General features: G+C 72.9%; 48 protein-coding genes and 3 pseudogenes (1 of these 51 only partly in view). 34 read left to right on the top strand and 17 right to left on the bottom strand.

Translation table 11 applies throughout. From position 1 onward, the window contains the following. Positions 1-35: 35 nt before the first annotated feature. Positions 36-1,166 carry a citrate synthase 2 gene (locus LWC33_RS17900; protein ID WP_233305539.1) on the bottom strand — a complete coding sequence of 377 codons (1,131 nt, stop codon included), beginning with the start codon at positions 1,164-1,166 and terminating at the stop codon, positions 36-38. 228 nt (positions 1,167-1,394) lie between these two features. Here LWC33_RS17900 and pdxH point away from each other — a divergent pair, with 228 nt between their 5' ends. The 5 genes from pdxH (at position 1,395) to LWC33_RS17875 (ending at position 7,512) form a co-directional block, all read left to right on the top strand. Further along, positions 1,395-2,048 (top strand): pyridoxamine 5'-phosphate oxidase, encoded by a 654-nt coding sequence (gene pdxH / locus LWC33_RS17895; RefSeq protein WP_233305538.1) that lies wholly within the window; start codon positions 1,395-1,397, stop codon positions 2,046-2,048. Between the two features lie 340 nt (positions 2,049-2,388). Beyond that, positions 2,389-3,678 carry an MFS transporter gene (locus tag LWC33_RS17890; RefSeq protein ID WP_255692170.1) on the top strand — a complete coding sequence of 430 codons (1,290 nt, stop codon included), beginning with the start codon at positions 2,389-2,391 and terminating at the stop codon, positions 3,676-3,678. A 194-nt stretch (positions 3,679-3,872) separates the two neighbouring features. Continuing rightward, complete coding sequence (locus LWC33_RS17885) at positions 3,873-5,180, top strand: citrate synthase (protein WP_233305537.1); 1,308 nt, start codon at positions 3,873-3,875, stop codon at positions 5,178-5,180. Positions 5,181-5,286: 106 nt separating this feature from the next. Continuing rightward, complete coding sequence (locus LWC33_RS17880; RefSeq protein WP_233305536.1) at positions 5,287-6,675, top strand: cryptochrome/photolyase family protein; 1,389 nt, start codon at positions 5,287-5,289, stop codon at positions 6,673-6,675. A 108-nt stretch (positions 6,676-6,783) separates the two neighbouring features. Next, positions 6,784-7,512 (top strand): sunset domain-containing protein, encoded by a 729-nt coding sequence (locus tag LWC33_RS17875; protein WP_233305535.1) that lies wholly within the window; start codon positions 6,784-6,786, stop codon positions 7,510-7,512. 84 nt (positions 7,513-7,596) lie between these two features. On the opposite strand, the gene LWC33_RS36105 is transcribed toward LWC33_RS17875, so the two are convergent. Together LWC33_RS36105 and LWC33_RS36585 are read right to left on the bottom strand one after the other, a co-directional pair. Further along, entirely contained in the window at positions 7,597-8,229 is a 633-nt protein-coding gene (locus LWC33_RS36105) for an MFS transporter (RefSeq protein ID WP_233305534.1), read from the bottom strand. 5 nt (positions 8,230-8,234) lie between these two features. After that, positions 8,235-8,561, bottom strand: a pseudogene (locus LWC33_RS36585) (MFS transporter); the annotation flags it as partial. Between the two features lie 181 nt (positions 8,562-8,742). Between LWC33_RS36585 and LWC33_RS17865 the strand changes: the two are divergent. Together LWC33_RS17865 and LWC33_RS17860 are read left to right on the top strand one after the other, a co-directional pair. Beyond that, entirely contained in the window at positions 8,743-10,518 is a 1,776-nt protein-coding gene (locus LWC33_RS17865; RefSeq protein ID WP_233305533.1) for a potassium channel family protein, read from the top strand. A gap of 67 nt (positions 10,519-10,585) precedes the next feature. Beyond that, complete coding sequence (locus LWC33_RS17860; RefSeq protein ID WP_233305532.1) at positions 10,586-11,464, top strand: SCO6745 family protein; 879 nt, start codon at positions 10,586-10,588, stop codon at positions 11,462-11,464. A gap of 21 nt (positions 11,465-11,485) precedes the next feature. Here LWC33_RS17860 and LWC33_RS17855 read toward each other — a convergent pair whose 3' ends face one another. Beyond that, on the bottom strand, positions 11,486-13,372 hold the full coding sequence (locus LWC33_RS17855) for a sigma-54-dependent Fis family transcriptional regulator (protein ID WP_233305531.1): 1,887 nt from the start codon (positions 13,370-13,372) through the stop codon (positions 11,486-11,488). 339 nt (positions 13,373-13,711) lie between these two features. Between LWC33_RS17855 and LWC33_RS17850 the strand changes: the two genes are divergently transcribed. The 6 genes from LWC33_RS17850 (at position 13,712) to LWC33_RS17825 (ending at position 21,226) form a co-directional block, all read left to right on the top strand. Next, positions 13,712-15,349 carry a ferritin family protein gene (locus tag LWC33_RS17850; protein ID WP_233305543.1) on the top strand — a complete coding sequence of 546 codons (1,638 nt, stop codon included), beginning with the start codon at positions 13,712-13,714 and terminating at the stop codon, positions 15,347-15,349. Between the two features lie 202 nt (positions 15,350-15,551). Then, complete coding sequence (locus LWC33_RS17845; RefSeq protein WP_233305530.1) at positions 15,552-16,607, top strand: FAD-binding oxidoreductase; 1,056 nt, start codon at positions 15,552-15,554, stop codon at positions 16,605-16,607. Further along, entirely contained in the window at positions 16,604-17,806 is a 1,203-nt protein-coding gene (locus tag LWC33_RS17840) for a ferritin family protein (protein WP_233305529.1), read from the top strand. Before LWC33_RS17845 ends, LWC33_RS17840 begins: the two co-directional genes overlap by 4 nt. Beyond that, positions 17,803-18,174, top strand: coding sequence for a propane 2-monooxygenase effector subunit MimD (mimD, locus tag LWC33_RS17835; RefSeq protein ID WP_233305528.1), 372 nt, complete (start codon positions 17,803-17,805; stop codon positions 18,172-18,174). Before LWC33_RS17840 ends, mimD begins: the two co-directional genes overlap by 4 nt. A gap of 126 nt (positions 18,175-18,300) precedes the next feature. Beyond that, the gene (gene groL / locus LWC33_RS17830; protein ID WP_233305527.1) at positions 18,301-19,986 is read left to right on the top strand and encodes a chaperonin GroEL; all 1,686 of its coding nucleotides are present in this window, start codon (positions 18,301-18,303) and stop codon (positions 19,984-19,986) included. Between the two features lie 127 nt (positions 19,987-20,113). Beyond that, the gene (locus LWC33_RS17825) at positions 20,114-21,226 is read left to right on the top strand and encodes an amidohydrolase family protein (RefSeq protein WP_233305526.1); all 1,113 of its coding nucleotides are present in this window, start codon (positions 20,114-20,116) and stop codon (positions 21,224-21,226) included. Between the two features lie 80 nt (positions 21,227-21,306). Here the strand turns inward: LWC33_RS17825 and LWC33_RS17820 are convergent, their stop codons facing one another. Continuing rightward, positions 21,307-22,713 (bottom strand): MFS transporter, encoded by a 1,407-nt coding sequence (locus LWC33_RS17820; protein WP_233305525.1) that lies wholly within the window; start codon positions 22,711-22,713, stop codon positions 21,307-21,309. 157 nt (positions 22,714-22,870) lie between these two features. After that, complete coding sequence (locus LWC33_RS17815) at positions 22,871-23,926, bottom strand: gamma-glutamylcyclotransferase family protein (RefSeq protein ID WP_233305524.1); 1,056 nt, start codon at positions 23,924-23,926, stop codon at positions 22,871-22,873. Between the two features lie 92 nt (positions 23,927-24,018). Between LWC33_RS17815 and mtnA the strand changes: the two genes are divergently transcribed. Then, entirely contained in the window at positions 24,019-24,963 is a 945-nt protein-coding gene (gene mtnA / locus LWC33_RS17810) for an S-methyl-5-thioribose-1-phosphate isomerase (protein ID WP_233305523.1), read from the top strand. Further along, positions 24,960-26,102 (top strand): MFS transporter, encoded by a 1,143-nt coding sequence (locus LWC33_RS17805; protein ID WP_233305522.1) that lies wholly within the window; start codon positions 24,960-24,962, stop codon positions 26,100-26,102. Before mtnA ends, LWC33_RS17805 begins: the two co-directional genes overlap by 4 nt. A gap of 111 nt (positions 26,103-26,213) precedes the next feature. On the opposite strand, the gene LWC33_RS17800 is transcribed toward LWC33_RS17805, so the two are convergent. The 5 genes and pseudogenes from LWC33_RS17800 to LWC33_RS36580 form a co-directional block, all read right to left on the bottom strand. Further along, positions 26,214-26,873, bottom strand: a complete 660-nt coding sequence (locus tag LWC33_RS17800) for an MBL fold metallo-hydrolase (protein WP_233305521.1) — start codon at positions 26,871-26,873, stop codon at positions 26,214-26,216. Next, entirely contained in the window at positions 26,873-27,961 is a 1,089-nt protein-coding gene (locus LWC33_RS17795; RefSeq protein ID WP_233305520.1) for an S-(hydroxymethyl)mycothiol dehydrogenase, read from the bottom strand. The genes LWC33_RS17800 and LWC33_RS17795 overlap by 1 nt, the downstream gene beginning before the upstream one ends. A gap of 121 nt (positions 27,962-28,082) precedes the next feature. Continuing rightward, entirely contained in the window at positions 28,083-28,307 is a 225-nt protein-coding gene (locus LWC33_RS17790) for an FDXHR family putative zinc-binding protein (RefSeq protein WP_232873270.1), read from the bottom strand. Positions 28,308-28,352: 45 nt separating this feature from the next. Continuing rightward, complete coding sequence (locus LWC33_RS17785) at positions 28,353-28,646, bottom strand: hypothetical protein (protein ID WP_233305519.1); 294 nt, start codon at positions 28,644-28,646, stop codon at positions 28,353-28,355. A gap of 142 nt (positions 28,647-28,788) precedes the next feature. Beyond that, positions 28,789-28,989 (bottom strand): annotated as a pseudogene (locus LWC33_RS36580) (helix-turn-helix domain-containing protein); the annotation flags it as partial. On the opposite strand from LWC33_RS36580, the pseudogene LWC33_RS36575 reads away from it, so the two are divergent. From LWC33_RS36575 to LWC33_RS17770, 4 genes and pseudogenes are all read left to right on the top strand, one after another. After that, positions 28,979-29,326 (top strand): annotated as a pseudogene (locus tag LWC33_RS36575) (DUF2867 domain-containing protein); the annotation flags it as partial. The pseudogenes LWC33_RS36580 and LWC33_RS36575 sit on opposite strands and share 11 nt — an antisense overlap. A 148-nt stretch (positions 29,327-29,474) precedes the next feature. After that, a complete protein-coding gene (locus tag LWC33_RS17780) occupies positions 29,475-30,653 on the top strand; it encodes a fumarylacetoacetate hydrolase family protein (protein WP_233305518.1) in 1,179 nt (392 codons plus the stop codon). A 120-nt stretch (positions 30,654-30,773) separates the two neighbouring features. Further along, positions 30,774-31,049 (top strand): hypothetical protein, encoded by a 276-nt coding sequence (locus LWC33_RS17775; protein ID WP_233305517.1) that lies wholly within the window; start codon positions 30,774-30,776, stop codon positions 31,047-31,049. Positions 31,050-31,068: 19 nt separating this feature from the next. After that, positions 31,069-32,226: a coiled-coil domain-containing protein gene (locus tag LWC33_RS17770; RefSeq protein ID WP_233305516.1), complete on the top strand. Its 1,158-nt coding sequence runs from the start codon at positions 31,069-31,071 to the stop codon at positions 32,224-32,226. On the opposite strand, the gene LWC33_RS36100 is transcribed toward LWC33_RS17770, so the two are convergent. Further along, a complete protein-coding gene (locus LWC33_RS36100) occupies positions 32,204-32,800 on the bottom strand; it encodes a TetR/AcrR family transcriptional regulator (protein WP_233305515.1) in 597 nt (198 codons plus the stop codon). The genes LWC33_RS17770 and LWC33_RS36100 overlap by 23 nt on opposite strands. Positions 32,801-32,863: 63 nt before the next feature. Here LWC33_RS36100 and LWC33_RS17760 point away from each other — a divergent pair, with 63 nt between their 5' ends. Genes LWC33_RS17760 through LWC33_RS17740 form a run of 5 tightly spaced genes read left to right on the top strand, consistent with a single transcriptional unit; the run spans position 32,864 to position 37,728 of the window. Continuing rightward, positions 32,864-33,655: an enoyl-CoA hydratase-related protein gene (locus tag LWC33_RS17760; protein ID WP_233305514.1), complete on the top strand. Its 792-nt coding sequence runs from the start codon at positions 32,864-32,866 to the stop codon at positions 33,653-33,655. Between the two features lie 2 nt (positions 33,656-33,657). Then, positions 33,658-34,794 (top strand): acyl-CoA dehydrogenase family protein, encoded by a 1,137-nt coding sequence (locus LWC33_RS17755; RefSeq protein WP_233305513.1) that lies wholly within the window; start codon positions 33,658-33,660, stop codon positions 34,792-34,794. 10 nt (positions 34,795-34,804) lie between these two features. Continuing rightward, entirely contained in the window at positions 34,805-35,533 is a 729-nt protein-coding gene (locus LWC33_RS17750) for an SDR family NAD(P)-dependent oxidoreductase (RefSeq protein ID WP_233305512.1), read from the top strand. Positions 35,534-35,577: 44 nt separating this feature from the next. After that, complete coding sequence (locus LWC33_RS17745; protein WP_233305511.1) at positions 35,578-37,167, top strand: AMP-binding protein; 1,590 nt, start codon at positions 35,578-35,580, stop codon at positions 37,165-37,167. 30 nt (positions 37,168-37,197) lie between these two features. Then, positions 37,198-37,728 (top strand): pyridoxamine 5'-phosphate oxidase family protein, encoded by a 531-nt coding sequence (locus LWC33_RS17740; protein ID WP_233305510.1) that lies wholly within the window; start codon positions 37,198-37,200, stop codon positions 37,726-37,728. Here LWC33_RS17740 and LWC33_RS17735 read toward each other — a convergent pair. The 3 genes from LWC33_RS17735 to LWC33_RS17725 all read right to left on the bottom strand — a co-directional run bounded on the left by LWC33_RS17735 (position 37,700) and on the right by LWC33_RS17725 (position 40,340). Next, a complete protein-coding gene (locus LWC33_RS17735) occupies positions 37,700-38,236 on the bottom strand; it encodes a class I SAM-dependent methyltransferase (protein ID WP_233305509.1) in 537 nt (178 codons plus the stop codon). The genes LWC33_RS17740 and LWC33_RS17735 overlap by 29 nt on opposite strands. A 381-nt stretch (positions 38,237-38,617) precedes the next feature. Beyond that, positions 38,618-39,193, bottom strand: a complete 576-nt coding sequence (locus LWC33_RS17730; protein ID WP_233305542.1) for a ClpP family protease — start codon at positions 39,191-39,193, stop codon at positions 38,618-38,620. A gap of 514 nt (positions 39,194-39,707) precedes the next feature. Continuing rightward, positions 39,708-40,340 carry a MerR family transcriptional regulator gene (locus LWC33_RS17725; protein WP_255692128.1) on the bottom strand — a complete coding sequence of 211 codons (633 nt, stop codon included), beginning with the start codon at positions 40,338-40,340 and terminating at the stop codon, positions 39,708-39,710. 144 nt (positions 40,341-40,484) lie between these two features. Here LWC33_RS17725 and LWC33_RS17720 point away from each other — a divergent pair, with 144 nt between their 5' ends. From LWC33_RS17720 to LWC33_RS17710, 3 genes are all read left to right on the top strand, one after another. Then, the gene (locus tag LWC33_RS17720) at positions 40,485-42,305 is read left to right on the top strand and encodes a glycoside hydrolase family 15 protein (protein WP_233305507.1); all 1,821 of its coding nucleotides are present in this window, start codon (positions 40,485-40,487) and stop codon (positions 42,303-42,305) included. 15 nt (positions 42,306-42,320) lie between these two features. Next, positions 42,321-42,599, top strand: coding sequence for a hypothetical protein (locus LWC33_RS17715; RefSeq protein WP_233305506.1), 279 nt, complete (start codon positions 42,321-42,323; stop codon positions 42,597-42,599). Positions 42,600-42,719: 120 nt separating this feature from the next. Next, positions 42,720-42,980: a hypothetical protein gene (locus tag LWC33_RS17710; RefSeq protein ID WP_233305505.1), complete on the top strand. Its 261-nt coding sequence runs from the start codon at positions 42,720-42,722 to the stop codon at positions 42,978-42,980. 21 nt (positions 42,981-43,001) lie between these two features. Here the strand turns inward: LWC33_RS17710 and LWC33_RS17705 are convergent, their stop codons facing one another. Next, positions 43,002-43,529: a potassium channel family protein gene (locus tag LWC33_RS17705; RefSeq protein WP_233305504.1), complete on the bottom strand. Its 528-nt coding sequence runs from the start codon at positions 43,527-43,529 to the stop codon at positions 43,002-43,004. A 91-nt stretch (positions 43,530-43,620) separates the two neighbouring features. Then, positions 43,621-44,412, bottom strand: a complete 792-nt coding sequence (locus tag LWC33_RS17700; RefSeq protein WP_233305503.1) for a MerR family transcriptional regulator — start codon at positions 44,410-44,412, stop codon at positions 43,621-43,623. A gap of 127 nt (positions 44,413-44,539) precedes the next feature. On the opposite strand from LWC33_RS17700, the gene LWC33_RS17695 reads away from it, so the two are divergent. From LWC33_RS17695 to LWC33_RS17665, 7 genes are all read left to right on the top strand, one after another. Beyond that, a complete protein-coding gene (locus LWC33_RS17695) occupies positions 44,540-45,772 on the top strand; it encodes an acetyl-CoA C-acetyltransferase (RefSeq protein ID WP_233305502.1) in 1,233 nt (410 codons plus the stop codon). Positions 45,773-45,786: 14 nt separating this feature from the next. Continuing rightward, complete coding sequence (locus LWC33_RS17690) at positions 45,787-47,958, top strand: 3-hydroxyacyl-CoA dehydrogenase NAD-binding domain-containing protein (RefSeq protein ID WP_233305501.1); 2,172 nt, start codon at positions 45,787-45,789, stop codon at positions 47,956-47,958. Positions 47,959-48,061: 103 nt separating this feature from the next. Further along, positions 48,062-48,688 carry a DedA family protein gene (locus LWC33_RS17685; protein ID WP_233305500.1) on the top strand — a complete coding sequence of 209 codons (627 nt, stop codon included), beginning with the start codon at positions 48,062-48,064 and terminating at the stop codon, positions 48,686-48,688. A gap of 75 nt (positions 48,689-48,763) precedes the next feature. Beyond that, entirely contained in the window at positions 48,764-49,534 is a 771-nt protein-coding gene (locus LWC33_RS17680; RefSeq protein WP_233305499.1) for an ANTAR domain-containing protein, read from the top strand. A 248-nt stretch (positions 49,535-49,782) separates the two neighbouring features. Continuing rightward, positions 49,783-50,142, top strand: coding sequence for a GntR family transcriptional regulator (locus LWC33_RS17675; RefSeq protein WP_233305541.1), 360 nt, complete (start codon positions 49,783-49,785; stop codon positions 50,140-50,142). Continuing rightward, entirely contained in the window at positions 50,139-51,044 is a 906-nt protein-coding gene (locus tag LWC33_RS17670; RefSeq protein WP_233305498.1) for an ABC transporter ATP-binding protein, read from the top strand. Before LWC33_RS17675 ends, LWC33_RS17670 begins: the two co-directional genes overlap by 4 nt. Then, positions 51,041-51,707 carry the 5' portion of a hypothetical protein gene (locus LWC33_RS17665; protein ID WP_233305497.1) on the top strand. Its footprint extends 83 nt past the window's final position, so the window shows 667 of its 750 coding nt (coding positions 1-667); its start codon is at positions 51,041-51,043; the stop codon falls past the right edge of the window. The genes LWC33_RS17670 and LWC33_RS17665 overlap by 4 nt, the downstream gene beginning before the upstream one ends.

Here is a 51,707-nt window from a genome sequence, read left to right as displayed (position 1 = left end):
CCCCCGGCGCCCCCCGCCGCTCCCGGGGGCTCGGCTCAGTGGACCAGCAGGTCGAAGCCCTCGACGTCCTGCGGCTTGCGCGGGCCCGGGCCGATGTACTGGGCCGACGGGCGGACCAGCTTGTTCTCCCGCTTCTGCTCCAGGATGTGCGCCGACCAGCCCGCGGTCCGGGCGCTGGTGAACATTGCCGGCATCATGTGCGGCGGGACCTGGGCGAAGTCCAGGACGACCGCGGCCCAGAACTCGACGTTCGTCTCGATCGGGTGGTCGGGACGACGCTCGCGCAGGATCCGGAGCGCGGCCTGCTCCAGCGCGGCGGCCACCTCGTAGCGGGGCGCGTTCAGCTCCTGGCAGGTCCGGCGCAGCACGCGGGCCCGCGGGTCCTCGGCCCGGTAGACCCGGTGCCCGAAGCCCATGAGCTTCTCCTTGCGGTCGAGAATCCCCTTGACCAGCGCCTCGGGGTCCCCGGTCCGCTCGACCTCGGCGATCATCGGCAGCACGCGCGCCGGGGCGCCGCCGTGCAGCGGGCCGGACATGGCGCCGATCGCGCCGGACAGCGAGGCCGCGACGTCGGCGCCGGTGGACGCAATGACGCGCGCGGTGAAGGTGGAGGCGTTCATGCCGTGCTCGGCGGCGGAGACCCAGTAGGCGTCGATCGCCTTGACGTGGGCGGGGTCCGGGTCGCCCTTCCAGCGGACCATGAACCGCTCGGTGATCGTCTTCGCCTGGTCGACGCGGGACTGCGGCACGGCCGGGATGCCGATGCCGCGCGCGGACTGGGCGACGTAGGACAGCGCCATCACCGATGCCCGGGCGAGCTGCTCGCGGGCCTCCTCGACCGGGGTGTCGAGCAGCGGCTGGTAGCCCCAGTGCGGGGCGAGCATGGCCAGCGCGGCCTGCACGTCGACGCGGACGTCGCCGGTGTGGACCGGGATCGGGAAGGGCTCGGCGGGCGGCAGGCCCGGCCCGAACCGGCCGTCGACCAGCAGCGCCCAGACGTTGCCGAAGGTGACCTGGCCGACCAGGTCCTCGATGTCGACGCCCCGGTACCGCAGCGCGCCGCCGTCCTTGTCGGGCTCGGCGATCTCGGTCCGGAAGGCGACGTGCCCTTCGAGACCGGACTTGAAGCCGGGCGGGGGCGGGGGAACAGGGTGGTCCTCGGACACCGGGGTTCTCCTCACGTGTCGGTGCACACCGGCAGCCGTCGCCGGGTGGCGCCGTCGGCCGGTGTCCCTGCTGCGCGCGGGTCCGCGCGCGTGGTCGCTGTCACCCTGCCTCTCACCAGCGCAGGAGCACAACGGACTGCTCAGGTGTGATCGGTCACCGGACCCGAACGGAGGGTGTCGGGCGGCGGGGGCGCCCACCTACCGTCGGGGGTCCACGAGGAGGTGCGCATGACCGAACTGACGCTCGCCACCATGCGGGTCGACTACGACGCCGGAGGTTTCGACGTCGACCAGCTCGCCCCGACCTGGCACGAGCAGCTGGCGCGCTGGCTGGCCGAGGCCGGCGAGGCCGGTGTCCCCGAGCCCAACGCGATGGTGCTGGCCACGGCGGACCCGGACGGCCGCCCGTCGTCGCGCACCGTGCTGTGCAAGGGGCTCGACGAGCGCGGCGTGGTCTTCTACACCAACTTCACCTCCGCCAAGAGCCGCGATCTGCGCCAGTCGCACGAGGCGTCGGCGACCTTCCCCTGGTACGCGTTGCAGCGTCAGGTGCACGTCCGCGGTCTGGTCCAGCAGACCAGCTACGCCGAGGCCGACGCCTACTGGGCGACCAGGCCCCGTGGCTCGCAGCTCGGCGCGTGGGCGTCGGCCCAGTCCGTCGTGGTCAGCGACCGGGGCGTGCTCGACGACGCCCTGACCTCCGCCGAACGCCGGTTCGCCGACACCGAGGCGATCCCGCGGCCACCGCACTGGGGCGGCTGGCGGATCGTGCCGGACGAGGTCGAGTTCTGGCAGGGCCGTACCAACCGGATGCACGACCGGCTCCGGTTCGTGGGCGACCGCGACTCGCGGACGTGGAAGGTCGTGCGGCTGGCGCCGTAGCCGCCCGGTTCACGCCCGAGTGTCCGGTTCGGCGCGCCCCGGGCCGTCTGCGCCGCCGGGCGGGCGTGGTACCTGTGGAAACGTGAGTCGTCCCCGTCCGGGATCGGGCCCGGACCAGCCCACGGATCCGCTGCCCGCCGAGCCCCCGCGGTCGGCGCCGGAGCCGCCCACCCGTCCGGCCCACGATCCCCGGGCGGACCCGCTCACCGTGCCGGCGCCCGGCCCCGCCGACGCGAGCACCGAGCGCCTGACCACGGGCCCGGACGCACTCACCCGGCAGGTCCGGGCCGGGGGCGACACCCGCCGGGTCCCCGTGGACCCCGATGCGACCACGGCCCGGCTGCCGGAGGGGCGCACCCTGCGCACCCGGCTGGCCGGCGTGGCGCGGAACACCTTCGCCGACACCACACCTCTGCAGACACCGTCCTACCGGCGGTTGTGGATGGCCGGGGTCGTCACCACGATCGGCGCGCAGATGTCGGTCGTCGCCGTGCCGACCCAGATCTACGCGCTCACGGACTCGTCGGCCTACGTCGGCCTGACGGGTGCGTTCGGCCTGGTCCCGCTGGTGATCTTCGGGCTGTGGGGCGGCGCGATCGCCGACGCCGTCGACCGTCGCCGGATGCTGCTGCTGACCGGCACCGGCATCGCGATCACCTCGCTCGCGCTGTGGGTGGTCGCGGCGAGCGGGGTCGGCAACGTCTGGGTCGTGCTGGTGCTGTTCGCGCTGCAGTCGTCGATGCTCGCGATGAACCAACCGGCACGGGCCGCCGTGATCCCGCGCCTGATTCCCGCGGCCCAGCTCCCCGCGGCGAACGCGCTGAACATGACCGTCGTGCAGCTCGGCGCGATCGTCGGGCCGCTGCTGGCGGGCGTGCTGATCCCGGTCGTCGGGCTGGGCACGCTCTACCTGCTCGACGCGATCTTCCTGCTGGCCACGCTCTGGGCCACGTTCCGGCTGCCCGCGGTGCCCCCGCAGGCGACCGGGGATCGCGCGAAGGCGGGCCTGCGGCAGATCGTCGACGGCTTCCGCTACGCCGCCCTGCACAAGATCCTGCTCGTCTCGTTCCTGGTCGACATCATCGCGATGGGCTTCGGCATGCCGCGCGTGGTGTTCCCCGAGATCAGCCAGACCGTGTTCGGCGACCCGCCGGGCGGCGGCTTCGCGCTGGGCGTCCTGTTCGCGGCGATCCCGATCGGGATGGTCGTGGGCGGGGTGTTCTCCGGCTGGCTGCAGCGGGTGTCCCGGCAGGGCGTCGCGGTCACCGTGGCGATCTGCGTCTGGGGCGTCGGCGTCGCCTTCTTCGGGCTCACCTCCTCGCTGTGGGTCGCGGTGATCGCGCTGGCGGTCGCCGGGGCGGGCGACCTGGTGAGCTCGGTGTACCGGAACTCGATCCTGCAGTCCGTGGCCACGGACGAGATGCGCGGACGGATGCAGGGAGTGTTCGCGGTGGTCGTGGCCGGTGGGCCCCGGCTGGCCGACATCTGGCACGGTGCGGCGGCCGCGGCCGTCGGGCCCGGGACGGCCGCGTGGATCGGCGGGGTCGCCGTCGTGGTCGTGACCGTCGCGGTGGTGTTCCGGTTCCGCGAGTTCTGGGACTATCGCGTGCCGCTCGACACCCGCCGGTGACGTCGGGTGAGGGCCAGGGGATGCCGTCCTGCCCTCGGGGGACCACCATGGACCCCGCACCGTAAGAACCGTCCTGCGGAGTGATCCTTACCGCCTCGGGACGTGACGCGGATCCGTCGAACGGTACGGATGCGCCGTGGCGCACTAGCGTGGCGTCCAACGCAGAAGAAACGAGTGTGAGAGGGAACCTCCACATGGCTGACGAGTCCGCCGGAACAGACGCCGCTGTCCTCACGTACCCGGGCGGCGAGCACGAGATGCCGATCAAGGCGCCGACGGAGGGTGCTTCGGCAGTCGACGTCAGCAAGCTCCTCGCGAAGACCGGGATGACGACCTTCGACCCCGGCTTCACCAGCACGGCCGCCTGCGCCTCCGCGATCACCTACATCGACGGCGACGCCGGCATCCTCCGGTACCGCGGGTACCCGATCGACCAGCTCGCCGAGCGGTCGACCTTCCTCGAGGTCAGCTACCTGCTGATCTACGGCGAGCTGCCCACCCAGGCGCAGCTCGACAGGTTCACCACCGACATCAGCCGGCACACCCTGCTGCACGAGGACCTCAAGGGGTTCTTCGACGGCTTCCCGCGTGACGCGCACCCGATGCCGGTCCTGTCGTCGGCGGTCTCGGCGCTGTCGACCTTCTACCAGGACGCGCTGGACCCGTTCGACGACGCGGCCGTCGAGCTGTCCACGGTCCGCCTGATGGCGAAGGTCTTCACCATCGCGGCCTACGCCTACAAGAAGTCCGTCGGCCAGCCGTTCCTCTACCCGGACAACTCCATGGGCCTCGTCGAGAACTTCCTGCGCATGACGTTCGGGTTCCCGGCCGAGCCGTACGAGGTCGACCCGGTGATGGCCAAGGCCGTCGACACGCTGCTGATCCTGCACGCCGACCACGAGCAGAACTGTTCGACGTCGACGGTCCGGCTCGTCGGCTCGTCGCAGGCCAACCTGTTCGCGTCGATCTCCGCCGGCGTGAACGCCCTGTTCGGCCCGCTGCACGGCGGGGCGAACCAGGCGGTCCTCGAGATGCTCACCCGCATCCAGGAGGTCGAGGACGGCAACGTCGACGCCTTCGTCGAGCGCGTCAAGAACAAGGAGAAGGGCGCGAAGCTGATGGGCTTCGGGCACCGGGTCTACAAGAACTACGACCCGCGCGCGAAGATCGTCAAGCAGAACGCCGACGAGGTGCTCAAGGCCCTCGGCGTGACCGACCCGCTGCTCGACATCGCGATGAGGCTCGAGGAGAAGGCCCTCGCCGACGACTACTTCGTCGAGCGCAAGCTGTACCCGAACGTCGACTTCTACACCGGCGTGATCTACCGGGCCATGGGCTTCCCGACCAAGATGTTCACGGTCCTCTTCGCGCTCGGCCGGCTTCCCGGCTGGATCGCGCACTGGCGGGAGATGATGGCCGACCCGCAGAACAAGATCGGTCGTCCGCGCCAGCTCTACATCGGCGCCCCCGAGCGGGACTACACGGAGATGTCCTCCCGCTGACCCTTTCCGGCGCGCGAACGGCCCTGTCGTCCGGCAGGGTCGTTCGTGCATCCGGAGGCCGTGCGTTCGGCGCGCGGGTTCCCCGGGCCGCCGCTAGCGTCGGCGCATGCCCGAGCGCTCCGTCGTCTGGTTCCGGCGTGACCTGCGCGTCGGGGACCAGCCCACCTTCCTCGCCGCGGCCGGCTCCTCGGACGAGGCGCTCGCGCTCTTCGTGCTCGATCCCGCCCTGGTCCGGCCGAGCGGCGGGGCGCGGCTGAACTTCCTCCACGGCTGCCTTCGCGAGCTCGACGCCGCCCTCGGCGGGAGGCTGCTCGTGGTCGAGGGCGACCCGGCCGACGTCGTGCCGCGCATCGCCGAGGCCGTCGGTGCCGGCGCGGTCCACGTCGCGGCGGACTTCGGGCCGTACGGGCACCGGCGCGACGAGGCCGTCGAGAAGGCCCTGGCCGAGGCCGGCCGCGAGCTCGTGCGCACCGGCTCGCCCTACGCCGTCGCGCCCGGACGGGTCCGCAAGGCCGACGGCGAGTCCTTCCGCGTGTTCACCCCCTTCCGCCGCGCGTGGACCGACCACGGCTGGCGCGCCCCCGCCGACACCTCCGCCGCGACCGTGTCCTGGACGGACCCCGCGGACGACAAGGGCGGGCCGTGGGCGGTGCGGATCCCCGACGACGTCCCGGTCGAGGCCGAGCTCCCCGAGCCCGGCGAGCAGGCGGCCCTGCGGACCTGGGCGGACTTCCTCGACGACGGCGTGGACCACTACGGCGACGACCGCAACCGCCCGGACAGGCCCGGCACCTCGCGGATGTCGGTGTACCTGAAGTACGGCTGCGTCCACCCGCGCACGCTGCTCGCCGACCTCGCCCGCAGGCGGTCCGCGAGCGCCGACACCTACCGCACCGAGATCGCCTGGCGGGAGTTCTACGCGGACGTCCTGTTCCGGCGGCCCGACTCCGCGCGGAAGAACTACGACCGCGCCTTCGACGCCCTCCCGCTCGCCTCGGGCCGAACGGCGCAGGAGGCCTTCGAGGCCTGGAAGGCGGGCCGCACCGGCTTCCCGATCGTCGACGCCGGGATGCGCCAGCTGCGCGCCGAGGCGTGGATGCACAACCGGCTGCGGATGGTGGTGGCGTCGTTCCTGGTGAAGGACCTGCACCTGCCGTGGTGGTGGGGCGCGCGGCACTTCATGCAGCTGCTGGTCGACGGCGACCTGGCCTCCAACCAGCACGGCTGGCAGTGGACTGCCGGCAGCGGGACGGACGCATCGCCGTACTTCCGGGTGTTCAACCCGGTCACGCAGGGGGAGAAGTTCGACCCGAACGGTGACTACGTGCGCAGGTACGTGCCCGAGCTGCGCGGGATCGAGGGCAAGGCCGTGCATCAACCGTGGGCGCTGGCCGACGGCGTCCCGGCGGGGTATCCGGAGCCGATCGTCGACCACAAGGCCGAGCGCCAGGAGGCGCTCGCCCGCTACGAGCGGGTCAAGCAGGCGCGTACCTGAGGCCGCGTACCCCAGGCACGGCACGATCGGGCGGCGGGCCCCGGGGCCGTCCGCGTGGCGGGAGGGTGAACTCTAGGGTGTGGCCAGCACCGAAGAGGGGAGCCCGGAATGGCCGACCGACGGAACCGCACGCGACGCGGGATCCTGCTGCTCGGGGTGGCGGGGGCGGCCGGAGCGGGCGCGTGGGTGTTCTGGCGGCGCTCCGGCGCGGGCCGTCCGGTGCGTGACCAGTGGGCCCGGGCCGTCTCGACCCCGTCGGCGGCGGAGGTCGGGCGGGAATCCGTGGCGGTCGGCGCCCGCGGCGGCAGCGTCACGGTGAACGGGGCCACGGTGAACGGGCCCACGGCGAACGGGGCCACGGTGAACGGGTCGGACGCGGACGGGGCGGTCCACAACGGCCGCACCCCGCAGGGCCTGATCCCCAGGGCCGAGCCCCCGGCCGCCGGGCGACCGACCCCGGAGCCCCCGGCGGCCGAGCGGCCGACCCCGGAGCCGCCGGCCGAGAAGCCCGGGCCGTCCGAAAAGCTGCTCGCGCCGGAGCCCTCCCCGGCCGAGAAATCCGCCTCCGAGGAGGAGACCGGCGCCGAGGAGCCGCCGGCCGCCGCGGCGGAGCCCGTCCCCGACGGCCCCTACGGCCCCGGCTCCGCGGCCCCGCTCCCCGACGGCTCCGCCCCGAGCCCGGAGTTCACGATCAAGGGCAACGCGTCGTCGATGCTGTTCCACCCGCCGTCGAGCCCGTACTTCCGCCGGACCAAGCCCGCGGCCTGGTTCCGCACCGCCGAGGACGCCCGGCGGGCCGGCTTCACCGAGTGGAAGCCGAAGCCCCGCGGGGGCTGAGCCCCAGCCCGCCCGCCACCACCGCCGCGAGCACCGCGAGCGCCGCCGCGCCCAGTCCCGCGGCGAGCGCGGACCCGGTCGCCGTCAGCAGCGTCGCGAGCCCGACCGCTCCGCCGACGTACTGCGCCGTGGACACCAGCGCCCCGCCACACCCTGCCGCGACTCGGGAACCGCGGCGGCGGCCGTCCGGAACACCGCGGGGAAGGCGATGCCGGCGAAGAGGGCCCAGGCGAACCCGGGCAGCATCGTCACGTAGCTGCCGAACCCGAGGGCCAGCACCGCCAGCGTCACCCCGAGCCCCGCCATCCCGACCACGAGCGTGCGACCCGCCCCGATCCGCGCCGCCAGCCGCGGGAACACCCAGCCCGCCCCGACCATGCTCAGCGCGCCGAGCGGCAGGAACGCGGCCCCGGCCTGCAGCACCGTGAAGCCGAGGACGTCCTGCGGCTGCGTGGTGATGAGGAAGTACGCCGTCCCGACCGCCCCCATGAAGAGCAGCACGGCGAGGGTGGGCGCCAGCAGCGCCCGCGACACCCGGGGCAGCAGGGGTTCCGGGGCACGGCGCTCGACCAGCGGGAACGCTCCCAGCAGCACGATCCCGGCGACCGCCCCGACCGACCGGTCGACGATGCCGAGGACCAGCAGCGTCGATCCGGCCGTGGCAGCCCACCGCCGGCCGCGCCGAGGGCCGCCCCGGTGCTCCCGGCCACGCCCCACACCGCGAACGCCCGGTTGGGCTCCGGCCCCTCGGCGAACCCGGCCGCGAGAAGCTGCAGCGTGGCCGGGGTGAGCAGGGCGGCGCCGGCTCCCTGCACCGCCCGCGCCGCGACGAGCGAGCCCGGGGTCGTCGCCAGCCCGCCCGCCAGCGAGGCGAGCCCGAACAGCACGAGCCCGGCGACGAACACCCGCCGCGCCCCGAGCCGGTCGGTGGCCCGGCCGCCGAGCAGCAGCTGGCCGCCCAGCGCGACGGTGTAGGCGGAGACGACCCACTGCAGCCGGTCGGCGGCGAACCCCAGGTCGCGGCCGATGCTCGGCAGCGCGACGAACACGATGTCGAGGTCGGTGGCGACGAGGAACCGGGTCACGACCAGCAGCGCCGGGCGACCGCGAGCTCACGGACACGTTGTCCCTGCTCACCGACCGGGCCAAGCGCCACCGGGCCTACGTCCGCACCGCCCGCGCGGAGTACGACGCCGCGCACGTGCGACACGGACCGGCGACACTCCCGCCATGGCCGAGCGATCGGGACACGTCGTCGTCTGCGGGATCGGAGCCGTGGGGTTCCGGACCGTCGAGCAGCTGCACGCCGCCGGGATCGACGTCGTGGTCGTCGACGGCGGCGACGAACCGGAGCCGGTCACCGAGCACCTCCTCGGGCTCTGGGAGGTCCCGCGGGTGGCCGGGCGCCCGCGCGACGCCCTGGTCGAGGCCGGGGTGGCGCGGGCCGCGGCCGTCGTCGTGGTCCCCGACGACGACCTGGTCGCCACCGAGACCGCCCTGCTCGCCCGCCGGCTCGCCCCCGGGGCGCGGCTGGTCGTGCGGGTGGCGAACCGGGCCGTCGGACGAGCGCTGGCCGACGTGACCGGTGGGGAGAGCGTGCTCGACGTGGCGGCGCTGTCCGCCCCGTCCGTCGTGGAGGCGTGTCTCGGGCAGCGTCCCCACCCGGTCGAGATGGGCGGCCGGGTGTTCGTGGTCGCGACCCTGGAGGCGTCGCGGGCCGGCACCCTGCGCGCCCTGTTCGCCGACCTCGCCCCGCTCTCGGTGGCCGGCGCCGGGGAGGAGCAGGTGATCTGCCCGGGACGCGACCACCACGTGCCCCCGGGCGCGCGCGTCACGCTGGTCGGCACCACGGAGCAGTTCGCGGCGGCGGGGACGCCGGTCGAACCGGTCCCGGCCCGGACCGGGGCGCGGTCGCCCGGGGCGGCGGGGGCCGTGCGCCGGGGCGCGGAAGGCGGCCGGGCGACGGTGCTGACGGTCCTGCGCACCCTGCTCGCCGAGGCCGAGCGCCCGCTGAAGGTCACCGCGGGCGTGCTGCTCCTGCTGTTCGCCGCCTCGGTGTTCGTGCTGCGCTCGGGGTACGTCAAGCCGGACGGCTCGCACATGACCTGGGTCGACGCCGTGTACTTCTGCGTGGAGACCATCGGCACCGTCGGCTACGGCGACTTCTCGTTCGCCGAGCAGGCGACCTGGCTGCGCGTCTACGCGATCGGGATGATGGTCCTCGGCGTGGTGCTCGCCGCGGTGCTGTTCGCCCTGCTCACCCAGCTGCTGGTGAGCAGCAGGATCGAGCGGTCCGTCGGGCGGCGGCGGATCGGCGCGATGCGCGGGCACGTGATCGTCGTCGGGCTCGGGGCGGTGGGGATCGGGGTCCTGGAGGGCCTGCTGGCGGCGGGCGCCCGGCCCCTCGTCCTGGAGCGCGACCCGGCGAACCGGCACCTCGCCCGCGCCCGCGAGCTCGGCGTCCCGGTGGTCACCGGCGACGCGACGGACGCGGCGGTCCTGAACGTGGTCAACCTGCGGGAGGCCATGGCCGTCGCCGTGCTGACCAGCGACGACCTCGTGAACGTCGAGGCGGGCCTCGCCGTCCGGGGCCAGCTTCGCGACCGCTGGCCCGCCGTCCCGGTGGTGCTGCGGGTGTTCGACGAGGACCTGTCCGAGGCGGTCGAGGAGGGCTTCGCCTTCCGGTACGTCCGCTCGACGGCGGCGCTGGCCGCCCCGTGGTTCGTCGGCGCCGCCCTCGGGCTCGACGTGCTGGGCACGTTCTACGTCGACCGCACGCCGTTCATGGTCGGCCGGCTGCGGGTCGGTGCCGCGCTCGACGGCGTTGCGATGCGTGAGCTGTCCGCCCGCACCCGGGTCGTCGCCCTGCACCGCGCCGACGTCGGCACCCTGGAGCACCCGCCCCGCCGGGACACCCGCTTCGCCGCCGGCGACGAGGCGTACGTCGTCGGGCCGTACTCCGAGCTGCTCGCCCTGCTGCGCCCGGCGGGCCAGGCGGCACCGTAGCCACAACTGGCCGAACGTCCGTTAAGCTGACGGCCGGTCGACTCCTGGAGGCGCAGTGGCAGGCAGCGTGACGGTCCCTCCCGCCCGGCGGCTGGCGGGGGCCCTCGAACCCGTCGTCGGCCAGGTGTACTTCGCACCGGAGGCCCACGAGGCCTACGAGAAGCTCGGGTTCGCGGGCAGTCCGCGCTCGCTCCGCGGCGTCGCGGCGCCCGACGGCCCGGCCTACTTCTGCAGCCGTGGCTCGGTGCTCGGCCAGGTGCCGGGCGAGGTCGTGGCGGCGGCGTTCGGCGTGTTCAACCCCGAGGCCGTCGTGCCGGCGGTGACCTACGGCTGGACGCTCACCGACGCCCCCACGATCTGCGCCGCCCGCACCGACGCCGCCCGGGCGCAGCTCGTCCGGGTCCTCGGCGAGCGGCCGAAGGGGCTCGACCGCGCCCGTGACCTGCTGGAACGGGCCGTCGCACCGCTGCGTCCGGAGGGCCGGACGCTGTTCGCGGGGCTGCTGTCGCTCGGCCTGCCCGGCGACCCGGTGGCCGACGCCTGGCGGCTCGGCGACCTGCTGCGCGAGTACCGCGGCGACGTGCACATCGCGGCGTGGACCACGGCCGGCTTCGACGCGACCGAGATCGGGTTGCTCACCGAGCCGTACTGGGGCGTGCCGTTGCGCAGCTACGTCCGCTCCCGGGCGTGGACCACCGCGCAGCTCGACGCCGCCGAGGAGCGGCTGGTGGCCCGCGGGCTGCTCGCCGACGGGGCGCTGACCGACCGGGGCCGCAGCGAGCGCGAGGCGGTCGAGGTCGCGACGGACCGGATGTGCGAGCCGATCGTGCGGGCGCTCGGCGAGGACCTCGACACCCTCGTCGACCTGCTGCGGCGGTGGGGCCGGGCCGTCCGCGAGGCGCACGGCTACCCCGCCTCCGGCCCGCACGACCTCGCCGGGTCCTGACCCGTCCGGGAGCCCCCGAGCTCAGACCTCCGAGCCGTCCGGCATGGAGATGCCGTAGCCGCGGATCTTGCGGTAGATCGTGGCCCGCGACATCCCCAGGCGCCGGGCGGCCTCGGCCTTGTTGCCGTCCGTGTCGAGCAGGGCGTCGACGATGGCGTCGCACTCGATCGCCTCGAGCGGCGTGAGCACCCGGCGGGTGATCGCCCGCGTCTCCGGCGGGAGGTCCTCGGGCCGGACGGTGCCGGTGCGCCGGCGCGCGACGACCTTGCGCAGCACCTGGTAGAGCTGGTCGACGTTGCCCGGCCAGCGGTTGCGCATCAGCACCCGCATGGCCTCGGGCGAACAGTGCAGGTCCGCGCCGCGGGTGAGCCGCGCGAGCAGGTACGGCACCAGCTCGGCGACGTCCTCGATGTGGTGGCGCAGCGGCGGCACCTCGATGCTGCGCGGGAAGCACCCCAGCAGCTCGGTGAGCTCGGGCGAGTCCGGCTCCGACGTCCGCGAGCGGGTGGCGACGACCCACTGCCGCTCCGGGTCGGTCGACTCCCGGTGGGGCTCGAGCGCGTCGGCCAGGGCCAGCGCGTGCTGCGGGGACAGCGCGTCGAGGTGCTGGAGGACGAGCGTCCCGCCGCCGGTCTGGAGCTCGTCGGACACCTCGGCGATCCACCGCGCCCCGCAGTGCACGGCGTCGAGCACCCGCACGTGCCCGGCGGGGGAGTGCAGCTGGTGGGTGGCCCGGGCCAGCGTGGTCCGCCCCGACCCGCTCTCGCCCTCCAGGACCAGCCACTCGTTCATCCGGAAGTGCCGGTCGACGGCCTGGGCGCACTTGGTCCACAACGCCCCGGACCCGACGGCGGCCGGCAGGGCCGTGGTGATCGACGGCGTCGAGGGGCGGCCGTGCAACGGCGCCCGCGACACCAGCTGGACCTGCAGGATCCCGCCGGAGAGCCCGCCCTCGGCCCAGCTCGGCCGGCACTGCACCCGGGCCGTGGCGCCGCTGGGCAGGTCGACGAGCAGCTGCCGGCGCCGCCCGCTGCGGATCGCGTCCGTGGCCTCGGCGAGCAGCGGCACCTGGTCGGACGGGTCGATGAGCTCGCGGGCCCGGTCGTTCATCATCAGCAGGTCGTCGCTGACGGCGAACACGGCGCCGCGGCCGCGACGGCACGCGGACAGGTAGTCGTGCATCAGGGTGAGCTCACGCCGCCCGGACTGCTCGAGCAGCGTCTCCTCGATGCGCCGCGCGATCGTGACGGCGGTCGCGGCCATCATCGCGCTGGCCTCGTTGCGCCAGCAGGTCAGGTCCAGCACCCCGAGTAGCTTCCCGTTCACGGGATGGTGGATCGGCACGCCGGCGCACGCCATGTCCTCGAGGTGCTCGACGTAGTGCTCGTGGCCGAACACCTGCGCGGGCGCGCGGCCCTCCAGGGCGGTGCCGATGCCGTTGGTGCCGACGTACTGCTCGGCGTAGCTGAAGCCGGGGGCCAGCCAGATCCGGTCGAGGTGGCGGCGCAGCGCGCTGTCGCCCGTGCGCCGGTCGATGACCACGCCCTCGTCGTCGCAGAGGATCACGCTGACCGGCTCGGTGGCGAACTGGTCGGCGATGTCCTCGATGACGGGCCGTGCGGCGCGCATGAGCGGAGTGTCCGGCTCGGCGTCGCTCTCGTACGGCAGCTCGAGGTGGTCGCTCGGCACCGAGAACTCCCGCGAGCGCGTCCACGAGGCCAGGATCGGCGCCCGCACGATGCTCGGGTCGGGCGCCTCGAAATGGAGGAACGCCTCCCGGGCCACGGCCACGCGTTCGGCGGCACCGCTGATCACCGCGGGCCCGACGGGCACGGGTGACCGGCGCGCGGACGCGTCCTCGGCGTCCGGCGCCTCGTGGTGGATGGCGCGTTCGTTCTGGTCGACCAACCGGTTGCCCTTCTCGGAGCAGCTGTGGTCCGCGGTGGCGGCGCAGCCGGGATCGGCCCGGACGGTACCGCCCGAACTCCGACCACGCTAGAGCCGGATCGCGTGACCCGAAAGAGGCTGGTCAGCCTCGTACCGTCTCATATTGAGACCGCAGGTCAGGGGGGTCGGCGGTGTGATTCCTGGCACGAGACGAGCTGTGACGGGGCGCACTGCCGGCCCCACCGCGGCGAACCTCGGCACAGGGCCCGACAGCGTCGCGGGCTCCCGCGCCGGCCGGCGGCGTCAGCTCTGTGCGCTCTCACCCCACCACCGTGAGGAGACGACGTGAGTCGGCAGAGTTTGGCGAAGGCTCACCAGAAGATCCAGGAACTCGCCTGGGAGCCGCAGTACCACGAGCCGTACATGAAGTACGGAACCGACTACACCTTCCGGAAGGCCGCGAAGAAGGACCCGCTCAAGCAGGTCCTGCGGTCCTACTTCCCGATGGAGGAGGAGAAGGACCACCGCGTCTACGGCGCGCAGGACGGGGCCATCCGCGGGAACATGTTCCGCCAGGTCCAGGAGCGTTGGCTGGAGTGGCAGAAGCTGTTCCTGTCGATCATCCCGTTGCCGGAGATCTCCGCGGCGCGCTCGATGCCGATGCTGTTCCACGCGGTCCCGAACCCGGAGCTGCACAACGGCCAGGCGATCCAGATGATCGACGAGGTTCGGCACAGCACGATCCAGCAGAACCTCAAGCGCCTGTACATGAACAACTACATCGACCCGGCGGGCTTCAACAACAGCCTGCGGAACTTCCAGACGGACTACTGCGGCACCATCGGCCGCCAGTTCGCGGAAGGCTTCATCACCGGTGACGCGATCACCGCGGCCAGCATCTACCTGACGATCGTCGCCGAGACGGCGTTCACGAACACCCTGTTCGTGGCCATGCCGGCCGAGGCGGCGGCCAACGGCGACTACCTGCTGCCCACGGTCTTCCACTCGGTGCAGTCCGACGAGTCGCGGCACATCTCCAACGGCTACGCCACGCTGCTGATGGCGCTGTCGGACGAGGACAACCGCCAGCTGCTCGAGCGCGACCTGCGCTACGCGTGGTGGAACAACCACCGCGTCGTCGACGCCGCCATCGGCACCTTCATCGAGTACGGCACGAAGGACCGCCGCAAGGACCGCGAGTCGTACGCGGAGATGTGGCGCCGCTGGATCTACGACGACTACTACCGGTCCTACCTGCTGCCGCTCGAGAAGTACGGCCTGGTCATCCCGCACGACCTGGTCGAGGAGTCCTGGAAGCAGATCTGGGAGAAGGGCTACGTCCACGAGGTCGCGCAGTTCTTCGCCACCGGTTGGCTCGCCAACTACTGGCGCATCGACGGCATGACCGACGAGGACTTCGAGTGGTTCGAGTACAAGTACCCGGGCTGGTACGACAAGTACGGCAAGTGGTGGGAGAACTACAGCCGCCTGGCGACCCCGAACGGGCACAACCCGATCATCTTCGAGGACGTCGACTACGTGTACCCGCACCGCTGCTGGACCTGCATGGTGCCCTGCCTCGTGCGTGAGGACATGGTCATGCAGGAGGTCGACGGCCAGTGGCGCACGTACTGCCACGAGGTCTGCCGCTGGACCGACGCGGAGGCCTTCCGGCCGACGTACCAGGGCCGCGAGACGCCGAACATGGGCCGCCTGGTGGGCCACCGCGAGTGGGAGACCCTCTACCACGGCTGGAACTTCGCCGACGTGGTGAAGGACATGGGCTTCGTGCGCGACGACGGCAAGACGATGACCGCGCAGCCGCACCTGAACCTGGACCCGAAGAAGATGTGGACCCTGGACCACATGCGGCGGTGCCCGACGTTCGTGAGCCCGAACGTGACCCTGAACGAGATGACGGACGCCGAGCGTGAGGCGTTCAGGGCGGACTACGTCCGCCAGGGCCCGGCCGGCCGGCCGGCTCCCAAGGACGCCTGAGCGCGGGTCAGGCGAGGGGGGAGGACCGGGTCCTCCGGTCCTTCCCCCGCTCGGGTGCGACCCCGCCCACCGGCGGGGTCCACCCGGTAGTACGTCGCACCCGCGGGCCAGGGGTCTCCCGCGACCGTCACCGTCCACAGTGGAGTGATGGTGGGCCCCGCCCGCGGGTGCTGCCCAACCGAGTCGAGAGGTGGTCCTCCCCTTGGGCGAGAAACACGTGGTGCGCTTCGAGCCCGTCGGCATCGAGATCGAGGTCGACGAGGGTCAGACGATCTTGCGCGCCGCCGCCGAGAACGGCGTCCAGCTCATGCACGGCTGCAAGGAAGGTCAGTGCGCGGCCTGCAAGTCCTTCGTCCTCGAGGGCGAGGACATCGAGCTCGACAGCTACTCGACGTTCGCGCTGCCGGACTACGAGAAGGAGGAGGGCCAGACCCTGCTCTGCCGGGCGCACGCCTACGAGGACCTGGTCATCGAGCTCCTCAACTACGACGAGGAGATCATCCGGGGCGGACTGCCGCTGCGCCGGGGCGTGGTCGAGGTGCTGTCCAACGAGGCGGTCACCCACGACATGCGGCACCTCGTCGTCAAGCTGCTGGAGCCGGACGAGATCAAGTTCTTCCCGGGCCAGTACATGGACTTCGTCGTCCCGGGCACCGAGGAGACGCGGTCCTTCTCCATGGCGAACACCCCCAACCGCGAGGGGATCTACGAGTTCGTCATCAAGATCTACCCGGGCGGCCTGTTCTCGGAGCACCTGGCGGACAAGATCCAGGTGGGGGACCGGCTCGAGGTGGAGGCCCCCTTCGGGACCTTCACGCTCCGGGAGAACCGCACGTCGAACCTGATCTTCGTGGGCGGCGGGGCCGGCATGGCCCCCGTGCTCGGACTGCTGCGGTCCATGGCCGAGCGCGGGGTCGAGCGCAAGGCGACCTTCTACTACGGGGCCCGCACCGCCCGCGACCTCTGCTTCGAGGACGAGCTCCATGCGCTCGCCGAGAAGATCCCCGACTTCCGCTACGTGCCCGCCCTGTCCGAGCCGGCGGAGGGCGAGCCGTGGGAAGGCCACACGGGCCTGATCACCGAGGTGGTCAAGGCCCTCGAACCGACCCTGGAAGGAGCAGATGCCTACGTCTGCGGTCCGCCGCCCATGGTCGACGCGGCGATCGCGACCCTGACCGCACTGGGCGTGCGCGAGCAGAACATCTTCTACGACAAGTTCACCACGACCGGTGAGCAGGAAGGCGAGGACGGGCAGTGACCACCACAGAGAGCAATCCCTCCGCCCCGACCGAACGCAGCGTTCCGAAGCCCGTGTTCACGGACGCAGAGGCGGGTGCGAAGGAGTTCCCCGACTCGAGCCCCGCCGCGCGGCGCTACAACTACTTCACGCCGGCGAAGCGCAAGCAGACCCACTACGAGGACGTGACCGTCGAGGTCCAGCCGGACCCGCGGCACTACCTGGCCCAGGGGTGGATCTACGGCTTCGCCGACGGGACGAACGGCTACCCCCTGCACTGGACCAAGCTCAAGGCCTGGGGCGTCGACGAGCCGGAGCCGGCCCGCGGCGTCGGGACGGGCGCGATGCACGTCCAGAACTGGCCCGCGCACGGCTGGCACGAGTTCCGCGACCCCAACGAGGAGTGGGAGCAGTCCCTCTACCGGTACAACGCCAACGTCGTCCGGCAGCTCACCCAGAACGTCGACAACGCCCGCCACGCGAAGGCCTTCGAGCTCTGGACCCCGAACTGGATTCGCTTCGTCGAGCGCAACGTCGGCGCGTGGATGCACATCGAGCACATCCTCGGCCTGTACGTCTTCGCTGCCAACGAGCGCTCCGGCCCGACGAACATGCACAACACGGCGATGGCCGTGAACAGCACGCGCAAGATCCGCTTCGCCCAGGACCTCGCGCTCTACAACCTGACCCTCACCGAGGAGATCGACGGCTTCGACGGCACCGCGCACGTCGAGGCGTGGAACTCCGACGCCGAGTGGCAGGGCGCCCGGAAGGTCTGCGAGGCCCTCACGGCCGTGCAGGACGACTGGGGCGAGGCCATCTTCGCCGCCAACATCGTGTTCGAGCCGCTGATCGGTGAGCTCTTCCGGTCGAACCTGGTCATGCAGGCCGCCGCCGGCAACGGCGACTTCGTGACCCCGACCGTGATGGGTGCCGGCGAGTTCGACTACGCCCAGCGCGACCTGCGCTGGACGATCGCCTGCTTCGGCCCGCTGGCCGAGGACCGGGAGTTCGCCGCACACAACAAGGAGCTCATGCAGGGCTGGCTGTCGCACTGGGTGCCGCAGGCGCTCGAGGCGGCCCGCACCATGCAGCCGATGTGGTCGCAGGCCGACCACAAGCCCCCGAGGTTCGAGGACGCCCTCGACCGTGCCAAGAGCCGGTTCGCCGGAATCTGCCGCGATCTCAATCTCGACACCCCCGAGGAGCTGAAGCAGTGACCGCCTTCAAGACCTCCGAGAGCCCGTTCAAGTCGGACAACACCGCGTCGAACATGTGCGGGTTCACGCTGATGAACTCGCAGGTCGGCACGCTGATCGCGAACGTCCTGCGTCGGCTGGACAACGTGAAGGTCGAGGAGCTGCCCTCGATGATCCGCGTCGACGGCAAGGGCAAGTTCGAGGTCGTCTACGCCGACGTCGACGAGGAGGCCGGCGAGGAGGAGGGCTGGTTCAACGCCGCCGAGTTCGAGGAGGCGATGTCCACCCACTACGGCCGCATGGTCCACCTCGACGACAAGACGATCATGTTCGCCAACCCCGAGGACGCGGCCGAGTACATCGACTTCGACCTGAAGCCGGTCTCGTAACCACCTCCGCTCCTCACCCCCGCGGTGGCGGCGGCCCCTGAGGGCGCCGCCGCCACCTGCGGGCTGTTGATCCGCACCCGCGCGGCTGACCAACGCAGTACTCGATAGTCCGGGAGGACCGAAGTCATGGCCAAGGAACTCAAGTTCGGCGTGGACGCCCGCAGGGCGCTCCAGGCCGGGGTGGACCAGCTCGCCGAGGCCGTCAAGAGCACTCTCGGCCCGAAAGGCCGTAACGTCGTCCTGGAGAAGATCACCGGCACGCCCGAGGTGACCAACGACGGCGTGACCATCGCCCGCGAGATCTTCCTGCGCGACCCCTTCGAGAACATGGGCGCGCAGATCCTCAAGGAAGCGGCGATCAAGACCAACGACACCGTCGGCGACGGCACCACCACCGCGACCGTGGTGGCCCAGGCCATCGTCCGCGAGGGGATGAAGGCCATCCAGTCCGGCGGGAACCCGGTGCTGGTCAAGCGGGGCATCGACCTCGCCGTCGGCCGGATCGTCGAGAAGCTCGCCGCGGTGGCGCACCCCGTCGACTCGCTCGAGCACCTCTCGCGCGTGGCCGCCATCTCGGCGAACGACGACGACGCCATCGGCTCGGTCATCGCCAGGACGCTGCACACCGTCGGGGACGACGGCGTGATCTCCGTCGACGACGGCCCGGTCCTCGGGCTGACCGTGAACTTCGTCGAGGACTTCGAGTTCGACAACGGCTACGTCTCGCCCTACCTGGTCACCGACCCGGGCTCGATGATGGCCGTCCTGGACGACCCGTACATCCTGCTGTCCGCCGAGAAGATCTCGGACGTCCGGCAGCTGATGCCGGTGCTCGAGAAGCTCATGCGCGACCCCCGGCCACTGGTCATCGTGGCCGAGAAGGTCGAGGGCACCGCGCTGCAGATGCTGGTGCACAACCACGTCAACGGGCACCTCAAGGTCACCGCCATCCAGGCGCCCGGGTTCGGCGAGAAGCGCGTTCACCTGCTGGAGGACCTTGCCGCGCTGACCGGCGCGAAGGTGCACTCCAAGGCGTCGAGCTTCGCGCTGGAGCAGATGACGACCGAGCACCTCGGCCGGACCACGCAGGTCCGGGCGACCAACGAGCAGAGCGTGTTCATCGGCGGGCACGGCTCGAAGGAGGCCGTCGAACGACGGCTCGCGCAGCTGCGGGCCGAGATGGCGCGCGCGTCGATCGGCACGGACGAGGACTGGCTCAACGACCGCATCGCGCGGCTCTCCGGCAAGGCCGCCATCATCTCCGTGGGCGCGCCGACGAACGCGGAGCTCAAGGAGATCCGGCACCGCGTCGACGACTCGCTGCAGGCGACCCGGGCCGCCATGGCCGAGGGCATCGTCGCGGGCGGCGGGTCGGCGCTGCTGCACGCCGAGTCCGCGCTCGACGGGCTGGACGTGGACGGCGACTACCGGATCGGCGTCGAGATCGTGCGGGCCGCGCTGTCCGAGCCCGTGCACCTGATCGCCTCCAACGCCGGCTACGACGGCGCCGACGTCGTCAAGCAGGTCGCGGACCTGGGCGTGGACGAGGGCTTCGACGCCCTGCAGGGCCGCTTCGGCGACATGGTCGAAATGGGCATCATCGACCCGCTGCGGGTCGTGCGCTCGGCGCTGCAGAACGGCGCCTCCGTGGCCGGCCTGATCCTCACCACCAACTCGTTGGTGGCCGAGGAGGTCACGCCCTGGAACAAGAGCCTGATGACCGAGTTCGGGCCGCTCGACGAGGGCATCCCGCAGCCCAGCCCGGACTCGTCGACGCCGCAGTCGCTGGGCCTCGGCCCGTCGGTGGGCTGAGCCGGGAATCGCGTTGTGGAACCATGATGCGCGACAGCACCGGGCTGGAGCGCATTATGGGACCATAATGCGCGAAATACCGGTCTGAATTCGCATTATGGTTCCATAACGCGACGGGAGAGGCGCGGTGTACGAGGTCGGCGGGGAGCGCTACGTCGTCGTCGACGCCCATGTGCACGCGTGGGACGGCAGCCCGCACAACCAGGCGGGCCCGGCGGGCGAGCAGTTCGTCGCCGACCTCCACCACCGGCACCGCGTCCTCGACCGGACCCCCCGGCCGATCCCGTTCGACGAGTTCGCCGCGGTCGGAGAGCGCTCCCTGGTCTCCGACCTGCTGGGTCGAGGGCACGTCGATCGGGCGGTGCTGCAGCCGCTCGGGCTGGGGTCGCTCTTCGTCCTCGGGTTCGCGCCGTCGGCGTGGTCCGCGGAGCTCGCGGAGGGGCTCGCCGGCCGGTTCGCGGTGACCGGCGAGCTCGACCCCGCCGACGAGGGCGGCCGTCGCGGGATCGCGGCCCGGGTGCAGCGGGAGGACCTCCGCGGCCTCTCCCTGACGTCCGGGACCCGTCCGGAGGCCCGCCTCGAGCTCGGGGACCCGGCGCTGCGGCGGGCGCTCGGCCGGGCCGAGCAGGCGGGCGCCGCCGTGGTGCACGTGGGGGTCGGGGCGGTCGCGCATCCGGCCGCCGGCGCCCCCGTCTGGAGCCACGGCGGTGTCCCGGACCGGCCCACGGGGTCGGGACGCATCCGGGCCCGCTGGCCGAGCTGGGCCGAGCCGGTGCGCTCGGGGTCGGCCCTGCCCGTCCGGGAGCGCGACGCCCGACCGGCGCCCGCCGGGCGCATCGACCCGGGGCAGGTCCGGGTGCTGGCCTCGGCGCTGCCGCGGATGCGCTTCGTGCTGGGCGCGGGCTGGCTGCCGACGGCGGTCCTGATCCGGCTCGCGCAGCTGCCCGGGGTGCACGTGCTGCTCACCGAGGTCCTGGTGGGGCTGCGCACCCATCCGCGGGAGGCGGGGGAGGCGCTCGACGCGCTGCTGGCCGCGTTCGGGCCGCAGCGCCTGCTGTTCGGCAGCGGCTACCCCCTCGTCCGGCCGGAGCGGCTGGTCGAGGAGACGGCGTCGGCGCTGCTCGCGCGCGGGCTCGGACCCGCCGCGGTGCAGGCCGTGCTCGGGGCCAACGCGGCGCGGCTCTACCGGCTGCCCGTGCCGGAGGCGCTCGTCGCGCACTCCGTCGCCCGCGCCCGCTGACGACACCCGTTCCACGGCCGACGGCCCGGACCCCCGCGGGGATCCGGGCCGCCGGTGCGGTCGGTCGAGACCGTGCCCGGTCAGTGCTCCGCGCGTTCGCCCTTGTCCGCGGCGGCTGCCCCGGCCATCGCGGGGGTGCGGTCCGGCACGAACTTGTCCGTGCCCGGGATCCGCGTCGGGTGGGCCAGGGAGACCCGCGCCGTCTCCGGCATCACCAGGATCGGCACGATCGCGATCACCGCGGCGCCCATCAGGTAGAAGGCCGGGATCAGGTCGTTGCCGGTGCCCGCGATCAGCGCGGAGACGATCAGCGGCGCGGTGCCGCCGAAGGCCGCCGTGGACGTCGAGTAGCCGATCGAGAAGCCGCCGTAGCGGTTGCGGGTCGGGAACATCGCCGGCAGCGCCGAGCCGATTGTCCCCAGCATGAGCAGCAGCAGCCCGCCGACGATGACCAGACCCACGACCACCGGGAACACGGCCTTCATGCCCATCAGCAGGAACGCCGGGACCGCCAGCACCAGGTAGCCGATCGCGGCGGCGAGCAGCAGCGGCTTGCGGCCGACGCGGTCGGACAGGGAGCCCACCGGCGCGATCAGCGCCATCATCACGACCATCACGCCGATCAGCACGAGCAGCGACTCGGTGTCGCTGATCCCCAGCACCTGCGTGAGGTACGTCGGCATGTAGGTCAGCAGGATGTAGTCGGCGACGTTGAGCAGCACCACGAAGCCGATGAGCTGCAGGATCTGCGGCCAGACGTTCGTCAGCACCTCCTTGAAGGGGCTGGTGGTGGTCTTGCCCTCGGTCTCGGCCTGCTGGAAGCACGGCGTGTCCTCGAGCTTGTTCCGCAGCCAGAAGCCGATGAGACCCAGCGGGCCCGCGACGAGGAACGGGATGCGCCAGCCCCAGCTCTGCAGGGTCTGCTCGTCGAAGCCGAGCTGCACGACGGTGGCCAGGACGGCGCCCAGGATGGTGCCGCCGAGCGTGCCGAACTCCAGGAACGAGCCCCAGAACCCGCGCTTGCGGTCGGGGGCGTACTCGGCGATGAAGGTCGCCGCGCCGCCGTACTCGCCGCCGGTGGAGAAGCCCTGCACCAGCCGGAAGAACAGCAGCAGGATCGGCGCCCAGATGCCGATCGTGGTGTAGCTCGGGATGAGCCCGACGCAGAAGGTCGAGCCGGACATCAGCAGGATCGTCAGGGCCAGGACCTGGCGCCGGCCGAACCGGTCGCCCAGCGGGCCGAGGACGATGCCGCCCAGCGGTCGCAGGATGAACGGGATCGCGATGCCCGCGAAGACCAGGATGGTGCCCGCCGCCGGACTGGCTTCGGGGAAGAACACCTGCTTGATCACGGTCGCCAGGTAGCCGTAGACGCCGTAGTCGTACCACTCGATCGCGTTGCCCATTGCCGCGCCGGAGACGGCCCGACGGACGGTCTTCGTGTCCGCCTCCCGCACTGCCGGCGTCGCGTTGCCGGGTTCGCTCATCACGCCTCCTGCCCCTCGGTTGGGAAGCCACGCTAGGTGAGGTCGCTGCCACCTGCAGGACGTGGCGCCGGGACGACCAGCCACTAAACCTGCCCCGACGGGCCCGTACCGGGGGACCCGTCTCGCTCTGAGAGGCCGGTCACGGGGGCCCTCCCGGCTACGCGGGGTGAGGGGTACGCCACCGTTCGACGGGGCGGAGACCGCGGGTGGGAGCGGTCCATACGTACGTCCAACACGATCGTCCGTCGGGCATGGCGACGCGGACGCGCACGTAACCGGGGCCCTCGAACCGGTCGAGCCGGGGGAGGAGCGTGCCGGGATCGCGCAGCGGGACGACGTGGCCGGGGACGCCGGGCCCGGCGTCGCGGAGCATCGCCGGGTAGCCGAGGCCGGTGTCGAGCAACGTCCCGGGGACGGTCGCCGGCTCGGCGGGCCCGGCGGCGGCCCCGGCGAGCAGGGGCCAGGAGCGTTCGCCGGGCTGGAGGGTGCCGTAGACGAAGAGCCGCGCGGGCCAGGTGTCGGGGTCCGGTGCGCCGGTCAGGGGCGTCGCGGCCAGCCCGTCCGACGGCGCCTGCTCGCCGCGCAAGGCCCGGGCGGCGGTCTGCGGGAGGTCGGCGCAGCGGACCGGCTCGCCGTCGACCAGCAGCGGGCGGCGGATGCCGGCCCGCCCGACGTAGGCCAGGACGTCGTCGAGCAGGGCGCCGTCCTCGGTGCGCACCTCGCCGGTGTGGACGCGGGCCAGGCGGTAGCGTCCGGACGCACGGCCCTCGCAGACGTCGAGCACCGCCACCTGCCCGGGCGTCGCGAGCCACACGGAGTGCTCCTCGACCAGGCCCGGTCCGGCGGCCAGCACCGCCGGCCGCTGGTCGTCGACCACGCGCAGCCCGTGCGCCCACACGGCGGTGAGCCCGGCCGTCCGGGCCCGGAGCACCACGACGGGACCGCTCAGCCCCAGCTCGCGGCGCAGCCAGCCGATCTTGGCGGGGTTGCGGTTCGAGCCGTAGGTCAGCAGCGGGACCCGCGCGGCGAGCGGGGGCGCACCGCGCCCGGTGAGCCACGCGTCCAGGTCGGTGCGGCCGACCCGCCAGGACGAGCGGGTCGACGGGTCGGGGGCCAGCGCGAACCCGCCGCCCTCGACGTGCACGAACGAGCGGTCCGGCACGGCTCCCGGGTAGGGCGCCGCAGGGTACGCGGCGTCGGGGAAGTCGGGCATCTCCCGCAGTATGGAGCCCCGACGCGCGTCGTGGCCGCGCCGGCCGCGATGACCCCGGGTCCCGCCCCGCTCCGATCTGAGAAGGTGCAGGCGTGTCCTCCACCGTCCCGCGGGACCTGCCGCCCACGATCTGCTGGGAGCGCGACCGGATCGTGCTGGTCGACCAGACCCGGCTGCCCGAGGTGCACCGGACGGAGATCACGACCGTCGACGGGCTGGTCGACGCCATCCGGCGGCTCGTCGTGCGCGGGGCGCCGGCGCTGGGCGTCGCCGGGGCGTACGGGGTGGCGCTGGCCGCGCGCAACGGAGGCGACACGGCGGCGGACGCCGAGCGCATCGCCTCCGCCCGGCCGACGGCCGTCAACCTGCGCCGGGGTGTCGAGCGGGCCCTGGCCGCCGCGGACCCGCTGGCGGCCGCGCACGCCTTCCGGGACGAGGACGTCGCCGCCTGCCGCGCGATCGGTGCCCGCGGCGCCGCCCTGCTCGGCGAGCTGTGCGGCGAGCGTCCGCTGCGGCTGCACACCCACTGCAACGCCGGCGCCCTGGCCTGCGTGGAGTGGGGGACCGCGCTCGGGGTGGTGCGCTCGCTGCACGCCGCGGGGCGGGTGGAGCTGGTGGTGGCCGACGAGACCCGGCCGCTGCTGCAGGGCTCACGCATCACCGCCGTCGAGCTGCAGGCCCTCGGGGTGCCGCACCGGGTGGTCGTCGACGGCGCCGCGGCGTCCGTGATCGCGCGGGGGCTGGTCGACGCCGTCGTGGTGGGCGCGGACCGGATCGCCGCGAACGGCGACGTCGCCAACAAGATCGGGACCTACCCGCTGGCCCTCGCGGCGGCCCGGGCCGGGATCCCGTTCGTCGTCGCCGCCCCGGAGACCACGGTCGACGCCGCGACGCCCGACGGCGCCGCGATCGAGATCGAGGAGCGGGACGCCACCGAGGTCGTGGCCGGGGGCGACGCGTGGAACCCGGCCTTCGACGTCACGCCCGCGGACCTGGTCACCGCGATCGTCACCGACACGCGCACCTGGAAACCATGAGGACCGCGGCGTTCCGGCTGATGCTCGCCGTGACCGTCCTCGGCTTCGGCGGGCACGCGCTGCTGCTGCCGGTGCTGCCGTTGTGGGTCAGCCGCGCCGGTGCGGGCGAGTTCGCCGCCGGGGTGACGACCGGGGTGCTGATGGCCACGACGGTCGCCACGCAGCTCACGGTGCCGGCCCTGCTGCGGCGCGCCGGCTACCGCGTCGTGCTGGGCGCGGGCCTCCTGCTGCTCGGGGCGCCGGCGCCGTTCCTGCTGCTCACGGCCGAGCTCGGGCCGGTACTGCTCATCTGCGCCGTGCGCGGGATCGGGTTCGGGCTGCTCACGGTGGCCGGCAGCGCACTCGTGGCGGAGCTGGTGCCGCCCGCCGAACACGGGCGCGCGTCCGCGAGGTACGGGTACGCGATCGGGATCCCGCAGCTGATCCTCTTGCCGCTCGGCGTCGCGACCGTCGACCTGCTCGGGTTCACCGGCGTGTTCCTCGCGGCCGGGATCGCGCCGCTGCTCGGGGCCGCCGCCGTCCCCTTCCTGCGGACCGGCCGCCCGCACGCCGCCGAGCCGCGCGTCCAGGACCCCGCGGAGATCGGCACCGCCGTCGTCCGGGGCCGGCGCGACGGCATCGGGCCGATGGCGGCGATGCTCGCCTGCTCGGTGGCCCAGGGCGGGCTGGTGACCTTCCTGCCCCTGGCCGCGCCGGCGGCGACCGCGGCGGCACCCCTCGCGCTCTTCGCGGTCGCGCTCGGCGGTGTCCTCGGCCGCGGCCTCGCCGGCGGGCTGGTCGACCGGCGCGGGGCGGGACGGCTGCTGCTGCCCGGCACGCTGCTCGCCGCGGTGGGGATGGGGGTCGAGGTCCTGTCGGTCGGGGGCGCCGCCTGGTTGCTGGTCCTCGGCGCCTTCGCCGTCGGGTCCGGGTTCGGGCTGGTGCAGAACGACTCGCTGGTCTCGCTGTTCGCCGCCGCCGGGCCCGCGCGCTACGGGGCCGCCAGCGCGGCGTGGAACATCGGGTTCGACGCCGGTACCGGCGTCGGGTCGAGCGGGCTCGGGGCGATCGCCGAGCCCTTCGGCTTCCGTGCCGCCTTCGGGGCTGCCGCCCTCCTGCTCCTCGCGGTCCTGCCGCTCACCCGCCCTCGGGCCTCCTGAACGACGACCGCCCCCGGACCTCGCGGTCCGGGGGCGGTGCACACCGATGCGGTGCTCGGCGGCGCGGGCTCGGTGGCGAGAGCTCGGTGGCGTGAGCTCGGGGGCGTGAGCTCAGTGGCCGCGGGCGATCCACTCCTCGAGGTGGGGTGCCTCGGCGCCGATGGTGGTGCCGTCGCCGTGCCCGGTCCGGACGGTCGTGTCGCCGGGGAGGGGCAGCAGGGTGCCGCGGATCGAGTCGATGATCGTGTCGAAGCTCGAGTACGAGCGGCCGGTGGCGCCCGGCCCGCCGTTGAACAGCGTGTCGCCGGTGAACACCGTCTGCAGCTCCGGCGCGTAGAGGCAGGTCGAGCCGGGGGAGTGCCCCGGCGTGACCAGCGCCCGCAGCTCGATCCCGCCGGCCGTGATCACCTGACCGTCGGCGAGCTCCTGGTCCGGCGCACGGTTCGGGTGGGTCATCTCCCACAGCGGCGCCTCGGCCGGGTTGAGCAGGATCGGCGTGTTGAACGTGTCGGCCAGCCGCGGGGCCTGGTTGACGTGGTCGTCGTGGGCGTGCGTGCACACCACGGCCACCACCCGGCGCCCGGCGATGATCCCGCCGATGGCCTCCGGGTCGTGCGCGGCGTCGATCACGACGACCTCGTTCTCGTCGCCGACGACCCAGACGTTGTTGTCGACCTCCCACGTGCCGCCGTCCAGGGAGAACGTCCCGTGCGTGACGACGTGGTCGATCGGGCCCTTGTGCAGGCCCTCGGGGGTGGTCCCGTGGGTCATCAGAGGACCACCACCGAACGCAGCACATCGCCGTGGTGCATCTTCTCGAAGGCGGTCTCGATGTCGTCGAGGCCGATCTCCTCGGAGACGAACTTCTCCAGCGGCAGGCGGCCCTGCAGGTGCAGGTCGACCAGCATCGGGAAGTCGCGGGAGGGCAGGCAGTCGCCGTACCAGGACGACTTGAGCGAGCCGCCGCGGCCGAAGTACTCGATCAGCGGCAGCTCCGGGGCCATCATGTCCGGGGTCGGGACGCCGACGAGCACGACGGTGCCGGCGAGGTCGCGGGCGAGGAAGGCCTGCTTCCAGGTCTCCGGGCGCCCGACCGCGTCGACCACGACGTCGGCGCCGAACCCGTCGGTCAGCTCCTTGATGGCCTCGACCGCGTCCGTGCTCTTGGCGTTGACGGTGTGGGTGGCGCCGAAGCCCTTGGCCCACTCCAGCTTCCGGTCCTCGGTGTCCACGGCGATGATCGTGGTGGCGCCGGCCAGGGTGGCCCCGGCGATGGCCGCGTCGCCGACGCCGCCGCAGCCGATGACGGCGATGGAGTCGCCGCGGCCGACGCCGCCGGTGTTGATCGCGGCGCCGATGCCGGCCATCACCCCGCACCCGAGCAGGCCGGCGACCTGCGGGGTGGCGGCGGGGTTGACCTTGGTGCACTGGCCGGCGGCCACGAGGGTCTTCTCGCAGAACGCGCCGATGCCCAGGGCCGGGGAGAGCTCCTGGCCGGACCTGAGCGTCATCTTCTGCGTGGCGTTGTGGGTGTTGAAGCAGTACCAGGGCTTGCCCTTGCGACACGCCCGGCACTCACCACAGACCGCGCGCCAGTTCAGGATCACGAAGTCACCCGGGGCGACCTCGGTGACGCCCTCGCCCACGGACTCCACGATCCCGGCAGCCTCGTGCCCGAGCAGGAACGGGAACTCGTCGTTGATCCCGCCCTCCCGGTAGTGCAGGTCGGTGTGGCAGACCCCGCAGGCCTGGATCGTCACGACCGCCTCACCGGGACCGGGGTCCGGGACCACGATCGTCTCGACGGAGACCGGCTTGCCCTTCTCGAGGGAGACGACCCCACGGACCTCTTGCGCCATGATTCTCACTCCTGTGTCGGTCCACGCCGCGCGAATGCGCGCATCGTGACCCTTTCATGGATCGGACGCGAGGTGCCCGGCGTCCCTCGCCGCGAACCGTCCCCCGGAGGAGGACGTCCGCTCAGCCGGCGAGGTCGAGCGGCCGCAGCCAGATGCCGTTCTTGGTCTGCACCAGGTCCAGCCCACGGGGGTCGGTGCACGCACCCTTCGGCCGGTGCGCGTCGAAGAGCCTGGCGTCGTCGAACACCGCGCCGCAACCCCCGAACCTGCGGCAGCAGTGCGCACGGTCCGCGCCGACCCACGACGAGCCGCAACAGGTGATCCGGATCAGCTCGGTCGACGCCACGGCGGGGAGGGTACGTGCCCCCACCGACAGAACCCGGACCGGTGATCACCGGCTCGCCGCGCGGTCCCCACCGTCGTGGGCGACGAGCGTCCGGATCACCTCGTCGGCGTAGGCCTGCAGCGCGTCGCCCCGGGGGGCGAGGGCGGGTGTGGCGTGCGCGAGCTGGGCGTGGCCGAGGTACGCGGTGCACGCGAGCAGGCTGCGGCGCTCCGCCTCGGGGGCGGGGAAGCCGAGCCGGGCGAAGAGCGTGGTCAGGTAGGCCAGCCGGCGCCGGGAGACCCGCTCCAGCACCGGGGCGACGAGCGGGTGCCCGGCCTGCTCCTGCAGCCCCAGCTCCACCGCGTTGCCCGAGCGCGCGGTCGTGGCTCCAGGGCCAGCAGCAACAGGGCGCGCAGCCGCGCGAGGGGGCGGTCTCGGCCTCGCCGGTCCGGATGACCTCCTCGGTGTCGACCCGTTCCCAGCGGTCGAGGGCGGCGGCCAGGAGCTCGTCGCGGGACCGGAAGTGCCAGTAGAAGCTGCCCTTGGTGGCGCCGAGCCGGGCGGCGAGCGGCTCGACGGCGACGGCCCGCGTGCCGCCCTCGGCGAGCGCCGCCAGGGCGACCCGCGCGCTGGTCGCCCTGGGTCCGGCTGCTCCGGCAGGTCGCCGCGCGCCCTCGGGCCACCGCCGTCCCGTGCCGGACACGGTGTTGCTCCGCGGAGCGCTGCCGCGGGTCGACGCCGCCGACGCCTTCGCCGTGCGCGCGCCGGAGGGTTCACCGTCCGACCCGCAGGCCTGGGCCGACGCGGTGTTCCGGCGGGTGCCGGGCTGGGTCGCGGCCCTGTTCGCCCTGCGCGAGGCGCTGGTGGGGCTGGTCGGGATCGAGCGCGGTGACCGGTCGGTGTTCGACACCCTGCGGCGCACGGACGACGAGGTGCTCCTCGGCACGAACGCCGGCCACCTCGACTTCCGCGCCTCGGTCCTGCGCGAGCCCGGTCGCGTCGTGCTCAGCACCGTCGTGCGGATCCGCGGGGCCCGCGGACGGCTGTACTGGGGGGGGGGTCGTGCGGCACCTGCACCCCGTCGTCGTCCGGTCGATGCTGGTGGCGGCGGCGCGCCGCCTGCCGGGGAGCGCATCCGTCAGCTCGACCACGACGGGTGGAACCGCGCATTCGGGGTAGCGTGCCCGCATGATGCGGACGGCCGCCGACCTGCTCCCGCCGGACCCGCCGCTGGGGACCGCGCTCGGCGTCGTCGCCGGGTCGGGGCGTCCGGGACCCTCGCGCATCGTGGCACCGGCCGGGACGGCGTACATCGACGTCGGCACGCTCGCGGCGGCACAGGACGGGCCCCATCCGGCCCTGCTCGCCGAGCCCACGCTCGACGGCCTGCTCGCCGCCGGGCGACCGGCCTGGCGGGAGGTCCGGGAGTGGCTGGCCTCCTGGCTGACCGACCCCGAGCGGCTCGCGCCGTACGCCCTGCCGCACACCGGTGTCGTCCCGGTGCTGCCCTTCACCGTGGCCGACTACGTCGACTTCTTCGCCTGCGAGCAGCACGCGGCCAACGCCGCCGCGATCGCGAAGCCCGGTGCGACCGTGCCCGCGAACTGGAAGCACCTCCCGGTCGGCTACCACGGCCGCGCCGGCACGGTGTACGTCAGCGGCAGCCCCGTCGTCCGGCCGGCGGGCCAGCGCGGTCCCGGCGACCTCGGTCCGACGAGGGCGCTGGACTTCGAGGCCGAGCTGGGCTTCGTGCTCGGCGGCGCGACCACCGGGCCGGTGCCGCTGGAGGAGGCGCTCGACCACGTGTTCGGCGTGGTGGTGCTCAACGACTGGTCGGCACGCGACCTCCAGGCCTGGGAGTCCCGCCCGCTCGGCCCGCTGCTCGGCAAGTCCTTCGCGACGTCGGTCTCCGCCTGGATCACCCCGCTCGACGAGCTGGCCGGCGCCTGGACCGAGCCGCCCGCCCGGGACCCGCAGCCGCTGCCCTACCTGCTGGGCAAGGCCGACCGCGGTCTCGACGTGACGCTCGAGGTCCGGCTCAACGGCGAGCGGATCTCGACCCCGCCCGGCGGCGACCTGTACTGGACCCCGGCCCAGCTCGTCACGCACCTGACCACGAACGGCGCCCCGATCCGGCCCGGCGACCTGCTCGGCTCCGGCACCGTCTCCGGGGGCCGGCGCGACCAGCGCGGCTGCCTGCTCGAGCTGACCTGGGGCGGCCGCGACGAGTTCGCGCTCTCCGACGGCACCACCCGCCACTACCTGCACGACGGCGACGAGGTCTCGATCGTCGCCAGCGCGCCGCGTCCGGACGGCGGCCGCTTCTCCCTCGGTGAGGTGCGGGGCACCGTCCTCCCCGCGGACTGACCCCGCTGCGCCGCGGGGCGGAACCCGGTAACGACGGGCGGCGTATCACCGACCGTGTGGTCACGGTCATACCGACGGCCGGGAGCACCCGGCCGCGACCACCGAGGACGGAGGCCGGACATGCCGGACTTCAAGAGCTCGCACCAGCAGGACCACCACGGCGACAAGCACCACCACGACGAGCACGAGCACCACGACGACCACCACGGGCACGAGCACCACGACGAGCACGAGCACCACGGCGATGACTGGAAGCACCGGGACGACGACTGGAAGCACGACGACCACGACTGGAAGCACGACGACCACGACTGGACGCGCGACGACCACGAGGAGCACGGGCACCAGCACCACGAGCACTCCGGCCACGACGACAGCGGCCCCGTGATCCACTGACCCGGTCGCCGAGCCGGTCGTGGCCACGCCGGAACCTGTCCGCAACCCGGTCGACGAGGCCCTCGACCTGCTCGGCACCACCCTGGCCGGCGCGCAGGCCAACGACCGCGAGGACCTGGCGCGCCGGCTGCGCGCCGCCCGCGACGACCTGACGGGCGCGACGACGGCGGGTCGCCGGGTCGCCGCGATGCGCACCGCCTCGCAGGAGCTGACCCGGGCGCTCGACTCGCTGCGCTCCGACCTGCGCTACCGGCGCGCCGCACTGGCCGACCCCGCCCGCGGCGCCCGGCTCCGCGCGGAGCTGAGCGCGCTGCGCAAGCGCTCGTCGCGGCTGCGGGCGGTGTCCCGGGAGTGGTCGCAGATCCTGGGCGACGGCTTCGCGGGCCTGAGCTCCGACGTCGAGTTCTCCCTGCGGACCCGCACCCGCGCGGTACTGGCGGACACCGAGCGCGACATCGGTGAGCACGACCCGGGCAAGGAGCGGGCGGCGATCGTGCAGCGGTTCCGGGACCGGCTCGCCGCCGAGGCGGACCGGCTCCGGGTGGAGCTGGACTACGGCGTCCGGGTCGTCGCCGACCGGCTGACGGAGGGCACCGAGCTGACGGAACGGCTGCCGATGCCGCGGATCCCGATCCCGCCGGGCGCCGAGACCGTCGCCCTGATCGACGAGCCGCCGGCGGGCGACGCGGGCCGGACCCCGGTCCCGGCCCGCCTGCTCACCGTGGTCATGCCGTCGTACGGCGGGGTGATGATGGCCTTCGTGCTCACCCGGTTCCTCGGGCTCGCCGTGCCGGTGTGGATGCTGGTCACGGCGGCGTTCCTGGGGGCGGTCGGCCTGGGCGGCGCTGCCCTGAGCGGCGAGCGCAAGCGCGGCCTCGACCGGCGCCGGGGCGAGCTGCGCACCGCGGCCCGGACCATGGTCGACGAGTTCCAGCTGACCGTCGGCAAGCAGGCCCGCGACGCCGCGCGCTCGGCCAACGGCGAGCTGCGGCGGGCCGTCACGGCCGCACTGACCCGCCGCGACGACGAGCTGGACGCCCGCCTCGGTTCCGCGTTGTCGGCCGTCGAGGGGCTGGAGAAGCTGGCCGCGGACCTCACCGACATCGACGACGACATCGCGACGATCGACGGCCTGCGCCGCCGCGCCGGCACCCTCATGCCCCACTTCCCCGGCTGACCGGGCCCACTCCCACCAGCATCATCAGCGTGTCGGCGAGCCCGTCGATCCCGCGGTCGTCCCGCACCCACACCGGTGCCTGCGACATCGCGGCGTGCAGCGCCTGCAGCGTCGGGTCCACGGCGACCACGGTGAACTCACCGCTGCGCAGACCCTCCTCGACCACGGCCCGGAACACCGCGTCGTGCCGGCGCCGCAGGGCCTTGATCCGCGCCCGCTGCTCCTCCGGCCAGTCGTCCGGGACCAGGAACAGCCGCAGCGCGGCCGGGTACTCGCGGACGGCGATCCGGATGTGCTCGCGCAGCAGCGCCCGCAGCCGCTCGGTCGGCGTGCCGGCGACGGGCAGGGCCTCCAGCCGGTCCGTCCAGTCCGTGCCCAGCGTCTCGATCGCGGCCGTGACCAGCTCGTCCTTGCTCGCGAAGTAGTAGTAGAGCGAGCCCTTCGTGACGTCGAGCCGGTCGGCCACGTCCTCCAGGCTCACTCCTCCGTAGCCGCGTTCGCCGAAGAGCTCGGCGGCGGTCGTGAGGATCGCCCGCACCCGTTCCCCGCGCTTGCGCGCCACCCGTTGACTCACGATTCACATCTTGACCCAAGAGTCAAAGTTTGTCACGGTGGTCAGGACGACGAAGGAGTCGGAATGTACGAAGACATCGTCTACGAGATCGACGGCACCACCGCCGTGATCACGCTGAACCGCCCGGCCCGGTACAACGCGTTCCGCGCGAGGACGGTCGAGGAGCTGATCAAGGCCCTCCGCACCGCCTGGGCGGACCACGACGTCCGGGCGGTCGTCCTGACCGGTGCCGGCGACAAGGCGTTCTGCACCGGTGGGGACGTCAAGCAGCGGGCCGAGACCGGCGACTACGGGCCGACCGAGAGCGGCATGTTCGAGATCGGCTACCTGCACAAGCTGCTGCGGGACATCCCCAAGCCGGTGATCGCCGCCGTCAACGGGCTCGCGATCGGCGGCGGGCACGTCCTGCACGTCCTGTGCGACGTGACGATCGCGGCGGACACCGCCCGCTTCGGCCAGTCCGGGCCCAAGGTCGGCTCGTTCGACGCCGGCTTCGGCTCCGCGTACCTGGCCCGCGTCGTGGGGGAGAAGAAGGCCCGCGAGATCTGGTTCTGGTGCCGGCAGTACTCGGCGCAGGAGGCCCTGGACATGGGGCTGGTGAACAAGGTCGTCCCGGCTGCGGAGCTGCTCGACGAGGCCAAGGCCTGGGCCGCCGAGGTCGCGGGCAAGAGCCCCACCGCGATCCGGGTGCTCAAGCACTCGTTCAACGCCGACACCGACCACCAGGCCGGGCTGTCCAACGTGGCCATGTCCGCGCTCGACCTGTTCGCGGTGTCGGACGAGGGGATGGAGGGCGCCCGCGCGTTCGCCGAGAAGAGGCCACCGGAGTTCGCGAAGTACTACCAGGCACACTGACCATGGACTTCTCGCTCAGCGTGGAGCAGGAGTCCTTCCGCTCGGCGGCCCGGGCGATCGCCCGGGACTCGCTGCTCCCGACCTACTCGGGGCGGACCCGGATCGAGCCCGGGCTGCGCAAGGAGATCGGTGCCGCGGGCCTGATCGGCTCGGAGCTCCCCGTCGAGCTCGGCGGGCGCGGGACGGACCGGGTGACCACCGGGCTGATCGTCGAGGAGATCGGGCGCGGCGACGTCTGCGTCTGCTACCTGCAGGTGGTGGGTTCGCTCGTCGGGCAGATCCTGGCGGGCAACGCCCCGGCCCTGGCGGCCGAGTGGGTGCCGCGGATCTGCTCGGGATCCGACGTCGTGGGCATCGGGCTGACCGAACCCCACGCGGGTTCCGACGCCGGGATGCCGCGGCTGACCGCCCGGCGCGACGGGCCGGACTGGGTGCTCGACGGCGTCAAGTCCCTGTCCTTCGCCACCGACGCGGCGGCGGTGGTCGTCTTCGCCCGGACCGGGCCGTCGCAGGAGCGCGGCCGCGACATCAGTGCCTTCCTCGTGCCGCTGGACCTGCCCGGCGTGACCCGCGAGCCGTACCCGGACCTGGGCACGGCCGCGGTCGGGCGGGGTGCGGCGCACCTCGACGGCGTCCGGATCCCCGGCGACCACCTGATCGGCGTCGAGGGCGGCGGGTTCTCGCAGGTCATGCGGGGCTTCGACTTCAGCCGTGCGCTGATCGGCCTGCAGGTCCTCGGCAGTGCGGCGCAGACGGTCGACGAGACGTGGGAGTACGTGACGCAGCGCGAGGCGTTCGACCGGCCACTGTCGACGAACCAGGGGGTCGCGTTCCCGCTCGCCGAGGCCGAGACCGTGCTCGACGCCGCCCGGCTGCTCTGCCTGCGGACCCTGTGGCTCAAGGACCACGACCTCCCGCACACCGCGGAGGCCGCGAAGTGCAAGTGGTGGGCGCCGAAGGTCGCCCACGACGCCATCACCCGGTGCCTGCTGCTGCACGGCCAGTACGGCTACCGCACCGACCTGCCGATCGCGCAGCGCATGAACGACGTGCTCGGCCTGCAGATCGGCGACGGCACCGCCCAGATCATGAAGCTCGTGATCGCCCGGCAACGGGTCGGCCGCGAGCTCGCCCCGTGAGGAGACGGACATGTCCAGGATCGCCATCGTGACCGGGGCCGGCCGCGGCATCGGCCGGGCCATCGCCGAGCGGCTGGCCGCCGACGGCGTCACGGTCGTCGCGACCGACGTCGACGAGGCCACCGCGAAGGAGACCGGCGAGGCCGTCGGCGGGGCCGGGATCCGCACCGACGTGACCGACCGCGAGTCGGTGAACGCGATGGTCGAGCAGGTCCGCAGCCGCTTCGGCCGGGTCGACGTGCTGGTCAACAACGCCGGCTGGGACAAGGCGAGCCCCTTCGTCGACTCCGACCCGGCCGACTGGGACACCGTCATCCGGATCAACCTCTACGGCGTCCTGCACACCTGCAAGGCCGTGCTGCCGGTGATGGTCGAGCAGGGCGGGGGCACGCTGGTCAACCTGGCGTCCGACGCCGGGCGGGTCGGCTCGTCCGGCGAGGCGGTGTACTCCGCGGCCAAGGGCGGCATCATCGCCTTCACCAAGACGATCGCCCGCGAGCACGCCCGGCACGGGATCAACGCCAACGTCGTGTGCCCCGGGCCGACCGACACGGCCCTGTTCGCGTCGATGGGCGGCGACAACCCGAAGCTGCGCGAGGCGCTGATCCGGTCGATCCCGTTCCGCCGGCTCGCCCAGCCGACCGACCTCGCCGGCGCCGTCGCGTTCTTCGCCTCTCCCGACGCCGCCTACATCACCGGCCAGACCCTCAGCGTCAGCGGCGGGCTGACCATGAGCTGAGGTCGTCCGCGCGCACAGCCCCATCTCGAGACAAGGACGTCCGCATGGTGCTCGACCCGACCCTCACCGCAGGCCGCGACCGCACGTACTGGCGGGACCGCGTGATCACCGACTTCCTCGACGACGTCGCGACGGCGACCCCGGACAAGACCGCGTTCGTCGACCCGCGGCGCTCGATCACCTACGGCGAGCTGCGGGCGGAGGTGGACCGGTGCGCGCTGGGGCTGCTCGAGCTGGGCGTCGGGCCGGGCGACGTCGTGTCCTTCCAGCTGCCGAACTGGATCGAGTGGATCGTGCTGCACTACGCGGCCACCCGGATCGGCGCGGTCAGCAACCCGCTGATCCCGATCTACCGGGAGCGCGAGCTCGGCTTCATGGTCGGGCTCGCCCGGGCCAAGGTCATGGTGGTGCCGCAGACCTTCCGCGGGTTCGACCACGCGGGGCTGGTCGAGAAGCTCCGCCCGGACTGGCCGGCACTGGAACACGTGCTGGTCGTGGGCGCGGACTCGTGGACGGACTTCATGGCCACGCCGTGGGAGGAGCGCCGCGACCCCGCCTCGCTCGCCGCGCTGCGGCCGGACCCCGACGACGTCACGCTGCTGATCTTCACCTCGGGGACCACCGGCGAGCCCAAGGGCGTGATGCACACCCACAACACCGTCGTCGCCGCCAACGACCCGCTGCCCGAGCGGCTCGGGATCACCGCCGACAGCGTGATCCACATGGCGTCGACGCTCGCGCACCTCACCGGGTTCCTCTACGGCGCGCGGCTGCCGGTGCAGAACGGCGCGACCGGGGTGCTGCAGGACGTCTGGGACCCGTCGCGGTTCGTCGAGCTCGTCGAGGAGCACGGGATCACCTACACCTCGGCCGCCACACCCTTCCTGCACGACACCCTGGCCGCACCGAACCTGGCTGCGCACGACACGTCGTCGCTCGTGCGGTTCTGCTGCATGGGGGCGCCGATCCCGCGGGCGATCGTCCGGCGGGCGCGCCGGCTGCTGCCCGGGACGGTCGTGCTCGGCGGCTGGGGCCAGAGCGAGAACGGGCTGGTCACCCTGGGGATCCCCGGCGATCCCGACGAGAAGCTGATCGACACGGACGGCTACCCGTGGCCGGGGATGCGGATCAGGGTCGTCTCGGCCGAGGGTGCTCCGCTCCCGGCCGGGACCGAGGGGCGGCTGCAGGTCACGGGGCCGTTCCTGTTCGTGGGGTACCGGGAGCGGCCGGAGCTGACCGCGGCGTCGTTCGACGGCGAGTGGTTCGACACGGGCGACCTCGCGACCATCGACGCGGACGGCTACCTCAACATCACCGGGCGGTCGAAGGACGTGATCATCCGGGGTGGGGAGAACATCCCGGTCGCCGACGTCGAGAACGTCCTCTACGAGCACCCGGCGGTCACCGCGGTGGCCGTGGTCGGCGTGCCGGACCCCCGGCTGCAGGAGCGGGCGTGCGCGGTCGTCACCCTGGCCGACGGCGCCAGCTTCACGCTGGAGGACATGCGCACCCACCTCGAGCAGGCGGGTATGGCCAGGCCGTACTGGCCCGAGCGCCTCGAGGTCGTCGACGCCCTGCCCCGTACCGCCAGTGGCAAGATCCAGAAGTTCAAGATCCGGGAAATGCTGACGTGAGCTGTCACCGTTTCGCGATCCACTCGCGGGGTGTTCGAGACCAGTGACGAGATCAGCCGCCTCCAGGAGCTCCTCGACTCCTCCCTGAACCGGTCCACCGGCCACCTGCGGGCGATCATCGCCCCGGGCGAGCGGACGCTGACGGCGGAGCAGCTCGTCCGTGTCGCCACCGGCATGTGCACCCTGGCGCTCGCCACCGTGACCCGCGGTGGCGAGCCGCGGATCAGCGGGGTGGACGGCCACCTCCTGCACGGCCGGTGGGTGGTGGGCACGGACCCGTCGGCGGCGAAGGCCCGCCATCTCAGGGCGCGGCCCGGCGTGAGCGTCGCCTACATGCGGGGCGAGGAGGTCGGGGTGTTCACGCACGGCCACGCCGTGCCGCTCAACCCGCAGGAGGGACCCGAGGACCCGGCGTGGCCGGAGACCCTGGAGTACCTGAAGGGGCACTACGGGGCCGACGCCTTCGTCTGGACCGACGTGATCTTCTACCGGATCGAGCCGACGTGGATGGTCGCGTACGCCCCGGACCCGGTCAGCGTCGCCGGAGCCGGTGCAGGGTGACCTCGCCCCGGCGGGTGCTCGTCACGTCCCAGTCCGCCAGCAGCTCAGGGGTGAGCGGGCGACCAGGGTCGGTCAACCACACCTCGGGCGCCAGCCGGGGGAGCACCTCCCGCAGCTCGACGACGTTGCGGTGCCCGTAGAGGACGTCCGCGGCGAGCACGAGGTCCCACTCGCCGCGGAGCGCGGTCCACGAGGAGGCCCGCGCGGTCAGCGCGAGCCCGTTGCGCTCCGCCGAGCGGCGGACCAGGTCGATCGCGGTGGGGGACAGGTCGACCGCGGTGACCTCGGCACCCGCGCGGGCCGCCGCGAGCGCGGGGAGCCCGAGGCCGCAACCGATCTCCAGCACCCGCGCCCCGGCCGGGACGGGCTCCGCGGCCAGCGCGAGCCCGCTGGGCCACAGCTCCGCCCAGTGCGGCGGCAGCAGCTCGTCGCCCGCCTCGTCGAACGGCACCTCGCCCGCGGGCCGCAGAACGACGAGCCCGAGCTGCCGCTCCTCCAGGACCTCCATACGCCCTCCGGGACCGTGCGCGGTGAGTAGTGCCGCAGCACTGTCTACCGCGGCCGGGCGCCGAGGGCGCGATCCGGGAGGTCGAGGGCGTCCGCGCGTGGGAGGGTGCGGCGGTGGTCCGCGGAGCCTGGGCCGGCGCCACCTGGGTGCGCGGAGCGCTGACCAGCGGTGCGGGCGCGGCGGTCGCCGGGACGGTGGTGGGTCGGGGACACCGGCCCATCGCCGCCCGGAGAGCCGCCGTCACAGCTGATCCACAGTTGTGATGATCAGCGGACCGGAATGGCCGGCCGGACAACCACGAGCATCTCCCGGGATCGTCGACCCGGGCGCCCGGTACTGCCGACTCGCGCTACCGGAACTGCCGACTCGCGGGTTCTCGTCTCAGCGCACGTCGCCGGCGCGGGCCACGACGTGGTCCACGAAGCCGTACTCGAGCGCCTCCGTGGCGTCGAACCACCGGTCGCGGTCGAAGTCCGCCATGATCTGTTCCGGGGTCTGGCCGGTGTGCGAGGCGATCAGCTCCGCCATCTCCTCCTTGTTGCGCCGCAACAGCTGCGCGCGGATGCGGATGTCGGTCTCCGCGCCGCCGACCCCGCCCGAGGGCTGGTGCATGAGGATCTTCGCGTGCGGCAGCACGTACCGCTTTCCCGGCGTGCCGGCGGACAGCAGCACCTGGCCCATCGACGCGGCCAGCCCCATCGCGTAGGTCGCGACGTCGCACGGGATGAACCGCATGGTGTCGAGGATGGCGAGCCCGTCGTGCACCGAACCGCCCGGGGAGTTGATGTAGAGCGCGATGTCCGCCTCGGCGTCCTCCGCCGCGAGCAGCAGCATCTGGCCGGCGATGCGGTTGGCGATGTCGGCGTCGACCTCCTGCCCGAGGACGACGATCCGGTGGGTCAGCAGCCGCTCGAACACCGAGTCGGCGAGGCCGGGCGCCGGGGCCGGCGCGCTCATCCGGGCCGGGGCCAGCGGACCGGAGAGCGGCGTCCCGGGCAGGTGGAAGGGCGGGTTCGGGGACGGGATCGGGACGGGCACGGCTGCCTCCTCGCGGTACGGCGACGCCCTGCCGACGACGCGGCGACGGGCGGGACCTGACCCGGCCGACGCTAGGGCCGGCCGGCCCCGCGGAACCCGCACTTCGCCCAGGGCGAATCCGCGACCTGCGGTTTTCGCCGACCGTGAACGGTCCGCGCCCCGATCAGGGCGCGCTCTGGCTCCCGCCGCAGCACCTTGGCCTCCATCGGGCCGAGGCCCTGGGTGCCGCGAGGTATAGCCGTGCATCCACTGTGACGGGGTATCGCTCGGGCGCGGGCGCTGGCGCCGACGCGGCCCAGGAGTCTCGGCCGAGGAGGACACAGGGCTGGTTCCTGCTGATCGGGTAGGCATCGGGTATCCGAGCACGGCCGGGTTCGCGGCCGAGCGGCACAGGACGGTCGTATTGGGAGCACTGCTGTCACCGTCGCAGTGATCATGTCGGCGGCGGCGGGAAGCGCTGGGCGGACACGTGCTCCTGCGCGAGCCGGCGCAGCGCGGCGAGCAACCGCTCGCCGAGGACCGTGCCGACCAGCGCGGTCTCCACGCGGGTCTCGGGGGCCTCGACGGCGGTGACGGTGTCGAGGTCGGCCTCGGCGATCCGCTCGGCGGCCTCGGCGTACACGGGGGCCAGGCCGGCGAGCCGGTCGCCGGTCACGCGGTGCATCGTGGCGAGCGCGTCGATGGCGGCCCGGCGGGCCGGCGGGTCCGGCGAGAGCCGCCAGCCCCGCTCCGCGACGATCGCGTCGATGCGCTCGGCGGCGGCCGCGTGCAGGGGGTCGTCGACGGCCGGCGCGGGCGCGTCGGCGGCGTCGATGGTGAGGCCGAGGGTGTCGTGCAGGGGGACGGCCGGGTCGTCGATCGCCCCGAGGACGGCCCGCACGGCGGCGATCGACAGGCCGCCGACCTCGACGAGTGAGCGGACGAGCGTGAGCCTGCGGACGTGCTCCTCGCCGTACTGCGCCTGGTTCGGCGAGGTGGTGACCTCCCCGCGGGGGAGGAGTCCCTCACGGAGGTAGTACTTGATCGTCGCGACCGGGACCCCGGTCGCGCGGCTCAGCTCGGCCATCCGCACGGCCGATACGTTAGTTATCCGATAGTGACGCTGTCCACTTCCTCGTCGCCGGTCCGGGGATCGTTCGCGGCGGGTGATGCCGTGCTCGGGGCCCTCCGGCGACCGTGGCCCGACCGGGCCCGACGTCGAGGAGGAGCCATGACCGAGACCGCGATCGCCGACCACGGACTCATCGGTGACCTGCACACCTCCGCCCTGGTGAGCACCGAGGGAACGATCGACTGGTTCTGCTGCCCGCGCATCGACTCGCCCAGCGTGTTCGGCGCGCTGCTCGACGACGAGCGCGGCGGGCACTTCCGGCTGGCCCCGGCCGACCCGCACACCTCCCGGCAGATGTACTTCCCGGACTCCGCGGTGCTGGTCACGCGCTTCTTCACGGAGTCCGGTGTCGGCGAGATCGTCGACTTCATGCCCGTACTGGGCCGGCAGAACGGCGGGAGCCGGCTCGTCCGGATGGTCCGCTGTGTACGCGGCAAGATGCGGTTCGCGGGGCACGTCGCCCCGCGCTTCGACTACGGCCGCCGCGCCCACCGCACCGAGGTCACCGAGCGCGGTGCGGTGTTCTCCACCGACGCGCTCACGGTGACGGTGCACGTCGTCCGCGAGCCGGAGGACCCGCGGGTCGCGCATGTCAGGGTCGACGAGGGCGATGTGGGCTTCACCGTGGAGCTCGACGCCGGCGAGCTGCGCGGGATGGTCCTCGAGGCGGACACCGAGGGCCCGCCCCGCGAGATCCGGGTCGCCGAGATCAACCGGCTCTTCGACGACACGGTGGCCTTCTGGCAGCGCTGGGTCGGCCGCTCGACGTACCGCGGACGCTGGCGGGAGATGGTCGACCGCTCGGCGATCACGCTGAAGCTGCTGACCTACGACCCCTCGGGCGGGCTGGTCGCCGCACCTACCGCAGCCCTGCCCGAGCAGGTCGGCGGCGAGCGCAACTGGGACTACCGGTACACGTGGGTGCGCGACGCGTCGTTCTCGGTGTTCTCGCTGCTCAAGCTGGGCTTCGTCGAGGAGGCGTCGCGGTTCGGCGGGTGGCTGGGCGACCGCGTGCGCGAGCGGATCGGCGGCGAGGGCGGTCCCCTCAACATCATGTACCGCGTCGACGGATCCTCCGACCTCAAGGAGGAGATACTCGAACACTGGTCCGGGTACCGCGGGTCGGCCCCCGTGCGGATCGGCAACGGCGCCGCCGAGCAGCTCCAGCTCGACATCTACGGCGAGGCAGCGGACAGCATCGCGGCGCTGAACCGGGCCGGGCTCCGCACCCCGCACCGCGGGTGGACGGCGATGGTGGGGGTCCTCGACTGGCTCTGCGAGCACTGGGACCAGCCGGAGGAGGGGATCTGGGAGACGCGCGGCGGCCGGCAGCCCTTCACCTACGGCCGGGTGATGAGCTGGGTCGCACTCGACCGGGGCATCCGGCAGGCCCTCGAGACCGGCCGTCCGGCGCCGCTCGATCGGTGGCGCACGGAGCGCGACCAGATCTACCGCCAGGTCATGGAGCGCGGGTGGAACGCCCGCCGCGGCGCCTTCGTGCAGCACTACAACACGGAGGTGCTCGACTCCTCGCTCCTGCGGATGGCGACCCTCGGCTTCATCACGCCGGAGGACCCCATGTGGACCTCGACGCTCGACGCGATGGAGGCCGAGCTGGTCACCGACAGCCTCGTGTACCGGTACGACCCGGCCGCCTCCCCGGACGGGCTGCGCGGCTCCGAGGGCACGTTCTCGTTGTGCTCCTTCGCCTGGGTCGACGCGCTCGCCCGGGCCGGCCGGCTCGACCAGGCGCGGCAGGCGTTCGAGAAGATGCTCACCTACGCCAACCACCTGGGCCTCTACTCCGAGGAGATCGCCCTCACCGGTGAGCAGATCGGCAACTTCCCGCAGGCGTTCACCCACCTCGCGCTGATCGACGCGGCGACCACGCTGGACGCCGCTTTGGACCGCCGCCGCTGAGGAGGGGAGAGCGCCGTGTGCCTGTTCGTCGGGTTGCTGCTGTTCGGGCCGCGGGTGGTCGACGTGCTGTGGTGGCTGTTCGACCCCGTGCGCTGGCACGCGACCTTCGGCAATGCGCTGTGGGCGATTCTCGGCATCGTGTTCCTGCCGCTCACGACGCTGGTCTACGTCCTCGTCGCGCCCGGCGGGATCCACGGCTTCGACGCGGTCTGGCTGGCCCTCGCCTTCCTGATCGACCTGTCGGGCTACGCGGGCAGCCGACGCTACGGCGGGAGGCGCAGGGTAACGGCGTAGGAGGTCCCGAGCGAGTCACCTCTCCGAGGTGATGCGGCCGGCCGGAGAGGCCGGACGATGGACGACGCCTGGGGGAGGCGCGGCCGCGGCGTGGGGCGGTCGTGCGAGAGGGGGATCCACGTGCTGCTCGTCCTGCTGCCGATCGCGCTCGGCCTGCCGGTGCTGCTCATGCTGGCCGTTCTGCTGCTCGCGCGGCTCGAGGAGGCCTTGCTCGCCGCGGCCCGGCGCGGGCCTGCGCCGGGGGCCGCCCGGAACCCACGGCCCCGCGCGGCGGCGGTCGCGCGCCCGCAGGCCCGTCCCGCCCGGATCGTGCCGCGGCCGGCGCCCGGGCCCACGCTCCCGTCCTGCCGGACGGCGCGCCTGCGCGTGCGGCGCTCCTGAGCCCCGCGCACCGTCCGCGGCTCACCCGTCCTTCGACGTCGTGGCCCGCTGCACCGCGCCGAGCAGCAGCTTGGCCACGACGCCGACGGCCACCAGCCCGGTGATCATCTGAATCGTCACGATGATGCGGGCGGCCTGGGTGACCGGGGTGATGTCGCCGAACCCGACCGTCGCGAAGACGGTCGTGGTGAAGTACAGCGCGTCCGTGCGGTTCATGCCCTGCGTGAACGAGGCGGGCACGGCGGTCGACATGACCGTGTAGACCGACGAGTAGAGCAGCAGCAGCGCGGGCAGGCCGATCATCGCCGTCTCGGCCGCCCGCAGCCGCGGCACGTCCGACCTGATGATGACCCGGATCTGCCACACGACCGCGGCGGCGAGCGCGGCCAGGCCGATCAGGAACCAGACCAGGGTCCCGAGGTCGATCGCCCGGTCGAGCGGCGCCCGGTAGTAGACGACGACCAGGAGCGTGGTGGTCACCAGCGAGCGGATCAGCGACACCGCGACCTGGCGCCGCCGGGACCGCCGCCGCTCCGGGCGCCCCTTCACCGGGCCTGCCGGGCCGGTCGCCGTCCGCCTCGCACCCCCGGGCCTCCCTCCGCGCGAGCGGCCAGTCTCGCGGCGGACCCCGGGTGGCGGGTCACCCGCCGGAGGTGGCCCCGGGCTGCTGCAGCGCCGGGGCGGGCCGCGGTGCCGGCGGCTGCTCGGCGCGCTCGCGGATCGTCCGGTTCACCGCGCGCCCGAACGCGGTGACCACGCCCTGCACCGTGACCGGCTTGAGCCGGGCGAGCGCCGCGGCCAGCCGGGACCGCTGCTCCGCGGGGCGGCCCGCGTCCCGGTACGGCTGCAGGACCTCCGCCTGGAACAACGTCATCAGGTCGTCGGCGAGCGCGGAGGTGTGCCGGTCGATGACCTCGCGGGAGCGGCGCCAGAAGTCGGCCGGCAGCCCGAAGTCCAGCGCGTCGAGCCCGGCACCGAGCGCGATCGGGCCCTGGACGCGGTACCGGTCCCCGGCCACCGGCTCGACCGCGCCGTACGCGACCAGCTTGTCGACGGCCGCGTCGTCCAGGACCCGGCCGGCCCGTTCCTCCAGCCCGGCGTGGTCCACCTCGTCGAGCTGCTCGGGCGCCCATGGCGTGAGCAGGGCCAGCTGCAGGGCGAGCTCCTCCGGGCCGGCCGAGTGGGGGAGCCGCTCGAGGTGCCGCTCGATCGCCGCGAGGGTGAACCCGAGGTCGGAGAGCTCGGCGACGAGGAGCAGCCGCGCGACGTGGTCCGGCCCGTACAGGCCGGTGCGGCCGCGGAGCTGCGGTGGCGGGAGCAGCCCGCGGCCGGCGTAGTACCGGATCGTCCGCACCGTGGTCCCGGTGCGGGCGGCCAGCTGGTCGACGGTGAGGAGCTCGGGATCGGGTCCCGCAGGCGCCGGTGCTGCCATGGCGGGGACGTTACGGCACGGGTTGACCTATGTGACAGTCCTGCTGTAACAATTCTGCTGTCACGATCGGACGCGGCGCGGCGTCACCGCCCGCGCGCCGGGCAGACTTCTTCACGAGAGGGTTCGCATGAGCGAGATCGCCCCATCGATCCCACAGGCGTACGTCTACGACGCGATCCGGACTCCGCGGGGACGCGGCAAGGCGTCCGGCTCCTTGCACGAGGTCAAGCCGGTCTCCCTGGTCATCGGCCTGATCCAGGAGCTCCGCGCGCGGTACCCGGAGCTGGACCCGAACGTCATCGACGACGTCGTGCTCGGCGTCGTGTCCCCGGTCGGCGACCAGGGCGGCGACATCGCCAAGACCGCCGCCATCGCCGCGGGGCTGCCGCACACCGTCGCCGGTGTGCAGCTCAACCGGTTCTGCGCCTCCGGCCTGGAGGCGGTGAACACCGCCGCGCAGAAGATCCGCTCCGGCATGGAGGAGATGGTCCTCGCCGGCGGTGTCGAGGCGATGAGCCGCGTGCCGATGGGCTCCGACGGCGGCGCCTGGGCCATGGACCCGGACACCAGCTACACCACGGGCTTCGTGCCGCAGGGCATCGGCGCCGACCTGATCGCGACGATCGAGGGCTTCTCCCGCGAGGACGTCGACACCTTCGCCGTGGAGTCGCAGACCCGGGCCGCCAAGGCCTGGGCCAACGGCTACTTCGCCAAGTCGGTCGTGCCGGTCAAGGACCGCAACGGGCTGACCGTGCTGGACCGCGACGAGCACGTCCGCGCCGGCGCGACGCTGGAGAGCCTTGCCGGCCTCACGCCGTCGTTCGAGATGATGGGGCAGGAGGGCGGTTTCGATGCCGTCGCGCTCCAGCGCTACCACTGGGTCGAGAAGATCGACCACGTGCACCACGCCGGCAACAGCTCCGGCATCGTCGACGGCGCGTCGCTCTGCCTGATCGGCACCGAGGCCGCCGGCAAGGCTGCGGGTCTCACCCCGCGCGCCCGGATCGTCTCGACGGCGCTCTCCGGCGCCGACCCGACGATCATGCTCACCGGGCCCGCCCCGGCCAGCCGCAAGGCCCTCGCCAAGGCCGGTCTCACGGTCGACGACATCGATCTGTTCGAGATCAACGAGGCCTTCGCCGCGGTGGCCCTGCGGTACATGCGGGACATGGAGATCCCGCACGACAAGACCAACGTCAACGGCGGCGCCATCGCCATGGGCCACCCGCTGGGCGCCACCGGCGCCATGATCCTCGGCACCCTGCTCGACGAGCTGGAGCGCCGGGACCTGCAGCGCGGCCTCGCCACGCTGTGCGTCGGCGGCGGCATGGGTATCGCGACCATCATCGAGCGAGTCTGAGGGGATCGACAGCAGTGACCGACCAGAAGGCCGTGCGCTGGGAGAAGGACTCCGACGGGGTCGCGATCGTCACCCTGGACGACCCGAACGCCAGCGCCAACACCATGAACGACGCGTACAAGCAGGCCATGGGCGAGGTGATCACCGAGCTCGAGGCCGGGAAGGACGACATCACCGGCGTCGTGATCACCTCGGCCAAGAAGACCTTCTTCGCCGGTGGCAACCTCGACGACCTGATCTCCGCGAAGCCGGAGGACGGCCCGGCGGTGTTCGAGAACGTCACCGAGGTCAAGGCGCAGCTGCGCCGCCTGGAGAAGCTGGGCCGGCCCGTCGTCGCGGCGATGAACGGCACCGCGCTCGGCGGCGGCCTGGAGATCGGGCTCGCCTGCCACCACCGGATCGGGCTCGACGCGAAGGGCGCGGGCAGTGCTGTCTACGGCCTGCCCGAGGTCACCCTGGGCCTGCTGCCCGGGGGTGGCGGCGTCACCCGCATCACCCGGTTGCTGGGCATCGCCAACGGCTTCATGAACGTGCTCGCGCAGGGCCAGCGGCTCAAGCCCGCCAAGGCCCTGGAGCTGGGCGTGCTCCACGAGCTGGCCTCCTCGCAGGAGGAGATGCTGGCCAAGGCCAAGGCCTGGATCGCGGAGAACCCCGAGGCGAAGCAGCCGTGGGACACCCCGGGCTACAAGATCCCGGGCGGCACCCCGTCGAACCCGAAGCTGGCCGCGATCCTGCCGGCCTTCCCGGCGAACCTGCGCAAGCAGCTCAAGGGCGCGCCGATGCCGGCCCCGCGCAACATCCTCTCCGCCGCGGTCGAGGGCGCGCAGGTCGACTTCGACACCGCGCTGCGCATCGAGAGCCGCTACTTCGTGGACCTGGTCGTGGGCCAGGTGTCGAAGAACATGACCAAGGCGTTCTTCTTCGACCTGCAGGCCATCAACGGCGGCAAGTCGCGTCCGGACGGCTTCGACCGGTACACACCGCGCAAGGTCGCCGTGCTCGGCGCCGGGATGATGGGCGCAGGCATCGCCTACGTCTGCGCCCAGGCCGGCTGGGAGGTCGTGCTCAAGGACGTCTCGCTCGAGGCCGCCGAGAAGGGCAAGGGCTACTCCGAGGGCCTGGTCGCCAAGGGCGTCGAGCGCGGCAAGGTGACCCTGGAGAAGGGCGAGGCGCTGCTCGGGCGCATCACCCCCACCGCGGACTACAACGACCTCGCGGGCTGCGACATCGTCATCGAGGCGGTGTTCGAGTCGGTGGAGCTCAAGCAGGAGGTCTTCCGCGAGGCCATGAAGGTGGTCGAGCCGGACGCGCTGCTCTGCTCGAACACCTCCACCCTGCCGATCACCGAGCTCGCCGCCGGCATCGACCGGCCCGGCGACTTCATCGGCCTGCACTTCTTCTCGCCGGTGGACAAGATGCCGCTGGTCGAGATCATCAAGGGCGAGCGGACCTCCGACGCCACGCTGGCCAAGGCCTTCGACGTCACGCTCGGGATCCGCAAGACCCCGATCGTCGTCAACGACTCGCGCGGCTTCTTCACCAGCCGCGTGATCGGCACCTTCGTCAACGAGGGCATCTCGATGCTCGCCGAGGGCATCGACCCGCAGACGATCGAGCAGGCGTCGGCCCAGGCCGGCTACCCCGCACCCGTCCTGCAGCTCATGGACGAGCTCACCCTCACCCTGCCGCAGAAGATCCGCAAGGAGACGCAGGCGGCTGTCGAATCAGCGGGCGACCCCTGGGCGCCGCACCCGGCGGACGAGATCGTCGACCGCATGGTCGACGAGTTCGGGCGCAAGGGGAAGAGCTCCGGCGCCGGGTTCTACGAGTACGCCGAGGGCAGGCGCGTCCGGCTGTGGCCGGGCCTGCGGGAGCACTTCGAGGCCACGAACCACGAGGTGGACCTGCAGGAGCTCTCCGAGCGCATGCTGGTGATCGAGTCCCTCGAGACGGTGCGCTGCTTCGACGAGGGTGTGCTCGAGACCGTGCCCGACGCCAACATCGGCTCGATCTTCGGCATCGGCTTCCCGGCCTGGACGGGCGGCGTGCTGCAGTACATCGAGGGCTTCCCGGGCGGCGTCGCCGGCTTCGTGAAGCGGGCGGACGAGTTCGCGGCCAAGTACGGCCCGCGCTTCGAGGTCCCGGAGTCCCTGCGCACGCGGGCGCAGGAGACCGCCGCGGCCTGAGTCCCCGAGCGCACGCTCGGCGCCCCGGTGCGGTCCGTCCGCGCCGGGGCGCCGCCGTCTTCGCACTCAGGTTGTTTTCAGGCAAATCGGGCACGCTGGCGCCGTGGCCGACTGGGTGTTCTCGATCGTCGACCGTCTCGGAGCCGCCGGGGTGGGGCTCCTGATCTTCCTCGAGAACGTGATCCCGCCGATCCCGTCCGAGGTGATCCTGCCGCTCGCGGGCTTCCGCGCCCGGGTCGGCGCGATCGACGCCCTCTGGGTCTGGCCGGCCGCGACCGCCGGGTCCGTCGCCGGGGCGCTCGTGCTCTACGGGCTGGGTGCGTGGCTGGGCTACGAACGGCTCCACGAGCTGGCGGGCAAACGCTGGTTCGTGCTGTCCAGCCGGAAGGACCTCGAACGCGGCCACGCGCTGTTCGCCCGGCACGGCGGCGCGATCGTGCTGCTCGCGCGGTGCGTGCCGCTGATCCGCAGCGTGGTCTCCGTCCCCGCCGGTCTCGCCCGGATGCCGCTCTGGCGGTTCACCGTGCTCACGGCCGTCGGCAGCGGGGTGTGGAACGCCGTGTTCCTCGGCCTCGGCTGGCTGCTGGGGGAGAACTGGGAGCGGGTCGAGGGCCACCTCGCGCCGGTCTCGACGGTGGTGCTGGTCCTCGTCGTGCTGGGGCTGCTCCGGCTCGTCGTGCGCCGGCTGCGGGGGCGGAACCGGAGGCGTGGCGCACACCGCGCCCGATGAGCACCCGATGAGGTTGCCTGCGCGCCCGCGACGGGTCACGATCGTCCGTCGGCGGACGGCGGAGGGGTGACCGGGGTGACCACGGATCAGGACTGGGCGGAGGACCGGCAACGGTTCGTCTCCCCCGACGACCGGGGCGCCGGGCCGCTGGCCGCCGAGTTCGTGGCGCTCGCGGCCGCCCTGCTCGAGGCGAACACCGTCGCCGACGTGCTGGAGCGGGTGATCCGGTCGGCGAAGGCCGTGGTGTCCGGGGCCGACCTGGTGAGTGTCACGCTGCGCGACCCGGAGCGCGGCTTCCACACGCCGGTCGAGACCGACGCGCTGGCCACCCGGCTCGACGAGCTGCAGTACCGGCTCGACGAGGGTCCGTGCGTGGCCGCCACCCGCCGGGAGGGGATGGGGCTGGTCCACGAGACCGACCTCACCGTCTCGGAGCAGTTCCCGCGGTGGGCCCCGGCGGCCGCCGACCTCGGGGTCCGCGGGGTGCTGGCGGTCGGACTCTTCCCCGATGGGGACGCCCCGCGGATGGGAGCCCTGAACCTCTACACGCTGGAGGGCGGCCCGCTCGACGTGGCCGAGCGCGACGTGGCGCTGGTGCTCGCCGCGCACGCGTCGACCGCACTGGCCGCGACGCAGGCCTGCGCGGCGTCCGACCTGGAGGCGGCGCAGCTGCGCCGGGCGCTGCAGAGCCGGGACGTGATCGGCCAGGCCAAGGGCATCCTGATGGAGCGCCGCGGGGTTTCCGCGGAGGAGGCCTTCGACATCCTGCGCCGCACCTCGCAGCAGCTCAACGTCAAGCTCGCGCAGGTCGCCGAGACGCTCGCGGCCCGCCGGTCGGAGCTGTGAACCGCCCTGCCGGACCGAGATCCGGGCGGCGCGAGGCGTCGTGACGTGATCACCAGTCCCGTGCGCTGACTGCCGCACAGCTGTCCCCGAGGGCACCTGAGCGACGATCGCCGCTGCTCAGGTGCCCTTTCCCGGGCGTGCCCTCGGGCGCGGTCCGTCGTTCACTTGACACCCCGCCTCGGTGGCCGCATGGTTAGCTACATGAGTAACGAACCAACGGACTGGGACAGGGTGGGGCGGTCGCCGTGATCGACGACGGGCGGCCCCTCTTCGTGCAGATCGCGGAGCAGATCGAGGCGTCGATCATCGACGGCTCGCTGCCGGAGGAGGGCCAGGTCCCGTCGACCAACGAGCTGGCCGCGTTCCACCGGATCAACCCGGCGACGGCCGCGAAGGGCGTGAACCAGCTCGTCGCCGACGGGGTGCTGTACAAGCGGAGGGGGATCGGGATGTTCGTCAGCACGGGCGCACGCACGCAGCTGCTGGAGCGACGCCGCGAGGAGTTCGCGAAGCAGTTCGTCGCGCCGCTGCTGGCGGAGGCCCGCAGGCTCGGGATGGACGCCGAGCAGATCAAGAAGATGATCGACGTCTGGGGGGACGACGAATGACGGCGGTGCGGATGCGCGGGGTCGTGAAGCGCTACGGCGACTTCACCGCGCTCGACGACGTGAACCTCGAGCTCAGGGAGAACACCGTCCACGGCCTGCTCGGCCGCAACGGTGCCGGCAAGACCACTATCATGCAGATCCTGACCGGTCAGGGCTTCGAGACGGCGGGCGAGGTCGAGGTGTTCGGCCTGCACCCGTACGAGAACCCGGCCGTGCTCGACCGGGTGTGCTTCATCCGGGAGGCGCAGAAGTACCCGGACGCCTTCCGGGTCCGCGACGCGCTCAGCGCCGCGGGGATGCTGTACCCGAACTGGGACGCCGACTTCGCCACGTCCCTGGTCGAGGAGTTCCACCTGCGCACCAGGCAGCCGATCAAGAAGCTCTCCCGTGGCCAGCTCTCGGCCGTCGGCGTGATCATCGGCCTGGCCTCGCGGGCGCCGCTGACCTTCTTCGACGAGCCCTACCTGGGGCTCGACGCCGTCGCGCGGCAGCTGTTCTACGACCGGCTGCTCGCCGACTACGCCGTGCACCCGCGCACGATCGTGCTGAGCACGCACCTGATCGACGAGGTCTCGGACCTGATCGAGCACGTCGTCGTGATCGACAAGGGCCGGATCCTCATGGACGAGGACGCCGACGTGCTGCGCGGCCGGGCCGTCACGGTCACCGGGCCGGCGGCCGCGGTGAAGGCCTTCGCCGCCGGCCACACCGAGCTGCACCGCGAGGAGCTGGGGGGCTTCCTGCGGGTGACGCTCGAGGGCGCCGACCCCGACACCCGGCTGCGCTCGGAGGGGCTGGAGTTCGAGCCCGTCTCGCTGCAGCAGCTGGTGGTCCGCACGACCCAGCTCGCGACGGAACCCCGCCGCGAGAACCACGACGGCCGGGAGGTGGCCGCGCGATGACCGCCGCTCTGGGCCCCGCCCCGTCCGCCCTCGACACGCCGGGCCGGCGTCGCCGTCCGCTCGCCGTCGCGCGGATGCAGCTGGTCAACCTCCCGATACAGCTGGGGATGCCCTGGCTGATCCTCGCAATCGCCTTCGCGGTCAACCTGGTGATCTTCGCGCTGGTGCCGGACCCGCCCGCGGGCGAGCCGAAGGTGACCGGCGGGCTCCTGTCGATCTACCTCTTCGTGGTCGTGGCCCACCTGGTGACGATGACGCAGGTCTTCCCGTTCGCCCTCGGGCTGTCGGTGACCCGGCGCGACTTCTTCACCGGCACGGCGCTGTTCATCGTCGCGCAGTCGGCGGTCCAGGGCCTGCTGCTGACCCTGCTGCTCGCGCTCGAGCAGGCCACCGGCGGCTGGGGCATGGGGCTGCACTTCTTCGGGGTGCCCTCCCTGGTGCAGCAGAACTGGGTGCTGCAGTGGCTGGTCTACACGGTGCCCTTCCTGCTGTTCTCCTTCGCCAGCATCCTCGCCGGCACGATCCTGAAACGCTTCGGCCAGCTCGGGATGTGGATCGCGTCCGTGGGTCTGCTCCTGCTCGGGGGGATCGCCGCGGTCCTGATCACCTGGCAGCAGGCGTGGCCGACGGTGGGCCGCTTCTTCGCGGAGACACCCGCGGCAC

Origin of the sequence: Pseudonocardia terrae, assembly GCF_021343995.1 — a bacterium.
Classification (GTDB): Bacteria; Actinomycetota; Actinomycetes; order Mycobacteriales; family Pseudonocardiaceae; genus Pseudonocardia; species Pseudonocardia terrae.
This window is presented reverse-complemented; position numbering and strand designations above follow the sequence as displayed.

Excerpts from the sequence above, each read along its gene's own strand:
- pdxH (WP_233305538.1), top strand. The coding sequence starts at position 1,395 with ATGACCGAACTGACGCTCGCCACCATGCGGGTCGACTACGACGCCGGA.
- LWC33_RS17885 (WP_233305537.1), top strand. The coding sequence starts at position 3,873 with ATGGCTGACGAGTCCGCCGGAACAGACGCCGCTGTCCTCACGTACCCG.
- LWC33_RS17880 (WP_233305536.1), top strand. The coding sequence starts at position 5,287 with ATGCCCGAGCGCTCCGTCGTCTGGTTCCGGCGTGACCTGCGCGTCGGG.
- LWC33_RS17875 (WP_233305535.1), top strand. The coding sequence starts at position 6,784 with ATGGCCGACCGACGGAACCGCACGCGACGCGGGATCCTGCTGCTCGGG.
- LWC33_RS17865 (WP_233305533.1), top strand. The coding sequence starts at position 8,743 with ATGGCCGAGCGATCGGGACACGTCGTCGTCTGCGGGATCGGAGCCGTG.
- groL (WP_233305527.1), top strand. The coding sequence starts at position 18,301 with ATGGCCAAGGAACTCAAGTTCGGCGTGGACGCCCGCAGGGCGCTCCAG.
- LWC33_RS17820 (WP_233305525.1), bottom strand. The coding sequence starts at position 22,713 with ATGAGCGAACCCGGCAACGCGACGCCGGCAGTGCGGGAGGCGGACACG.
- LWC33_RS17815 (WP_233305524.1), bottom strand. The coding sequence starts at position 23,926 with ATGCCCGACTTCCCCGACGCCGCGTACCCTGCGGCGCCCTACCCGGGA.
- LWC33_RS17805 (WP_233305522.1), top strand. The coding sequence starts at position 24,960 with ATGAGGACCGCGGCGTTCCGGCTGATGCTCGCCGTGACCGTCCTCGGC.
- LWC33_RS17800 (WP_233305521.1), bottom strand. The coding sequence starts at position 26,873 with ATGACCCACGGGACCACCCCCGAGGGCCTGCACAAGGGCCCGATCGAC.
- LWC33_RS17795 (WP_233305520.1), bottom strand. The coding sequence starts at position 27,961 with ATGGCGCAAGAGGTCCGTGGGGTCGTCTCCCTCGAGAAGGGCAAGCCG.
- LWC33_RS17780 (WP_233305518.1), top strand. The coding sequence starts at position 29,475 with ATGATGCGGACGGCCGCCGACCTGCTCCCGCCGGACCCGCCGCTGGGG.
- LWC33_RS17775 (WP_233305517.1), top strand. The coding sequence starts at position 30,774 with ATGCCGGACTTCAAGAGCTCGCACCAGCAGGACCACCACGGCGACAAG.
- LWC33_RS17760 (WP_233305514.1), top strand. The coding sequence starts at position 32,864 with ATGTACGAAGACATCGTCTACGAGATCGACGGCACCACCGCCGTGATC.
- LWC33_RS17755 (WP_233305513.1), top strand. The coding sequence starts at position 33,658 with ATGGACTTCTCGCTCAGCGTGGAGCAGGAGTCCTTCCGCTCGGCGGCC.
- LWC33_RS17750 (WP_233305512.1), top strand. The coding sequence starts at position 34,805 with ATGTCCAGGATCGCCATCGTGACCGGGGCCGGCCGCGGCATCGGCCGG.
- LWC33_RS17745 (WP_233305511.1), top strand. The coding sequence starts at position 35,578 with ATGGTGCTCGACCCGACCCTCACCGCAGGCCGCGACCGCACGTACTGG.
- LWC33_RS17735 (WP_233305509.1), bottom strand. The coding sequence starts at position 38,236 with ATGGAGGTCCTGGAGGAGCGGCAGCTCGGGCTCGTCGTTCTGCGGCCC.
- LWC33_RS17730 (WP_233305542.1), bottom strand. The coding sequence starts at position 39,193 with ATGAGCGCGCCGGCCCCGGCGCCCGGCCTCGCCGACTCGGTGTTCGAG.
- LWC33_RS17725 (WP_255692128.1), bottom strand. The coding sequence starts at position 40,340 with ATGGCCGAGCTGAGCCGCGCGACCGGGGTCCCGGTCGCGACGATCAAG.
- LWC33_RS17720 (WP_233305507.1), top strand. The coding sequence starts at position 40,485 with ATGACCGAGACCGCGATCGCCGACCACGGACTCATCGGTGACCTGCAC.
- LWC33_RS17700 (WP_233305503.1), bottom strand. The coding sequence starts at position 44,412 with ATGGCAGCACCGGCGCCTGCGGGACCCGATCCCGAGCTCCTCACCGTC.
- LWC33_RS17695 (WP_233305502.1), top strand. The coding sequence starts at position 44,540 with ATGAGCGAGATCGCCCCATCGATCCCACAGGCGTACGTCTACGACGCG.
- LWC33_RS17670 (WP_233305498.1), top strand. The coding sequence starts at position 50,139 with ATGACGGCGGTGCGGATGCGCGGGGTCGTGAAGCGCTACGGCGACTTC.